This window comes from Micromonospora sp. ANENR4 (assembly GCF_015354395.1).
In the GTDB taxonomy this organism is placed as follows: domain Bacteria; phylum Actinomycetota; class Actinomycetes; order Mycobacteriales; family Micromonosporaceae; genus Micromonospora; species Micromonospora aurantiaca.
This window is the reverse complement of record NZ_JADKYQ010000006.1, coordinates 113,012-169,586: the sequence shown is the minus strand read 5'-3', so window position 1 is coordinate 169,586 and position 56,575 is coordinate 113,012. Positions and strand designations below refer to the sequence as shown.

Sequence of the window (56,575 nt, the reverse complement as noted above, 5' to 3'; positions counted from 1 at the left end):
CGGCGCAGCCTGCCCGCGTTCGGCGTCGCGTTCGGCGCGTTCCTCGCCACCCGGATGGCTGTGGCGCTGCTGGCCCGTCCCGCGTACGCCACACCGCTCACCGCCACGGCGCCGGTCCCCGCCGGCGGTTCGACGGACCGGGCGGAGCACCTGCCCGGCGTCGCCGACTGGGTGATCGAACGCGGCTACGCGGACGCCACCGGGCGCCGGCTGAGCAGCGTCGAGTACTACGAGCTGGAGGACGCCGCCAACCGGGCTGGCACCAACCTCAACCAGTTCCTGCACGCGCGGGGCATCCAGCAGTTCGGCGTCTACCACCCGGCCGACCGGTTCTGGACGTTCCAGCTCGTCGAGGCGGCAATGTTCCTCGCCGTCGCGGCAGTCCTGATCGGTGTGGTGGTGTGGCGGGTCCGGCGCCGGATGATCTAGGTACCGGGCGAGCGAACCGCTTTCACCTTTGTCCCCCGATTCGGGGATGGGCAGGTCGTGACCTGGCTAACCTCGCGGTGAACGGGTCGAACCTCAGCACCTGCGAAGGTGAGCCAGTTGCCCGAGACACCGTTGACCAACCGCCCCAAGATGCACACCGGCGTACCCTCGTCGCTCACCACCGCGCAGCGGTGGGTACTGCGCGGCGTCGCCGTCGCGGACGCCCCCTGCGGCCTGTGGTTCCTCGAAGCGGTTGCCGAACGTACCGGCAGCACGCCGGACGAGCCGATCGACGCGACGGTGGAGGAGCTGATCGCGCGCGGGTTCCTCGTCGACACCGCGGCCGGGCTGCGACTGGCCTCGATCGCGCTGCGCGACGACGTCCTGCGGGACACGCCGGCCTCGGTGCGCCAGGCGCTGCGCGAGACGGCCGCCGAGGTGCTCGCCGACGCCGGACGCCCGGCCCAGGCCGCCCGGCAGCTCCTCCGGGTGCTTCCGGCGGTGAGCCGGTCCGCCCGGGCGCTCGCCACGCGGCTGGCGGCCGACCCGGCGGTCGGACCCAGCCTCGCCGCGGACCTGCTGCTGGCCGCCCCGGCACCCGGCCCGGCCGACGAGCGCCTGGCCTGGCTGGTCGACGTCGCCGACAACCTCTATCTGGCCGGTCGGGTGGACCATACGCTGCGCATGCTGCACCGGGAGGTCGCCGCCGACAGGTACGGGCCACGGCAGCGGGCGATGCTGCTCGGGCGGCTCGGCGCCTACTACGCGACGCAGCGCCCCTCGCTGTCCCTGACGTACCTCGGTCGGGCGCTCAACCAGGAACTGGACGCGGCCGGGCGGAGCTGGACGCTCACCATGCTGGCGTCGCAGGCGGCCCGGTTCGGGCACCCCGACGCCGCCGAGCTGGTGGCGGCGGCGGAGCGGGCCCACGAACGCAGCCCCTCCCCCGGCGGCGGCATCCGGCTGGCCCTGGCGCACGCGTCCCGGGCCAGCGCCACCGGCGACCTGCCCCACGCCGCGCGGATCCTCCGGGAGGTGGACGCGGGCGAGCCCACCGCCCGCACCCAGGCGATCTTCCTGCGCGTCGACCGGGTGGCGAACCAGATCGCGCTCGGCCGGTACGTCGACGCGGCGACCGCGCTCGACAGCGTGGCCACGGAGATCGACACGCTCGGTGCGGTGGCGCAGCCGCTGGTGACCGCGCTGGACTGCGTCCTGCGGCTGACCACCGGTGAGCTGGCCGAGGCCGAGGTCCGGGCCCGTCTCGCGCTCACCGGACGCGGTGGCGCCCTGCCGGCGCAGGCCCGGGTGGACCTGCTCGCCACGGTCGTGGAGGTGCTGCTGCGCCGGGGTGAGGTGGCCGCCGCCCGGGAACTGCTCGCCGGGGAACGCCCCGCCGTGGGCTGGCCGGACGAGATGCAGTGGTTCCGGCTCGGCTGCGCCGCCGCCGGCGACCCGGAACCGGGCCGGCACGCCGCGCTGCTGCGCGCCGCCTTCGCCATGCCGGACCGCTCGGTGGCTCCCCTGCTGCTGGTGCCGCACCACGGCCCGAGACTGCTCCGCGCGGCGCTGGCACTGGGCGACCGGCAGCGGGCCGAGGCCCTCGCCGACCACCTGAAACGGGCCGCCGGGACGGCGAACAACGCGCTCTGGCGCGGGGTGGCGCACCAGGCCGACGGGCTGCTGACCGGCGATCCGGCGGCGCTGCGCGCGGCGGTACGGCTGCTGCGCACCACCTCCGCCCGGCCGGCCCTGGCCGACGCGCTGTACGACCTGGCGCGGTCGCCCGGGCTGCCGTCGGCCGAGACGTTCGACCTGCTGGCCGAGGCCGACGCGATGTACACCCGGATGGGTGCCGGCGGGACACGGGAGCACGACGGCCCGGCAGGCGACGAGGCCCGCCGTCCGGCCGTGGCCGCGCTGACACCCGCCGAGGTACGGGTGGCCGAACTGCTCGCGGTCGGCATGACGAAGCGGGAGGCGGCCCGGGACCTGTTCGTCTCGTTCCACACCGTCGACACCCACCTGCGCTCGATCTACGCGAAGCTCGGTGTCCACAACCGGGTGGAGCTGGCGCTGGTCTGGGAGTCCCGGGAGGACGGCTGAACGCGGACGCCCCTGCGGCGTCCGCGCTCAGCGTCGTTCTCAGTGCCGCTGCAGCGGGCTCTTCGTCTTCGGAAGCGCCTCGACCAGCTCGCGTGGCACGTTGATCGTGTCGGCGACCACCTCCGGCGGGATGTTCGCCAGCCACTGCGCGAGTGACACGTCCTCGAACTTCGCGGTCCGGAACAGCTCCAGGTAGACGAAGGGCTTGTCGCCGATGTTCTCGATGTAGTGGCCCATCGAGATCGGCACGTAGCCGACGTCGCCGGTCTCCATGTTGAAGGTGCGGGCCGTGGCGTGGTTCGCGAAGACACCCATCCGCCCCTTGCCCGAGATGACGTACTGCATCTCCGCGCCGTTGGGGTGCCAGTGCAGTTCCCGCATCGCGCCGGGTTCGATCTCCACCAGCGCGGCGGTGGTGGTGACCGCCGCGGCGAAGTTGCTCGAGTCGGCGATCCGTACGCTGCCGCCCTCGAACTTCTCCGGTGTCTGGGCGAGCAGGCTGTGCTTGAACGTGCGGGGCACGTCGCCGGTGGGGCTGAACACCCGGTCCTCGGCCAGCGGTGGCGGGCTCTGGCCCGGGAAGATGTAGCGTTCCGACTCGGGCGGGAAGTTGGCCATCTGCTGCATCGTCCAGCCGAAGTTCTTGGCGATGACCTCCCTCGGCACGTGCGCGAAGAAGTCCGTGACCTGGAACGTTCCGTCCTCGGAGTAGCAGCCGTCGTCGAAGACGAGCAGGAACTCCACGCCCTCGTCGTGGGCCTGGATGTGGTGCGGGATGCCGGCCGGGAAATACCAGAGGTCACCCGCCTTGACGTCCTCCAGGAAGTTGCGGCCCTCCTGGTCCACCGCGGCGATCCGGCAACTGCCGGACAGGATGAAGGCCCATTCGGACTGGATGTGCCAGTGCAGTTCCCGGTAGGCGCCGGGGTCGAGCTTCATGTTCACGATCGCCAGGTCATGGGCGATCGGCAGCAGGCGGTTCGTGACCTCCCGGGTCCAGCCGCCGCTCTCCCGGCGGGTGTGGGCCAGCGAGAACGGGAACACCAGGTTCGGCATGAGGCCGTGGTCGGTCGACGGCGGGTTCACCAGGTCCGGGTGGGTGTCGTCGATCGCCGGGTTGCGCGGAACCGTGCCGACCATCGAGTGGTCCTTCGCCGATCCCTTGCCGACGGGGTCAGTGGATCTGGGCATGACGGATGTCCTTCCGGGTGAGGGCCGCCGGCTCGGTGGCCCGGGACGGGACGAACAACGCCCGCAGGTGCTCCGGGCTCTGAATGGCCACCGCGAGCGGAATCGCGACACAGAGGAACAGCGACGCCGCGATGCTCCAGAACGGAGCATCAGTGGCGACTCCGGCGACGGCCAGCGCCGCGATCGAATAGAACGTGACGCGGATTCTGGCGACGGGGAGCACGAACATGCGCTCGACCTCCTTCGGCTTCGAGTCTCGCCGTCGAGACGCAATTGCGATGCTGCCGAACCGGATGCCGATGGTGAATAACGCGATCGCGCCATTCACCGGAAACGACAGGAAACCCTTTTCCCGGCACTTGCGCGCAGCGCGCGTCGTAACGGTTTCACGGGTGCATCCAGGGGTAGGGAGGGCAATGTCCAACAACGCTGAGGATCGCTGGCGGGTGGGGGAATACGACTTCCACGTACCGTTTCTGGCACTTGCGCTCGCCACCGGCCTCGCCGGTGTTGTCGACGCGTTCTCGTTCCTCAGGTACAAGGTGTTCGTGGGTATTCAGACCGGCAATGTGGCGTTCGTCGGAATGGGGGCCGCCGATCACTTTCCGCCCTGGCCGGCCGCGGTGGCGTCGCTTGTCGCGTTCGGTCTCGGCGGCCTGCTCGGCGCCGGGATCCGCCGCCTCCGTCCGGCCGGTCCACTCACCCCGCCGGGCATGGAACTGCTCGCCATGCTGGCGCTGCTCGTGCTCTGGGGAGTGGTGGACCGGTCCCTCGACTCGGGGCGCGACTCGCTGACCGAGCGCACGATCCTGACCGCGCTGCTGGCCTTCCCGGTCGGCATCCTCGGCGGGCTCGTCGTCCGCACGTTCGGCGTGCAGACCGCCACGTCGTACCAGACCGGCACCGTGCTGCGCACCACGAAGGGCATCGCCGACTGGGTGTTCGAGCCGGAGGGCCGCAGCGCGGCCGGGCGCCTCGCCGCGACCGGTCTGCTCTGCCTGGTCAGCTACGCGATCGGCGGGTTCGTCGGCGCGGCCACCGAGACCCGCCCGATCTGGACGATGATCGTCAGCTGGGCCCTGGCCGTGGTGCTGATCGCGTTCACCTGGGGCAAGCGCCCACCGGCGACGGCAACCCGGCGCCGCTGACGCGGCGCGGCGTCACCCGGCCTCGCGGCGGGCCTTCGCGCGGCGCTTACCCTCGTGCATCGCCTGGACCCGGGCCACCGGGATGGTCCGGCCCTGCTCGACCAGGTCCGCCGGCAGGCGCTGCGGCGCGGGCAGCGCCTCCGCCCAGGGATCCCGGTCACCGAGCAGCGCGGGCACGGTCCGCACGGTGAAGTCGGCCGGGCTCGCCGCCTCCAGGTCGGTCCAGCCCACCGGGTACGACACCGGGGCGCCGGGCCGGATCCGAGGGCTGTAGGCAGCCACCACTGTCGCGCCGTACGCCCGGGTGGAGTCGACGAAGACGCGGCCACCGCGGTCGGCGACGATGAACGCGGTGGTCGCGGCCGCCGGGTCGAGCCGTTCGGTACGGGCGGCGAGCGCCCGGGTCGCGGCGGCGGCCTCCTCCGCCGTGGTGGCCGGGTCCACCGGCACGATCACGTGCACCCCCTTGGCGCCGCTCGTCTTCACCGCGCCGGCCAGCCCGGCGTCGGCGAGCGCCTGCCGCACCAGCAGCGCGACCCGCACCACGGCGCCGAACGCGTCCCCCTCCGGCGGATCGAGGTCGAGCACCAGGTGGGTCGGGTGCTCGGCCTGCCCGGCAGGAGCGAGCGTCGGGTGGTACTCCACCGCCCGCTGGTTGGCGAACCAGAGCAGCGTCCGCCGGTCGTCGCAGAGGGCGTACGAGATCCGCCGGTGCGACGCCTCCGCCCACACCTCGGTCCGGCGGACCCAGTCGGGCGTGTACTTCGGCAGGTTCTTCTGCATGAACGGCTCCTGGCCGGGCCGCACCCGCAGCACCGACAGCGGCCGGTCCCGCAGTTCCGGCAGGATCCGGTCGCACACGGCGTCGAGGTAGTCGACGAGGTCGCGTTTGGTCGCCCCGGCGCCGTCGAACAGCGGCTGGTCGAGGTTGGTCAGCGACACTCCGGCCCGGGTCTCGTCGGCGGCACCCATCGGACCACCTTCCCGGGCCGGGCCCGGCTCGGCAACCCCGACACGGCGCCCGGCGCGCCGTACCGGCCGGCACCTGCGACGATCGGGGGCGTGGGTGAGGCGGAGGCGGACCGGTGCGGACCGGACGCGGCGGGGCAGGCCAGCGCCTGCACCGTCCGGGAGGCGCTGGACCGGGTCGGCGGCAAGTGGGCCATCGGCATCCTGATCGCCGCCTCGGCCGGCCCGGTCCGCTTCACCGAGCTGGAGCGCCGGGTGGAGGGGATCAGCCGCCGGATGCTCACACTGACGCTGCGCAACCTGGAGCGGGACGGGCTGCTGGACCGGCACGTCCACCCCTGCGTGCCGCCGAAGGTCGAGTACACGGCCACCCCGATGGCCCGCGAGCTGTACGACTCGCTGGTGGCGCTGACGAGCTGGGCCGAGCGGCACCGCGAGGCGATCAGCGCGGCCCGGGCCGAGTACGACCGGCGGCACGGCGGCCCACCGGCCTGACCTGCGGAAACAGGCCGTTGTGGCGAACGCCACGCGGCGGATCTGACCGATCGGTCAGCACCTGACCGATCGGTCAGGCATGCTGGAGGACATGGCGCGACCCACCACCGCCACCCACGACGAGCTGCTGGCCGCCGCCGCTCGCCGGTTCGCCGTCACCGGATACAAGGGCACCTCGCTGCAGGACATCGCCCGCGACGTCGGCTGCTCCAAGGCCACGGTGCTCTACCACTTCGCCAGCAAGGACGCCCTGCTCTGCGAGCTGATGGCCCCGGCCATCACGATGCTGGAGGAGCTGGACGTCCGCATCGCCGCGCACACCGGCGCCGAGGCCCAACGCGTCGCGGCGGACGGCTTCGTCGACCTGGCGGTCCGCTTCCGCCGGGAGATCGCGCTGCTCCGGGGCGAGTTCCCCGACCTGCTCCAGCAGCCCGCGTTCGCCCACATCCAGCAGATCTCCGAACAACTCATCGCCGCCTTCTCCGGCTTCTCCGACCGTCCGGAGGCCCGCGTCGCGGCGCTCGTCGTGCTCGCCGGCATCGCCGAGACCTGCGGTGAGTTCCTGGACATCCCCGACGAACAGCTGCGACCCGCGCTGCTCGCCGTGGCGTACCGCGCGCTCGAAGTCACCACCTGAACCGAACCTGCGAGGACAAGGAAGGTCCATGGCGACCCTGCTGTACCGGCTCGGCCGGGCATCCCTGCGCCGGCGGCGACTCGTCGCCGTCGTCTGGCTCGTCGTACTCGTCGGCCTCGGCCTGGCCGCGGCCACGCTGCGGGGCCCGACGGCGAGCAACTTCACCATGCCGGGCACCGAGTCGCAGAAGGCGATCGACCTGCTCGCCGACCGCTTCCCGGCGGCCAGCGGCGCCACCGGCACCATCGCGATCAAGGCGCCGCAGGACGGCGCGCTGACCTCACCCGCCGGACAGGCGGTGGTCAAGCAGGTCACCGAGGAGGCGGCCACGCTGCCCGGCGTGGTCGGCGCGGTCGACCCGTACCAGGCGCAGGCGCTCACCCCGGACGGCCGGTACGCGCTGGTCCAGGTGCAGTTCGCCGGCGGCGCGGACGAGGTCACCGACGAGCAGCGCGACGCGTACGAGAAGGTCGGCGCGCAGGCCGAGGCGCAGGGCTGGCAGATCGCCCCCGGTGGCGAGGTGCTGAACGCCGAGCCGGAGGTCGGCTCGACCGAGGCGATCGGCGTGCTGGTCGCGGCGATCGTCCTGGTGATCACGTTCGGCTCGCTCGTGGCGGCCGGCATGACCATGCTGAACGCGCTCATCGGCGTCGGCGTCGGCATGGCCGGTCTGTTCGCGCTCAGCGGCGCGGTCGAGCTGACCAGCACCGCGCCGATCCTGGCGCTGATGCTCGGCCTCGCGGTCGGCATCGACTACTCGCTGTTCATCACCTCCCGGCACCGGCAGAACCTCCTCGACGGGCTCTCCCCGGAGGAGGCGGTCGGTCGCGCGGTCGGCACCGCCGGCTCGGCTGTGGTCTTCGCCGGCGCGACGGTCGTGGTGGCGCTCGCCGGCCTGGCCGTGGTGGGCATCCCGTTCCTCACCGTGATGGGCCTGGCCGCCGCCGGCACCGTCACGATCGCCGTACTGGTGGCGATCACGCTGGCCCCGGCGCTGCTCGGCTTCGCCGGCCACAAGGTGCTGCCGCGCAAGCTGCGTGACCGCAAGGCGGTCGAGGACCCGACCACCGGCTCCGAGGACCGCTCCGGCTTCGGCTTCCGCTGGGCGCGGTGGGTGACCAAGCTGCGCATCCCGGTGATCCTGGTCGGGCTGCTCGGCCTCGGCCTGCTCGCGATCCCGGCCCAGGACATGCGCCTGGCGCTGCCGGACGCCTCCGCCGCCGCCGAGGGCACCCCCGCCCGGGTCAGCAGCGACCTGATCCGTGAGGGCTTCGGCCCCGGCTTCACCGGCCGGCTCGCGGTCGTGGTGACCGCCGACTCGCCGCAGGACACCCAGGCCGCCATCCCGCAGGTGACCGCGCTGGTCCAGAAGACCGACGGGGTGCTGGCCGTGGCCCCGCCGCAGGTCGACCCGTCGGGGCGTACCGCGCTGATCGGGGTGATCCCGAAGACCGGACCGACCGACGAGGCCACCGAGACGGTGGTGCATGACATCCGCAAGCAGGTCTCCGGCATCCAGAACGCCGACGTGCTGCTCACCGGCGTCACCGCGGTCGGCATCGACGTGTCGGAGAAACTCTCCGACGCGCTGCCGGTCTACCTGCTGCTGGTGGTGGGCCTGTCGATCCTGCTGCTGATGCTGGTGTTCCGGTCGATCCTGGTGCCGGTCAAGGCGGCGCTCGGCTTCCTGCTCACCGTGGCGGCCACGTTCGGCATCACCGTCGCGGTGTTCCAGCAGGGCCACCTGGCCGACCTGGTCGGCCTGGACACGCCGGCCCCGCTGGTCAGCTTCCTGCCGATCCTGCTCATCGGCATCCTGTTCGGCCTGGCTATGGACTACGAGGTCTTCCTGGTCTCCCGGATGCGCGAAGACTTCGTGCACGGCGACACCGCCCAGCAGGCCACCATCAACGGCATGGGGCACGGCGCCCGGGTGGTCACCGCCGCCGCGCTCATCATGATCTCGGTGTTCGGCGGCTTCGTGTTCCTGGAGGACCCGATCATCAAGTCGATGGGCTTCGCGCTCGCGATCGGTGTCGCCATCGACGCGTTCGTGGTCCGGATGACGATCGTGCCGGCGGTGATGTCGCTGCTGAACAACGCCGCCTGGTGGCTGCCGCGCTGGCTGAACAAGATCCTGCCCAACGTGGACGTCGAGGGTGAGGGCCTGCGCGCCCACCTCGCCGAGAAGCAGCACGCGAACGTGTGATCGGTGCGGGTGGGGCCGCGCGGGGCCCCACCCGTCACACACCCGCCGGGTACGTCTCCATCTCGCCCGGCGTCACGCACGCCGGCAGCGGGTGCAGCGCGGTCGTCTCGTCGCACCAGATGAACGCGTCGTAGCGCTCGCCCAGCCGGGTCGGCACGTAGTTGCCCCAGGACTCGAAGCTCGGGTCGTACACCACCCCGATGGCCCGGTGGTCCGCCTCGCCGGTCACCCACTCCGGCTGGTCGTCGCCGCCGAACACGAGCACCGCCCGGTCCGGCATCAGCTCGTGCAGCCGGTGCTCCACCGAACCCTCCCGAGCCGGCGGCACCACCATCGTCTCGGCCGGTGAGCCCCAGCGCGGCGCGGCGACCACGCTGCCGTGCCAGCTGCCGAAGCCGATCAGCGCCACCGCGTCCCGGCCGTGCCGTTCCCGGCCCAGCTGCCCGATGTTGACCATGCCTTCCGCCGCCATGTCGGTGGCCCGGGCGTCGCCGACGTGCGTGTTGTGCGCCCACACGATGCCCCGCGAGTCCGGCCCGTACCGGTCGAGCAGCCGGTCGAGCGTGTCGGCCATGTGGACGTCGCGGACGTTCCACGACTCGGGGCCGCCACCGACCATCGCCCGGTAGTACCGCTCCGCGCCGGCCACCACCTCCGCGTTCTGCCAGGCCGAAAAGCGGTCCGGGCCGTCCGCGGCGGCCTGCTCCCGGGTACGCGCCAGCAGCCGGACCACCTCCTCCTCGCACCGGGCGGAGACGAACCGGCTGGCCATCCCGTACTCCTCGGGTCGCTTGCCGTACGGCTCGAAGCAGCGGTACGCCTCCTGGGCGGCCTCCAGCGAGGCCGGATCCTCCTCACCGAGGTAGTCGAAGATGGCCTGCATCGATTCCCAGAGGGAATACACGTCCAGCCCGTGGAAGCCGGCCCGCTCCCCCTCGGGGCGGTCCAGGTTCCACGCCCGCAGCCAGCGGCAGAAGCGGGCCACCTCGGCGTTCGCCCACATCCAGGTCGGCCAGCGTTCGAACCGTTCCAGCGCGACGAGCGGATCGGCCAGCCCGCCCGGCGCGCCGACCACCGACCGGTGCACCCGGTCGCAGTCCGGCCAGTCCCCCTCCACCGCCACGAAGTCGAACCCCTGTTCGGCGATGAGCCGCCGGGTCAGCTGTTCCCGCAGCCGGTAGTAGTCGTAGCTGCCGTGCGTCGCCTCGCCGATCATCACCACCCGGGCGTCCCGTACGCGGTCCAGCAAGGGGTCGAAGTCGCTCGGCGCGCCGAGCCGCTGTACCAGCATGTCCGCGGCTACCCGGGGCCCGCCGGGACAAACCGCAACCGCGGCCCGGCGGCAGCGGGCATGCCGCCGGGCCCAGCGGGTAGCCGAGCGGCATGACCGTCACCGGCGCGCAGTTGCAGGAGTTCCTGGCCGGGCTGGACTACCCGGTCTCCCGGGAGGACCTGGTCCGCTGGGGCCAGGAGAACGGAGCCAGCACCGAGACGCTCCAGCGGCTGCGCACGCTGCCGGCCGAGGAGTTCGACACCCCGGCCGAACTGGTCGAGGCGCTGGTCACGCTCGCCGGTTGAGCGGCGCGTGCAGCAACCGGAACAGCACCAGCCACTGTTCCGGCCAGACCAGCCCGACCGGGGTGTCCGGCGCGATCCGCGCGGCCCGCAACGCGCCGTCGACCCGCGGCCGGGGATGGCCCGCGCGCAGCGAGGCCGCGAGCGAGCCGCCGACTCCGCCGAAGCCCAGCTCCACCATCCGCCGGTACGCGGGCAGCATCGCCGGTGCCACGAGTGGCGTCGTCCGGCGCTCCAGCCGCAGAATGCCCCCGTCCACCCCCGGCACCGGCCGGAACGCGGCCCGGGGCACCCGCCCGGCCAGCCGCCAGTGGTGTTCGGGCCAGGTGAGCACGGTGAGCCGGCTCCACCGGCCGTAGTCGCCGGTGCGCTTACGGGCGTAGTCGAGCTGGGTGAGCAGCGTCGCGACACGCAACCCTGGTGCGGCCAGGCACCAGCGGACCACCGCCGCGGTGAGCGACCAGGGGATGTTGCCAGCCACCGAGAACGGCCCGGCGGGCGGGGGCGCGGCCAGGAAGTCGGCCGCCCGTACCTCGACGTTCGGCAGCGGAGCGCAGGCCGCTGTCAGCTCGGGCAGCACGGCCGGGTCGACCTCGTACGCGATCAGCCGCCCGCACCGCGCGGCGAGCGGCCGGGTCAGCCGGCCGCGACCGGCGCCGACCTCCAGCAGCAGGTCGTCCGGGCCGGGCCGGACCGCGCGGACCATCCGCGCGACGGCGGCCGGGTCGGCGAGGAAGTTCTGGGACAGTACGCGACGGGACCGGTCGCGTGCGGTGGTTCGGCGGGGCGCCACGGGTTCGTCCTGTCTGTCGCCGGACGGCGACGGGTACGGACCGCTGCGCTGGTGTCCCCCGCCGTCGAGGCGGCGTGGGGCGGATCGGGCGGGCGGTCCGAGCGGATCGGGACTCGGACGACCCTGGACGGTGGCCGGGACGCGGCGCATGCCTGAGAGGGCCACCTCGGCGAGGTGGCGTGGACGAACCACGGGTACCGCCACCTCGGCGAGGTGGCACGACCGGCGCCCCTCGGGGCGGGTCGGGAACCGGCGGTCGGGTCAGACGCGGGCGGCGTACCGGCCGGCCAGGGCCGGGCGCCGGAACCGCGGACGGGCGTCCAGGAGGAGCCCGTACGCGGCCGGCGCGGCGGCCACGCGGATCAGGGCATGCGTGAACATGCCGCCACGCTAACGACCGGGTCCAGCCCGAGCGACCGGTTTCCTACAGGTCGACGGTGCGTCCCTGCGCCCGGGCGGTCTGCGCGGCGTCCAGCACCGCCACCACCTCGCGGCCGAACCGCACGTCGCAGCGGTGGTCGCGGGTGCCCGCGTCGACCTCCTCCAGCAACTGGTCGAGCGCAGCGCCGAACGCCTGGAGCGCGCTGCCGTCGCCGGGCGGGACGGTCTCGGTGCCGTTCTCGCCGAAGAAGACGAAGTCCCGGGTGACCGCCTCGGACGGCGCGTCCAGGGTGAGCGAGAGCGAGCTGGTCGCGCCGCCGTCGTGGGTGAGCAGCAGGTGCACCAGACCGCTCGGGCCGTCCATCGCGGCGACCCGGGTGACCCGGCCGAGCACCGGCAGGATCAGCGACAGGGCGTGCGGGCCGATGTCCCACAGCGCGCCGCGCTCCCGCCGCCAGGTCGAGTCGCCGTACGGGTTCCCGGGCTGGAAGATCGACGCGAACATGGTGGCGCGGGCGTGCTGCCAGCCACCCGCCGCGGCGGTCGAGGCGAGGAACCCGGTGACGTTCGGGTGGAAGCGCTGGGTGAAGAAGACCACCGACGCCACCCCGGACGCCTGTGCCGCGTCGACCACCCGGTCGGCGTCGTCGAGGTCGAGCGCCAGCGGCTTGTCCAGCAGCAGGTGCCGCCCGGCGGTGGCGGCCCGGACGGCGATGTCGGCCTGCACGTCCGGCGGAAGCGCCACGGCGACCGCGTCGCAGGCGTCGATGAGCGCGTCCACGTCGGTGAAGACCGGTACGCCGTGCCGGGTGGCCAGCTCCTCCGCCTTCGCCGGGTTGCGCCCCCAGACGCCGGCGAGCCGTGCCCGCGGGTGCGCCTCGATGGCCGCGGCATGCGTCTCCGCCGCCCAGTAACCGGTGCCGAACAACCCGAACCGCACCCCGACCCCCTGCCGTCGACGTCCGCCACCGGCGTACGCCGGGACCGTGATCCACGCTAGTCCCCCGGCCCGTCCGGCGCGCCCCGACCCGGCGGGCGAGCCGCTACTACACCGGTTAGTAGGCTGTGCCGGTGAACGACACCGTGTCGACGACCAGCGCGGCGGCCGCCTCCGCCTCCCCGGTGGACGGGCCGCTCGCCACGGTCGCGATCGTGATCTCGCTGGCGGTCGCCGTCTGGGCCCTGGTGGCGGCGGTACGCCACCGGCCGCCGGACCGGATCCAGTTCGCCGGCCTGGCCGTGCTGGAGGTGGCGCTGCTCGCGCTCACCGTGATGGCGCTCGTCGCGCTCGGCGGCGGGGAGCGACCGGGCGAGCCGGGCGCGTTCTTCGGGTACCTGGCGACGCTCGTCTGCCTGCCGCCGCTGGCCTGGGTGCTGGCCCGGATGGAGCCGACCCGCTGGGGCTCCGGCATCGTCTGCGCGATCTGCCTGGTCACGCCGGTGGTGGCGGTACGGCTCCAGCAGACCTGGGAGGTCCTCGGTGGCTGACCCGACGACCGCGAACGAGCAGCGCGCCACCAACCGCGGCCCGGGCCGGCTGCTGATCGCCGTCTACATCGTCTTCGCCATCGCCGCGACCTCGCGGGCGAGCTTGCAGATCGCCACGAAGTTCGACGAGGCGCCGGTGGCGTACCTGCTCTCCGCGGTCGCCGCGCTGATCTACATCGTGGCGGCGGTCGGGCTGGCCCGGGCCGGGCACGCCGGCCGCCGGGTCGCGCTCGCCTGCTGCACGGTCGAACTGGTCGGCGTGCTCGGGGTGGGCGTGCTGAGCATCGCCGACAAGGAGCTGTTCCCGGACGAGACGGTCTGGTCCGACTTCGGCAGCGGCTACGGCTACGTGCCGCTGGTGCTGCCGGTGCTCGGCCTGTTCTGGCTCTGGCGCACCCGGCGCGACCCCGCCTGAGCGGGCCCGCGCCGGGTCGGGCCGGTCAGTCCTTCGGACCGCCGGCGACGTAGATGACCTGGCCGGACACGAAGGACGCGCCCTCGCTGGCCAGGAACGAGATGGTGTGCGCGACGTCCTCCGGGCGGCCGGGACGGCGGACCGGGATCTCGGCTGCGGCGTGCTTCTGGAGGTCGTCGAAGTCGACCTTCATCCGCGCCGCGGTGGCGGCGGTCATGTCGGTGACGATGAAGCCCGGCGCGACCGCGTTGACAGTCACCCCGAACGGGCCCAGCTCGATCGCCAGCGTCTTGGTGAAGCCCTGGAGACCGGCCTTGGCGGCCGAGTAGTTCGCCTGGCCCCGGTTGCCGAGCGCGGACGTGCTGGACAGGTTGACGATCCGGCCCCACTTCGCCTCGACCATGTGCTTCTGCGCGGCCTGGCTGAACAGGAACGCCCCGCGCAGGTGCACGCCCATGACCGTGTCCCAGTCGCCGTCGGTCATCTTGAACAGCAGGTTGTCGCGCAGCACGCCGGCGTTGTTGACCAGGACGGTCGGTGCGCCGAGTTCGGCGGCGATCCGCTCCACGGCCGCCTCGACCTGGGCCCGGTCGGACACGTCGGCACCGACGCCGAGCGCCCGGCCGCCGGCCGAGCCGATGGCGTCCACCGTCTCCTTGGTGGCGGACTCGTCGATGTCGACCACGGCGACGGCCATGCCGTCGGCCGCCAGCCGGCGGGCGGTCGCCGCCCCGATGCCGCGCGCGGCTCCGGTCACGATGGCGACGCGGGGCTCCTCCGACATGCTTACCTCCCGGTAACTTGTGGCTCGATCGAAGGAGCTTAACCCGCCGGTACGCCGCCCCCTACCGCTCGTGTCCCCGGCAGAGCCGGATCCACCGGTAGCCGTACCCGGCGAGCTTGAGCCGGTCGAGCTTGCCCACGTCCTCGTAGTTGCGGTCGCTGAGCACGTCGATCGGCAGGTCCGCCTCCGGCGCCAGCGCGCTCAGGTCCACCTCCACGTCCTCGGTCCCCAGGTTGTGCAGGAAGACCATGGTCCCGGTACGCCCGTCGGCACGGTGCGCGAGCACGCCCGGGGGCATCGGCACGTCGATGTGGGTGGTGCTGCCCGAGCCGGTCTCCGGCGCCTCCCGCAGCGTCCGGATCATCCGCTCGAACCAGCCGAGCAGCGACCGCGGGTCCTTGCGCTGGGCGGTCACGTTGACGTTCTGGTAGCCGTACTCACCCTTGTCGATCACCGGGCGGACCAGCTTCTCCGGCTCCGCGGTGGAGAAGCCGGCGTTGTCCGCGTAGGACCACTGCATCGGGGTGCGGATCGCGTCGCGCCCGTCCAGCGTCAGGTCCTCCCCCATGCCGATCTCCTCGCCGTAGCGCAGCACCGGCGTGCCGCGCAGCGAGAACTGCAGCGAATACGCCAGCTCCATGTGCCGGCGGTCGTTGCCCAGCATCGGCGCGAGCCGACGGCGGATGCCCCGGCCGTAGAGCTGCATGTTCTCGTCCGGACCGAACTTCGCCAGCACGTCGTTGCGCTGGTCCGCGGTGAGCCGGGACAGGTCGATCTCGTCGTGGTTGCGCAGGAACGTGGCCCACTGGCCGCCGGTGGGCAGCTTCGGGGTGTCCCGCAGCGCGTCGATGATCGCCTCCGGGTCCTCCCGGGCGAACGCCAGCATCAGCCGGCCGTTGAGCATGAAGTCGAACAGCATGTGGATCCGGTTGCCCGAGCCGCTGCCGTCACCGAAGTAGACCGGCAGCTCGTCCGGCTCGACGTTCGCCTCGGCCAGCAGGACCGCGTCGCCGCGCCGCCACTGCACGTGCTGACGCAGATCGGTGAGGAAGTCGAAGTCCTTCGGCGAGTTCGGGTTGCCCGGCTCGGTGCGCTCGATGATGAACGGCACGGCGTCCATCCGGAAGCCGGAGACGCCGAGCTGGAGCCAGAACGAGGTGATCTTCTTGATCTCCGCGCGGACCTTCGGGTTCTCGATGTTCAGGTCCGGCTGGAACTTGTAGAAGCGGTGGTAGTACCACGCCTTGGCGGTCCGGTCGTAGGTCCACGTCTCGTGCTGCTCGCCCGGGAACACCATGCCCTGGTGGCGGTCGGCCGGCTCGTGGTCGGCCCAGACGTACCAGTCCCGGTACGGCGAGTCCGGCGACGAGCGGGCGGACTGGAACCACGGGTGCTGGTCCGAGGTGTGGTTGACCACCAGGTCGATGATCACCCGGATGCCCCTGTTACTCGCCTGGTGCAGCAGTTCGGCGAAGTCGCCGAGCGTGCCCAGCCGCGGGTCGACGTTGTAGAAGTCGGTGGCGTCGTACCCGTCGTCCTTGTTCGGCGAGGGATGGATCGGGTTGAGCCACAGGCAGGTCACGCCGAGCCGGGCCAGGTAGTCCAGCCGGCCGATCAGCCCCTGGAAGTCACCCACCCCGTCGCCGTCGGAGTCCGCGTACGTGTCGACGTCGAGGCAGTAGACGACCGCCTCCTGATACCACCTGTCACCCATGCGAGGACTACTTCTCCGAACGCGCGCGACGGCAAACCCGGTACGGTGCTCCGATGAGCGAGGAGGCGTACGACTGGTCCGCCGGCACCTGGCTGAACCCGCCGGAGCGGGCCGAGCCGGTAGACGGCGGCGGCCTGCTGGTCGAGCCGCACGGCGGCAGCGACTTCTGGCGGCGCACCAGCTACGGCTTCGTGCACGACGACGGCTCGGCGCTGCTCGCGCCGTTCGGCGTGGACAGCGCCGTGGAGGTGTCGTTCGTCCTCGACTACACGGCCCAGTTCGACCAGGCCGGCGTGCTGGTGCGGGTGGACGACCGGCGGTGGACCAAGGCCGGGGTGGAGGTGAGCGACGGCGCGCCGCAGGTGGGCGCCGTGGTCACGGACGAGTTCTCCGACTGGTCGGTGGCGCCGGTGCCGCAGTGGTCGGGCCGGGAGGTGACGGTCCGGGTGAGCCGGGCCGGGGACGCGCTCACCGTACGGGCCCGGTGCGCGGACGAGCCGTGGCGGCTGGTGCGCGTCGCGCCGCTCGACCCGGCGGCGGAGGCGTCGGCCGGCCCGTACTGCTGCTCGCCCAGCCGGGGCGGGCTGCTGGTCCGCTTCACCGGCTGGCGGCGGGGTCCGGCGGACGCCGCGCTGCACCCCGAGGGCTGAGTCACAGGTGTGACACCGGCCGGTCCGGGTAAAACCTTCGGATCTCCGGCTCTCGCGTGGAAGGACCGACATGGCCCTGGCCCAGGACGTCGACCCGAACCAGTTCACCGGGCTGACCGGCTGGGTGGCGAGCGTGATCGACTCGCTCGGCGCGGTCGGTGTGGCGCTGCTGGTGGCGCTGGAGAGCATCATCCCGCCGATCCCGAGCGAGATCGTGCTGGCGATGGCCGGCTACCTGTCCGCCGAGGGGCGGTTCAACGTGGTGGTGATCGTGGTCGCCGCGACAGTCGGCTCGCTGATCGGCGCGCTGGTGCTCTACTGGCTGGGCGCGGCGCTCGGAGAGGACCGGCTCAAGCGCTGGCTGGACCACATCCCGCTGGTCGACCTGGAGGATCTGGAGAAGGCCGACCGCTGGTTCGAGCGGCACGGCCGGTGGGCGGTGCTGATCGGCCGGGTGGTGCCTGTGGTGCGCAGCCTGGTCTCGATCCCGGCCGGCGCCAACCGGATGCCGCTGGGCGAGTTCATCCTGCTCACCACGCTCGGCAGCGGCGTGTGGAACGCCCTGATCGTCGGCGCGGGGTTCGCCCTCGGGTCGCGGTGGGAGGACGTCGACAGGTACAGCCAGTGGTTCAACTACGCGATCTTCGCCGTCTTCGGCTTCATGATCGTGAGCTGGGCGGTGAAGAAGGTGCGCCGGCGGCGCGCCCGGCAGTCGGTGACCACCGGGCGCTGACCGCCGCGCGGGCTCAGAAGCCCGCGGTGATGCCGGTGAACTCCCAGGTGTTCTGCGCGATGCCGGAGCAGTTTGCGACCACGCCGCCGCCGGGGCAGGGCCGGTCCCGGTTGACCGACCAGAACGTGAACCGGGCCAGGCCGCGGGCCTTGGCCCAGTCGCGGATCTGCGTCCACGTGGCCGGCGAGGTCAGTTCCTGCTGGTCGGAGAGGCCGTTCATGCCGGACAGGCCCATGTGGGCGTACGCGGTGGCGTCGGACCAGCCGAACGCGTTGCGCAGCGCGGTCTTCAGGCCCTCGGCCGCGTTCACGGTGTTCTGGTACATGTTCGCGCCGCCGCCGAAGTCGAACGGCATGATCGTGAACACGTCGATCCCGGTGCCCTTCGCGGCGGCCTGGTTGATCAGCCGGGTGCCGTAGTACGACGGCCCGGTGGTCGAGGTGCCGAACGTGATGATGGTCTTGATCCCCGGGTTGTTCTGCTTGACGATCTTCAGGGCGTCCAGGATGCGGTCCTGCACCACCTCGTTCTCGAACTCGTCGCTGTTCTCGATGTCGATGTCGATCGCCTTCAGCCCGTACGCATTGATGACCTGCTGGTACGCGCCGGCCAGGGCAGCGGCGGTCGAGCAGTTCGGGCCGAGCTTGTTGCCGCTCCACCCGCCGAAGGACGGGATGACGTCGCCGCCGGCCGCCTTGATCGCGGCGATGGTGGCGGCGTGCGTGCCGCCCGTCAGCGGCCCGGTGCCGTCCCAGGCCGGGGTGCAGCCGCCGCCGGAGAGCACGAACGCGATGGTGAACCACTTGATCCCGGTCGCGCCCATCACGGTGGCGGGCGCGGGCGGGTCGCCCCAGCCCGGGTAGAGGTAGGGCGCGGCGGCCATGACACCGCCGCCTCCACCGGTGCAGCCGCTCGTGGTGGCCGCGACCGCCGCCGACTTCGCCGACTCGCCGCTGCCGTTGTACGCGGTCACGGTGTAGCTGTGCCCGCTGCACGCGGCCAGCCCGGAGACGGTGGCCGAGGTGCCGGTGACGGTGGCCCTGACGGTGCTGCCCTCGTACACGCGGTAGCCGGTGACGGTCCCGGAGACGGCGTTCCAGGCGAGTGCGACGGAGGACGCGGTGGTGCCGGTGACCCGCAGGCCGCCGGGGGTGGCGGGCGCGCCCGGGTTGCCGGGGTTGCCGCCGGTGCAGGAGGCGCCGTTCACTGTGCAGTTCACCGGGTCGCCGGTGCCGCTGACGACGAAGCCGAAGCTGGTGCTGGCGCCCGGGGCGAGCGCGCCGTTCCAGGACTGGTTGACGGCGGTGACGTGCTGGCCGGAGGTGGTCAGGCGGGCGTCCCAGAACGAGCCGAGCGTGCTGCCGGACGGCAGGTCGAACTGGACGTTCCACGAGGAGATCGCGGCGGAGCTGTCGTTTGTGACGGTGAACCGGGCCTCGTACCCGCTGCTCCAGCTGGAGGTGCGGACGAAGGCCGCGGTGGCGGCGGAGGCGGGCGGGGCGGCGAGCAGGGCACCGGCGACCACTGCTGTGGTCAGCGCGGCGGCGAGCGTCGCCAGGCGGGGGCGGAGTCTCACGGCGTCCTCCAGGGGACGGGCGGGGGTGGAGAGGAATTCACAACCGTCGACGTGCGCCTATTATTAGGAGTGTTAACTGTTTCTGTCCAGCACCGGTTCGACGCGGCCCGGACCGGTGGGTCCGGGCCACGCCCGGCCGCGCTCAGCGGCGGAAGGTGAACCAGTTGACGTTGACGAAGTCGGACGGCTGGCCGCTGCTGAACGTCAGGTAGACGGTGTGCCGACCGGTCACCGCGCCGACGTTGCCCGGCACCGAGCGCCAGGTCTGCCAGCCGCCGGTGTTGCCCACCGCGAAACTGCCGATCGGGGGCGCGGTCGGGCTGTCCACCCGGACCTCCACCAGCCCGCTCACCCCGGACGCCGCGCCCGAGGCGACCCGGGCCACGAAGTCGCGCGGCGGCGTGGAGCCGAAGTCGACGTTGTCGTAGCGGGCCCAGTCGCCGTTGGCGAGCCAGCCGATGTCCTGGCCGCCCTCGGAACACGTCTCCACCTGCACGCCGTTCTGCGCGTTGAACGACTCGGCCTGGATCGTCGCGTACGGGTCGCGTACCCCGCCCGGCGGCGGCGTGGTCGGCGTCGGCGACGGGTTGCTCCCGCCGCCGCGGGTGTAGACGGCCACGTAGTCGACGAGCATCGACCGGCCGGACACGGTCGAGGCGGTGGGCGTCGCCGAGCCGGCCACGCCGTCCGGGAAGCCGCCGCCCATCGCCACGTTGAGCAGCAGGAAGTAGCCGGCGTGGTTGGTCATCTGACTCCAGTACGGCTCACCGATCTGGTTCTGCCCGACGGTGTGGAAGAGCTGGCCGTCGACGTACCAGCGCAGTTGCTGCGGGCTGACCGAGGCGTCCCACTCGAACCGGTAGGTGTGGAACGCCGACTGGCAGGTGCTGCCCGGGCAGGCCCGGGAGGCGCCGATGCCGTTGAACTCCCCGCACGGACCGCCCGGCGCGACGCCGCAGTGCAGGACGCCCCAGACCGAGTTGATCCCGTTGACGTTCTCCATCACGTCGAACTCGCCGATACCCGGCCAGTTCTGGTAGTTGCCCCGGTACGGCGAGCCGAGCGCCCAGAACGCCGGCCAGTACCCGGACGCCGCCGCGCCTGTCACATTCGGCATCTGGATCCGGCCCTCCAGGGCCAGCACGCCGCCCGACGGCGGCTTGAAGTTCGCCCGTACCGTCTCGATCCGGGCCGAGGTCCAGCGGCCTGCGGAGTCCCGCAGCGGCGTGATGCGCAGGTTGCCCGAGCCGTCGTGGGCCAGGTTGGCGGTGCTGGACGTGTAGGTCTGGATCTCGCCGGTGCCCCAGTTGGCCGGGCCACCCGGATAGCTGGTGCCGGTGTCGATGATCCAGTTGGCGGACGAGGGCAGCGTGCCGGCGGAGCCGATGAAGTCGTCGCTCCACACCAGGTTCCACCCGGACGGCGTCGGGGGCACCGCGGCCTGGGCGGTCATCGAGACGCCCGCGAGGGCTGTGGTGAGCGCGAGGACGCCGGCGGCCGGGGCGAGCCGGCGGCGTGATCGGGGCACGGTGGCGGAGGCGGCCGCAGCCGCCGGGATCGGGTTCATTCGGGGTGCCTCTCTGCGGGGACGGGTCCGGGAGAGCGCTCTCTGAGAGCGATTTCTACGCGCCCGCCCCCGCACTTGTCAACGCTTGTCGATGGCCTCCGCCGGCTGCGGCCGACGCAGCACCACCTGCTCCAGCGCCGTCCACGCGGTGGTGGTGACCAGATAGAGCACCGCCGCCAGCGGCACCACGAGCGCCACCAGCACCGTGCCGTACGGCAGCAGCGGCAGCACCCGCCCGAGCACCGCCGCGCCCGGACCCTCGGTCGGCGTCCCGGCCACCGTGCCGGTGGCGGCCGCCGCCCGGCGCATCCGCCGCGACGACCACCAGGCCAGCGCGAGCAGCGCGGCCAGCAGCACGCCGAACACCAGCGGCACCGGGCCGGCCAGGCCGTCGCCGAGGTGCCACCCCAGCGGTACGCCGGCGAGCCGCTCCCCCAGCAGCTGCGGCGCGCCGTCACCGGTGGCGAACAGGCGGTACATGACCAGGAAGAACGGCGCCTGCAACAGCGCCGGCAGACAGCCCGCGACCGGGCTGGCCCCGGCGTTGCGGTAGAGCGCGAACAGCTCGCTCTGGAGGCGGGCCGGGTCGTCGGCGTACCGGCGCTGGAGTTCCCGTACCTCGGGGGCGAGCGCGGTGCGGCGCCGCTCCCCGCGGATCTGGGCCACCGTCAGTGGTGAGATCAGCAGCCGGACGCCGACCGTGAACAGGACGATGGCGGCGGCCGTCGCGGCGCCGCCGGTGAGCGGGGCGAGCACGTCGGCGAGCCAGGTGACGACTGTGGCCGCGGCCGAGGCCGCGGAGTGCAACGGTGCGAAGGCGAGCATGGGTGGACCCCTCGATGGCGATTCCGGGTGTCCCGGGTGGCGACGTGCCGCACCTCGGGACGGATGACGACGGAATCGGCCGCGGAAGCCGGGGAGGGAGGCCCGCCGACGCGGGCCGGGAGGTGGCTACGCGGCCGAGGGGTGCAGGCCGGGTGCGCGGGGCCGCGGACGGCCCGGCGCGTCCGGGTCGACCTGCCGGGGCACCCCGCGACGGCGGGCGCGGGCACGCAGAGCGGCGGCGAACCGGGTGCCGGGCGGCGTGGGCAGGGCGCGGACCCGCAGCGCGAGCAGGGTGGCGAGCAGCAGCGCGGCGACGACCGCCGCACCGGCGAGCAGCCCGGCCGGCCGGTCGGCGAACAGGGCGAGGGCGTACGCCCACGCCCCCGTCAGCACCGCCAGCATCCCCGCCACACGGCCACCCTAGCCCGCCGTGTCACGCCCCGCGGGTCCGTGCGCGCACACCGGTCCGGCGCCCGGCCGACCCGGCCGGCGTACCCCGAACGGGCGAACCGGCCGACACGCCCACCGGCACGTTTCCCGAAACGGACACGGTGGGTAACAGATCCTCGACCACGCGGCACGGTGCCGCGAGCGGTCCGGAGGAGACGGTGGTGACGATGAGTGGCTCAGTGGCGGAGCGGGAGCGGAGCGCCGCATCGGGCGGAACCGACCTGCTGACAGTCGGCGTCGAGGAGGAGTTCCTGCTCGCCGACCCGCACACCGGGACCGCCGTACCCGCCGTCGACCTGGTCATGGAGCAGGTGCCGGCCGAGCTGCGCGGTCAGGTGGAACGCGAGTTCCAGACCAGCCAGATCGAGATCGGCAGCCCGCCCGGGCTGGACCTGTCCTCGATCCGGCACTCGCTGTCGATGCTGCGCGCCGAACTGGCCGACGCTGCCGAGCGGGCCGGCGTACGGCTGCTCGCGATCGGCACCGGGCCGGTCGACGGGCCGGTGCCGCCGGTGGTGGACAAGCCGCGCTTCGACCGGATGATCGAGCGGTTCCGGCTGCTGGTGCCCGGTCCCGGCAACAACGGCATGCACATCCACGTCGGCATCCCCGATCCGGACACCGGTGTGCAGGTGCTCAACCACGTCCGGCCCTGGCTGCCGATCCTGCAAGCGGTCACCGCGAACTCCCCGTTCTCCCGGGGCGAGGACACCGGGTACGCGAGCTGGCGCTCGGTGGAGTGGGAACGCTGGCCGTCGGTCGCACCCACCCCGTTCCTGGAGTCGCACGAGCACTACGAGCGGCTGATCCGGCAGCTCATCGCCAGCGGCGTGATGCTGGACGAGGGGATGCTCTACTGGTACGCCCGCCTGTCCGCCAAGTACCCCACGGTGGAGATCCGCATCGGCGACGTCTGCCCGTCCGTGGACGACGCGGTGCTGGTGGCGGCGCTGGTCCGCGCGCTCGTCGCCACCGCGCTCACCGACATCGCCGCCGGCCGTCCGGCCGTCAACACCGACCACCACCTGCTGGTGGCGGCGCACTGGCGGGCCGCCCACGACGGGCTGGAGGGCGAGGGCGTCGACCTCACCGACGGTGAGCTGCGCCCGGCCTGGGAACTGCTGGACCGGCTCGTCGACCGGCTGCGCCCGGAACTGGAACGGCACGACGACCTGGACCGGGTGACCGACCTGCTGGGCGCGCTGCGGCGGCACGGCAGCGGCGCGGCGCGGCAGCGGGCGGTGTTCGCGCGTACCGGACGGCTCGTCGACGTGGTCGCGGACGTGGCACGGCAGACCCGTGGCTGAGCGGTCGTGCGGCCGCGGCCCGGCGTGACAGGATGGGCGACGTGGCCGAGCGCATGATCGTCATCGGTGGCGACGCCGCCGGCATGTCGGCGGCGTCGCAGGCGCGGCGCCGCCGCCGCGACCGCTCCGACCTGGAGATCGTCGCGTTCGAGCGAGGGCACTTCACCTCCTACTCGGCCTGCGGCATCCCCTACTGGGTGAGCGGCCTGGTGGAGGAACGGGACGAGTTGATCTCCCGTGATCCGCAGACCTTCCGCGACGAGTTCGGCATCGAGGTCCGTACCCGGCACGAGGTCACCGCCATCGACCTGGACCGCCGCGAGGTCCTCGCGCGGGACCTCGACGGCGGCGGCGAGGTCCGCGCCGGTTTCGACACCCTGGTGTACGCCACCGGCGCGTCCCCGGTGCAGCCGGACTGGGCACGCGACGACGTGTCGGGCGTGTTCGGCGTGCAGACGCTGGACGACGGCGCGGCGCTGATCGCCTGGCTCGAACGCGAGCCCCGGCCCCGGCGCGCGGTCGTCGTCGGCGGCGGTTACGTCGGCGTCGAGATGGCCGAGGCGCTCGTGCAGCGCGGGCTCTCCGTCCAGCTCGTGGAGCAGGCCGACCAGCCGATGTCGACAGTGGACCCGGACATGGGCGAGCTCGTGGCCGACGCGATGCGCGGCACCGGCATCGGCGTCCGCACCGGCCTCACGGTCACCGGTCTCCAGGAGCGGGACGGCCGGATCTCCGCCGTGGTCACCGACGAGGGGCCGATCCCGGCCGACGTCGTGGTGCTGGGTCTCGGCGTACGCCCCAACACCGCGCTTGCGGAGGCCGCCGGCCTGCCGATCGGTCCCTCCGGCGCGGTGCGGACCGACCGCCGGATGCGGGTGCCCGGCGTACCCGGTGTCTGGGCGGCGGGCGACTGCGTGGAGTCGCTGCACCGGGTCAGCGGCATGCCGGTGCACATCCCGCTCGGCACGCACGCCAACAAGCAGGGCCGGGTCGCGGGCATCAACATCGGCGGCGGGTACGCCACCTTCCCCGGCGTCATCGGCACCGCCGTCACCAAGGTCTGCGAGCTGGAGGTGGGCCGTACCGGGCTGCGCGAGCGGGACGCGCGGGAGGCCGGATTCGAGTTCGTGACGGTGCTGGCCCAGTCGACGAACCGGGCCGGCTACTACCCGGGCGCGCGGGAGATGACCGTCAAGCTGATCGCCGAGCGGCCCAGCGGGCGGCTGCTCGGGGCGCAGATCGTCGGCTGGTCCGAGGCGGCCAAGCGGATCGACGCGCTCGCGGTCGCGCTGTGGAACGGCATGACGATGGACGAGATGACGGCGCTCGACCTGGGGTACGCGCCGCCGTACGCGCCGGTGTGGGACCCGGTGCTGATCGCCGCCCGCAAGGCCGTCGACGCCCTCGCCGCCGACGGCAGATGAGAAGTGTCGGTGGCCGGCGTTAGCGTGTGCGCGCTGTCGCGTTGCCGGTCCGGCACTTCCCCTCGGAGGTAACCCCCATGTCGCAGGAGACGACCTACCTCGAACTGTCCGAAGTGGACGGTGGAGCGCACAAGTTCTACGAGGTGGTGGTCGACGACACCGCGATGACAGTGCGCTACGGGCGGATCGGCGACCAGGGCCAGGTGAAGACCAGCACCTACCCGGACAACGCCCGCGCCCGCGCCGCCGCCGCGAAGAAGATCGGCGAGAAGGTCCGCAAGGGGTACGCCCCGGCGGTGCCGGGCGTACGCCAGAAGCGCACTGTGTCGCGCCGGCAGATCGTCAGCACCCGCTCGACCGCCCGCACCGCCCCGGTCCTCTGGCGGTACGCCTCGGGCGCGCCGGCCTTCGGCATCTTCGTCGACGACAGGCACTGCATGGTCGGCAACGAGCACGGCGTGATCACCACGCTCGACCACGACGCCCGGCTGGTCAACCAGGTGCGGCTCCCCGACGGGGTGAAGTGCATCGTCGCCGACGACGCCTGGGTCTACGCGGGCTGCGACGACGGCAACGTCTACGACCTGTCCGGCAAGGTGCCCCGCGCGGCGTACGCGATCGCACCGGAGATCGACATCTACTGGCTGGACATCCACGACGGCGTGCTGGGCGTGTCCGACCGGGACGGCGGCATCTCGGCGATCGACCACGAGGACGAGTTCCTCTGGCGCCGGCCGGGGCGGGGCCGGTCGGCGTGGATGGTGCGCTGCGACGCCGACGCGCTCTACCACGGCCACTCGCAGGGGGTCACCGGCTACGACTGGCGTACCGGGCGCGAGCTGTGGCACACCGGCACCGGGGCGGTGCTGTTCGGCTGGCAGGAGCGGGACGCCGTGTTCGCCGGCACCGGCACCCGCGAGGTGGTGCGCCTGCGCAAGGACGGCCGGGCCGAGCAGGTCTACCGCTGCGACTCGGCGGTCTTCTCCTGCGCCACCGCAGAGGGCGGCCGGTACGTGTTCGCGGGCGACAGCGCCTCCTCGATCTACTGCTTCGACCAGGCCGGCAACCGGCTGTGGAAGCTCGGCACCGGCTGCGGCTCGGCGTACTCGATGCAGTACCACGACAACCGGCTCTACGTGGTCACCACGAGCGGCTACCTGGCCTGCATCGACGCGAGCGAGACGGCGATCCGGGCGGCCGAGGCGGGCAGCGTGCCCGACGTGGTCGACGTCAAGGCGCCGGCCCGGATGCCCGAGACGGCCGCCTGGACCTCGGTCGAGGTGACCACCGACGCGCGCGACGGCGTGCTGGTGCAGTGCGTCGAGCAGGGCGGCCGGCTGCGCGTGCACGTGCTCGCCGACGGCTACCGGCGGGACTGGTCGGTGCAGTTCCCCAAGGGCATCCGCGAGCCGGGCGCGCGCTACCTGGTGACCGAGGTCCGCGAGTCCGGCCGGGGCGGCTTCTACCGGGCGTACGGGGACATCCGCCGGCTGCGCTGACGCGTACCGGCGAGGCGCGGGGCCCGCAACCGGCGAGCGCGAGACCGGCCCGGGGGCAGCGGATCGTCGCCCCACCGTTCAGGATGTCCGGATGCGGTGCGACATTCCCGAAGGGCTGCGCTGGGTCGAGCGGACGGAGGCCGGCCGGGCATGGCTCGCGGAGCTGCCCGGCCGGCTGGCCCACTGCGTCGCGCGGTGGGAGCTGACGGTCGGCCCGCCGTTCGCGTACGCGTTCGCCTCGCTGGCGCTGCCCGCGATGCTTCCCGACGGCACCCGGGCCGTGTTGAAGCTCCAGTACCCGGACGACGACAGCGTGCACGAGGCCACCGCGCTGGCGCACTGGGACGGGCGCGGCGCGATCCGGCTGCTCGGCCACGATCCCGGCCGGCGCGCGCTGCTCGTCGAGCGGTGCGACCCCGGCACGCCGCTGCACTCCCTGGCGGCCGACGCGGCGCTCGACGTCGCGGTCGGGTTGCTGCCAGGGCTCGCGGTGCCGGCCGGTGCGCCGTTCACGCCGCTGGCCGAGGAGGCGGCCGGCTGGGCGGAGCGGATGCCCGGCAACTGGCGGCGGACCGGCCGCCCGTACGAGCGACGGCTGCTCGACACCGCGCTCGGGCTGCTCGCCGACCTGGCGCCGAGCCAGGGTGAGCAGGTGTTGGTCAACCAGGACCTGCACGCGGGAAACATCCTGGCCGCCGGGCGCGAACCGTGGCTGGTGATCGACCCGAAGCCGCTGGTCGGTGAGCGGGAGTTCGCCGTGGTGCCGCTGGTGCGCGGCGCGGAGCTGGGCCACTCCCCCACGGCGGTCCGGCACCGGCTCGACCGGCTCAGCGCCGAGCTGGGTCTGGACCGGGAGCGGGTACGCGGCTGGGCGATCGGCCAGACGGTGGCCTGGAGCATCGGCGGCGACCAGGTCTTCCCCGGCAACGTCGAGGCGGCCCGCTGGCTGCTCGACGAGATGTGACAGCGCCGCCGCACCCGGAGCGGGCGCAGCGGCAGGTACGCCGAGAGGTCAGCCCGCCTGGCAGGTGGGGCACCAGTAGAGGTTGCGTCCGGCGAGCGCGCCCCGGCTGACCGGGGTGCCGCAGACGTGGCAGGGCGCGCCGGGGCGGCGGTAGACGTACACCTCACCGCCGTGCCTGTCCACGCGCGGCGCACGGCCGGTCACCTCCGGCAGGTCGGCGTCGCGCACCGTGTCGATCCGCCCCCGCTCGACCGCGCGGGCCATCAGCATCACGAGGTCCGCCCAGAGTTCGGCCCAGCCGGCCGGCGTCAGCTCCCGGCCGGGCAGCAGCGGCGGCAGCCCGGCCCGGAACAGCGCCTCGGTCACGAAGATCAGACCGGTGCCGGCCACCACCGACTGGTCGAGCAGCAGCGCGGCCAGCGGGGTGGGGCTGCGGCGGATCCGCGCGTACGCCCGGTCCGGGTCGGCGTCGGCGCGCAGCGGGTCGGGCCCGAGCCGGTCGCGCAGCGCCGCCGCCTCGGGCGGGGTCAGCAGCTCGCATGCGGTCGGCCCGCGCAGCTCCAGCCAGTGCCGGTCGCTGTGCAGACGCAACCGCACCTGCCCGACCGGGGCCGGCGGCTCCCCCGGCCCGTCGGCGAACTTCCCGTACAGACCCAGGTGTACGTGCAGCGTCAGCTCGCCCGCGTAGTGGTGCAGCAGATGCTTGCCGTACGCCTCGGTGCCGTCCAGGACGGTGCCGCTCAGGCGGGCCGCGCCCTCGGCGAAGCGCCCCTGCGGGCTGTCGGCGTGCACCTTGTCGCCCGCGAACAGCTCGGCGTGCCGGGCGGCGAGGCGGTGGATGCTGTGTCCCTCTGGCACAACGGCCAAGCGTAGCCAGCAGGCCGCGCCGCCGGCGACGTCGGGTGCCGGGACGGCATTGAATCGACGGTCGTCTACTGAAAGACTGGCGGCGGCAGCGCTCGGGAGCCAGTGCGAGCAGCTCGATCTCGCCGGAGGGACAAGCGCGGGGTGATGCGCCACCCCGGTGCCGGGCAGTCGTCTCCGGCAAGTCCGCCGTGCCGCCGCGGCGGCGACATCGCGGTCCACCACCACTCCGGCGCCGACCGCCCCCGGCGCCCCCAGCTCGGGAGAGACAGATGCTCCGTACCCTCGGCGCGGCGCTGGCCGCCACCCTCGCCCTGACCGGCCTGGCCGCCTCGGCCGGTGCCGACCGGTCGCCCACCACCACGGCGATGACGCCCGCCACCGCGGCGACGCCCACCCCGACGCCAACGTACGCCTGCCCGCCGGCGCTGCCGGTCACCGGTCAGGCCACCGGGGCCACCACGACCAGCCTCACCATCACCTACTGGATGGTGCTCAGCCCGCCCTGCGGTTACGACCCGCCGCTGCTCATCAGCCTCTTCACCAGCCGCGAGGACGCCACCGCGTGGCGCGATCCGGTGGCCGAGGCCGTCACCGGGCCGGAACGATCCGGCACGGTGACCATCGGCGGCCTGGCCCCTGGTAGCGAGTACTGGTTCCGGTTCGGCGACACCAAGGGCACGCGGGATCCGTACGTGATCGGTGGACCGGCGCGCACGCTGTCGCTCTGCTCCGCGACCGCCACTGTCGACAGCAGGTGGGGCGGCGGCTTCGTCGCCACGGTGACTGTGCGCAACGGCGGCACCGAGCCGGTCCCGGGCTGGCTCGTCTCGTGGCGGTGGCCCGGTGACGAGCGCATCCAGTCGGTCTGGGGCGGGGTGGCCGAGGGCTCCGGCCAGGACGCCGCGGTCCGCAACGCCTCCTGGAACGGGACGCTGGCACCCGGCGCGTCGACGACGTTCGGCCTGCTCGTGGCGAGCAGCGCGACGCCCGCCGCGATCACGCCGGCCTGCGGGCGATGACCGGCATGCGGTGGACGGCACGGCACGGCGGTGCCGGCCGCCTCCTGGCGGCAGGGCTGGCGCTCGCCGTGGCCGTCGCGGCGACGGTGGTGGGCCCGGCGGCGGGTGCTCTGGCGGCCCCGGTGACCGTCCCGAACGGCACCCAGTTCACCGACACCAGCGGCGCCGTGGTGCACGCCCACGGCGGCGGTGTGCTCAAGGTCGGCGACTACTACTACTGGTTCGGCGAGAACCGCAACCCGGACAACACGTTCCGGGCGGTGTCCGTCTACCGCTCGACGGACCTGCGCACCTGGGAGTTCCGCAACCACGTGCTCACCCAGTCGTCGGCCGCGGAGCTGCGGGTCGCCAACATCGAGCGGCCGAAGGTCGTCTACAACGCGGGCACCGGCCGGTTCGTGATGTGGATGCACAAGGAGAACGGGTCCGACTACAACGAGGCGCGGGCCGCCGTCGCCTCGTCTGCCACAGTGGACGGGAACTACACGTACCACGGCAGCTTCCGGCCGCTCGGCCAGCACATGTCCCGCGACATCACGCTCTACAACGACAACGGCACCGCGTACATGATCTCGGCGGCCGACGACAACTACGACCTGCACATCTACCGGCTCACCTCGGACTATCTCAACGTGGCCGCCCTGGTGGGCAACTTCTGGGACGGCGCGCACCGGGAGGCGCCGGCGATGTTCAAGCGGGGCTCGACGTACTTCCTGCTGACCTCGGGGGCGACGGGCTGGAGCCCGAACCAGGCCCGGTACGCCACCGCGCCGAGCATCTCGGGACCGTGGAGCGGCTGGACCGACGTGGGCAACGGCACCACCTTCAACTCCCAGCCGGCCTTCGTGCTGCCGATCCAGGGCACGTCCGGCACCAGCTACCTCTACCTGGGTGACAGGTGGGCGGGCGCCTGGGGCGGCCCGGCGAACGACTCCCAGTACGTGTGGCTGCCGATCGCCTTCCCGACCGCCACCAGCATGAGCCTGACCTGGTATCCGTCCGTCACCGTCGACACGGCGGCGGGCACCGTCACCGGCAACTCGCCCACGTACCACCGGGTGACCGCCCGGCACAGCGGCCGGGTGCTCGACGTGATCAACGGCTCCACCGCGAACAACGCCGAGGTCAAGCAGTGGGGCTGGAACGGCGGCGGCAACCAGCGGTGGGAGTTCCAGGACGCCGGTGGCGGCTGGTTCCGCCTCGTCAACGCGGCGAGCGGCAAGTGTCTCGACGTCGCCAACGCGTCCACCGCCGACGGCGCCAACATCATCCAGTACACCTGCGGCAGCGGCGCCAACCAGCAGTGGCAGTGGGCCGCGCTCGGCGGCTGGTTCCAGTTGCGGGCCCGGCACAGCGGCAAGTGCCTGGACGTGGTGAACGCCGGCACCGGGGACGGCGCGGACGTCCAGCAGTACGCCTGCGGTACGGGCACCAACCAGCAGTGGTCACGCACCGTGTCGTGACCGTGCGGCGCGCCTGAGTGTGCGGAGCGGACCCAGGGGTGTCGATTTCGGCACACCTGGGTACTTCCTGCTTGTCATGCGCGGCCTCCGCGCCTGGATCAGGAGGTGCCATAGTGAAGATCCTGTCCCGCCGGAACTCTCCGGCGACCAGTACCGATACCAACGGCGACGGCGTGGTCGACGAGCGCGACCGGGCCGCCGAGCAGCCGGCCGACCGGCCCGTGGTCACCGACCGCGACGAGGAGCGGACCACGTACCGCAGCGCCGCCACCGCTACCGACGACGAGCGCGCCCGGGACGCGGCGACCGACCGGGACGCCCGCGACCTCGACGCGACGGCGGCCACCGACGGCCGGACGACGGCGACGGCCACCGACGGCCGGATCGCGACAGCCGACGACGAGCGGGACGCGGAGGCGCGGCGGCGGGCCGCGGACCGGGGTGCGGCGGCGCGTGCGGTCACCGGCCGCCGGGTCGACGCCGACACGCGGACGGCTCCGGTGACCGACGCCCGGACCGCCGGCGCGGTGCCCGTCGCCGAGCGCACCGCCGACCTGGACCGCGACGGCCGTCCGGACCGCACCGACCTCGACCGGGACGGCCGGCCCGACGGTACGGACACCGACCGCGACGGCCGGGTGGACCGCCCGGAGCCGTACACGACCAAGCGTCCCCGGGCCAGCCTGCTCGCCACGCTGGGCCTGATCGTCTCCGTGGTCGGGGCGATGTTCGTGCTCTCCGGCACGCTCGCCGGGTACGGCATCGGCGTCGGCGCGGCCGGCGCGGTGCTGGCGGTGCTGGGCCTGATCGCCACCCGTCGGCGGCACGTGGCCGGCAAGACCGACGCGCTGATCGGCATCGCGGTCGGCCTGGCCGCCGTGGTGCTCGGCATCGTGGCGATGACCGGCCAGTTCGACTGGCCGACCACCGACGGCGACTGGGTGGGCCGCTTCCGCGAGTGGCTCGACTCACAGTTTGGCGACTGGTTCTGACGGGCACTGTCCCGATCGCCGACGCAGGGCGTCGGCAGCCTGATCAGCTCCGGTGGTTCACCGGCCGGGCAACACCTCTTTCGGGGGCGGCGGTTCGCCGCCCCCGAAGTGTGTCCGGCGTCGGCGCAACGATCGCTCGTCGTTGACCGATTCAACGCAACGATCCGCTGCCGAACGCAACTTCCCACGGTGGATGTCGTCTACCCGGGCCGCATAACGTTGGATCACGGCGCCAGCCCGTGGGCCGACGGTGGCCGGGCGCGCCCGACCCTGGGAGCACGACATGACGATGGACGCCATCCGCCAGCGCTTTCTGATGTGCCGGCCGACGTACTTCGCCGTCGACTACGCGATCAACCCGTGGATGGACCCCACCGCCCCGGTCGACACCGACCTGGCGATCCGGCAGTGGGAGCAGCTCCGGCGCACGTACCTGGACCTGGGCCACGAGGTCGACCTGATCGAGCCGGTCGCCGGCCTGCCGGACATGGTCTTCGCCGCGAACGGCGGCACCGTGATCGACGGTAAGGCCCTGGCGGTGCAGTTCCGCGACCCGCAGCGCGCCGACGAGGCGCCCGCGTACCGCGCCTGGTTCGAGGGCGCCGGCTTCGAGATGTACGACCCGAAGCACGTCAACGAGGGCGAGGGCGACGTCCTGCTGGCCGGTTACCACCTGCTCGCCGGCACCGGGTTCCGCACCGCGCACGCCTCGCACGCGCAGCTCCAGGAGGTCTTCGGCTACCCGGTGATCACCATGCAGCTGGTGGATCCCCGCTTCTACCACCTGGACACCGCGCTGACGGTGCTCGACGAGCGCACCGTGGCGTACCTGCCGGAGGCGTTCTCCCCCGGCAGCCGGGCGGTGCTGCGCCGGCTGTTCCCGGACGCGATCCACGCCACCCTGGCCGACGCCGAGGTGCTGGGCCTGAACGCGGTGAGCGACGGCCGGCACGTGGTGCTGCCCGCGCAGGCCACCGACCTGGCCGCGAAGCTGCGCGACCGGGGTTACGAGACCATCGGGATCGACCTGTCCGAGCTGCGCAAGGCCGGCGGCGGACCGAAGTGCTGCACGTTGCGACTCCGTCAGGGAAAGGCGAGCAAGTGATCATCGACGACATGCTGCGGACTCCGTCCGCGGTCCGGGACGCGGAGCGTCACACGGCGCACAACTACCACCCGCTGCCCGTGGTGATCTCGTCGGCCGAGGGCGCCTGGCTGACCGACGTGGACGGCCGCCGCTACCTGGACTGCCTGGCGGGATACTCGGCACTGAACTTCGGCCACCGGCACCCGAAGCTGATCGAGGCAGCGCACACGCAGCTCGACCGGCTCACGCTGACCAGCCGTGCGTTCATCCACGACCAGTTCGCCGACTTCTGCCGCGAGCTGGCCGCGCTCTGCGGCAAGGACCTGGTGCTGCCGATGAACACCGGCGCCGAGGCGGTGGAGACCGGCATCAAGGTGGCCCGCAAGTGGGGCTACCAGGTCAAGGGCGTCACGCCGGGCCGGGCCAACATCGTGGTGGCGGAGGGCAACTTCCACGGCCGTACGACCACGATCGTCAGCTTCTCCACCGACGAGGACGCACGCGCCGACTTCGGGCCGTACACCCCGGGTTTCACAGTGGTCCCCTACGGCGACCTGGACGCGCTGACCGCGGCGATCGACGAGAACACGGTGGCCGTGCTGCTGGAGCCGATCCAGGGTGAGCAGGGCGTCGTGGTGCCGCCGGAGGGCTACCTGCCGGGTGTGCGCCGGGTCTGCACCGAACGCAACGTGCTGTTCGTCGCCGACGAGATCCAGTCGGGTCTGGGGCGTACCGGCGCGACGTTCGCCTGCGAGCACGAGGGCGTCGAGCCGGACATGTACCTGCTGGGCAAGGCGCTCGGCGGCGGCATCGTGCCGGTGTCGGCGGTGGCCGCGAACCGCGACGTGCTGGGTGTGCTCCAGCCGGGCCAGCACGGCTCGACGTTCGGCGGCAACCCGCTGGCCTGCGCGGTCGCGACCGAGGTGGTCCGGCTGCTGGCGACCGGCGAGTTCCAGCGCCGCTCGGCCGAGCTGGGTGAGCGGCTGCACGCCGGCCTGCGCGGCCTGATCGGCAAGGGCCTGGTGGCGGTACGCGGTCGCGGGCTGTGGGCCGGGCTGGACATCGACCCGGCGCTGATGACCGGCCGGCAGGCGTGCGAGCGGCTGATGGAGCGGGGTGTGCTCGCCAAGGACACGCACGGCTCGACCATCCGGCTCGCCCCGCCGCTGGTGATCACCGAAGAGGAGATCGACCACGCGGTGGCGCAGCTCGCCGCCGTGCTCGCCGGCTGAGGCCGTACGCGAGAAGGCTCACTCCGTACGCGAGGAAGGCGCCGGGACCACGACGGTCCCGGCACCTTCGCACGTGCCCGTCACTGACGCGGCAGCCGCATCGCCATCGTCGGTGCCTCGGCCATCACCGAGTTCGGGGTGTACTTCGCGTCGCTGGTCATGTCGTCGGCGCGGCCGACCTGCACGCCCGGGTACAGCTCGATCAGGTCGCCCTCGGCGAGCACCCGGGACTGCTGCGGCGCCAGCGCGATCCGCTCGTGCTCGGCCATCGAGCCGCCGGGGCGTACGCCGGAGCCGTTGGTGCTGGTGTCGGTGACCACCACCTCGCCCACCCGCAGCTCCAGGCGGATGTGGCTGCGGCTGATCCAGCGGCGGGCCTCGTCGTTGAGCCACTGGCCGAGCGTCACCCCGCCCGGGCCGTCCGGCGCCCGGCCGATCGCCACCGGCTCGGTCTCGGTGAGCACGAACCGCTTGCGGACCAGGCCGCCGATGCGCGCCGCGAGCACCGCGGTACGCGGGCGCGGGCCGGCGTCGGAGAGCCGCGCGCCGTGCCGGGGGCAGGTCGGCGCGCCGGTACGCAGCGTGGGCGGCGGCTGCTCGGCCGGCACCCGGTCCACGGCGGCCAGGTCGGCGAAGGCTCCGCCGCCCCCACCGCCGCCGAACAGCGCGCAGCCCGGCTCGGGACAGCGCCACTTCCGGGAGAGCACCTTGACGCCGGCGGGTGAGCGGCTCCCGGTGGCCGGGTCCTGGCCGCCGCCGACGTGCGCGATGAAGACCGGCCCGCCGGCGCCCGGCACCGGGGCGAGCACCCGGCCCGCCTGCGCGACCCACGGGTACCGCCCGACGAGCCCGTCCAGCCGCGCCCGGGTGAGCACCGGCAGGCCGAGCAGGTCGGCCACCTCCAGCATCCGGTCACCGGGCTGGTCGAGCACCTCCACCAGGCCGTCGTCGGCCCACCGGCGCACCACCATCCGCTCGTTGGACGTCAGGTCGGCGTCGGACAGCAGCGCCCGGTGCACGATCGCGTAGACCGGGACGCTGTCCTCGCCGATCTGCCGGGACAGCGCGTCGATCACCATGCCGAGCCGCAGCAGGCTGGCCGGGCGTCCGCCGTCCAGGTTCTGCCAGCGGATGACCTCGGCCAGGTCGACCACGGCCCGGGCCAGCGACGGGTCGGTGCAGACCCGACCCTCGATGGCGTCGAGCACCTTGCTGATCTCGAATCTCATGCCGCAGCTCCGCACGATGTCGTCCCGTGACGCGGCCGGGGCCGTTCACCCCGCCGCGCCGCGCGCCACCACCGCGACGCGCCCTCCACCATGCGACGACCCTACCGGCCACCCCCGCCGGAGGCCTCGCCGCGCACCGCGGAAAAGGGGCGCACGCCACCCGGCGGGTGCCGTTACATTGATCGTCCGGCCCCGGTGCGGGGCCCTCTTCGCGGAGGAACATCACTGATGACGAAACGACGGCTGGCGACCACGGGGGTCGCGCTCGTCGCGGTGCTCGGCCTCGGTCTGACCGGATGCGGCGACCGGACCGGAGCGGACGCGCCAGCCGAACGGGCCGCGGCTGCGGGCTCCGCGAGCCCGGCGACGACGCCGCGTGACGAACTGACCGCCGCCATCGGGAAGCTCAACGAGCAGACGCTGCGGGTCAAGCTGGACTCGGCCATGCTCACCGCGCACGGCGTCACCGATCCGCGGGCCCGCACCATGCAGACCACCCTGACGATGGCCGCGTTCGGTGAGGTGCGGATGCTGGTCATCGGCAACGACACCTGGGTCAAGTTCGACGGTGCGCTGGGCGAGCAGCTCGGCGGTTCCCGGAAGTGGCTGCGCATGGACACCGGCGACGGCGTGATGCCGGTGGACGACCCGGGCGGCGTCAAGAAGCTGCTCGCCGCGGTGGTCGACGTCCGCGGCTCGGGTGACCGCTCGTACGCCGGGACGCTCGACTACACGCGCAGCGGCGCCACCGGGAAGGCGCTCACGGCGGCGGGCGACAAGGCGAAGGCGCTGCCGTTCACCGCGACCGTCGACGAGCAGGGGCGCCTCAGCACGTTCAAGATGGACATGACTCCCATCGATGCGTCGCTCGGCGAGATGTCCGTCGCCTACTCCGAGTTCGGCACGCCGGTGAAGCTGAGCCCGCCCGCCCCCGGCGCGGTGGAGGAGGCACCTGCGGCAATCGCCGCGGCCTTCTCGGGGTCCGGGTCCTGACCTGACGCCGGGCGGAGGCGCCCCCACTCGCCCCCGCCCGGCCCGCCGCGCTCAGGCCGCGCGCAGCGGCCGGCCCACGTCGTGCAGGTGCGCCAGGGCCTGCCGGTACGACTCGAACAGCCCGGTCTCCGCGTACGGGACGCCCTGCTCGGCGCAGTACGCCATCACCAGCGGCCGGGCCCGGCGCAGGTTGGCGCGCGGCATGTTCGGGAACAGGTGGTGCTCGATCTGGTAGTTGAGCCCGCCCAGCGCGAGGTCGACGAACCGGCCGCCACGGACGTTGCGCGACGTCAGCACCTGCTTGCGCAGGTAGTCCAGCTCGTCGTCGGCGGTGGGCATCGGCATGCCCTTGTGGTTCGGGGCGAACGAGCAGCCCATGTAGAGGCCCCACAGCCCCTGGTGCACGGCGACGAACAGCAGCGCCTTCGCCGGTGACATGACCGCGAACAGCAGCCCGAGGTAGCCGGCGGCGTGCACGGCGAGCAGCAGCGCCTCCACGGCCCGGTGCCGCATCGGCACCCGCCACCGCCCGTCCGGTTCCCGGCCGACGAGCGCCTGCACGCTCGCCACGTGCAACGCCAGCCCTTCCAGCAGGAGCAGCGGGAAGAACAGCCACGCCTGGCGGCGGGCCATCCACCGGCTCAGGCCATGCGTGGCCATCGCCTGCTCGTACGTCCAGACCAGCGCGCCCGCGCCGACGTCCGGGTCCTCGTCGGTGTGGTTCGGGTTGGCGTGGTGCCGGTTGTGCTTGTCGACCCACCAGCCGTAGCTGAGCCCGACCGCGAGGTTGCCGGCGACCAGTCCGGCCGCCTCGCTCGGCCCACGCCGGCGGAACATCTGCCGGTGCCCGGCGTCGTGGCCGAGGAACGCCACCTGCGTGGTGGCCACCGCCATCACCACCGCCAGCGGCACCTGCCACCACGAGTCGCCGACGAGCGCCACCACGACCCAGCCGGCCAGGAACGCACCGAGCGTGAGCGCGATCCGCAGCGCGTACCGGCCGGGCCGCCGCTCGAACAGCCCCGCCTCGGCGATCCGGCGGGACAGCCGCGCGTAGTCGCTGCCCCGCCGAGCCGCGGGTTCCGTCGACGTGGAAGTAGTCATGTCGCCCCCGATGCCGCGAGCCACGCTCCGTACGCGACTCTCCGTCACCGATTTTGCCGATGACCGTCGCCGTGGGTAATCCCGCAGGCCCCCGGCTCGGGGGTGGTGCTGTCCCTACCCCTCCGGGCCGACGCAGTGCAAACGATCTTCGTCACACCGCAGTGGGCCCTCTCGCCGGTGGGCGCACCCCCTCTGACCAGCTAATCTGTACGTAAAGATGAGTGACACTCAGCCGAACGGCCGATAGGCCGGCTGCACGGTCATCGAGAGACGGGAGACAGCGCGGTGCGTGGATTGACGGACAAGGTGGTGCTGGTGACGGGCGGCGGTTTCAGCCCGGACCAGGTCGGCTCCGGACTCGGCATGTCCATGTGCGTCGAGCTGGCCGCCGAGGGCGCGAAGGTGGTCGTCTCCGACCTCTCCCTGGAACGTGCCGAGGCGACAGTCACCCGCGTCAAGGAAGCCGGCGGCGACGCGGTGGCGGTGGCGGCCGACGTCACCGACGAGGACTCGGTACGCGCCATGGTGAGCGCCGCCCTCGACGCGTACGGGCGCATCGACGTGCTGGTGAACAACGCCGGTGTGTTCGGCGCGTACGTGCCGCTGCTGGAGATCGAGAACAAGCAGTGGGACCTGGTCATGGAGGTCGACCTGAAGGGCGTCTTCCTGGTGACGAAGGCGACGCTGCCCCACATGCTGGAGCGCGGCAAGGGTGTCGTGATCAACGTGTCGTCGGCGTCCGGCGTGGTCGCCAGCGAGGTCGGCGCGGAGTACACCACCGCCAAGCACGGCGTCATCGGGCTCACCAAGCAGATCGCCTACGACTACGGCCACCAGGGCATCCGCGCTGTGGGCATCGGCCCCGGCGTGATCAAGACCGCCGCCTTCGAGGGTGCGGAGATCACCAGCGACTTCCCGTTCTACGACCTGACCATGCAGGCGCCCGCCGGCCGGTACGGCGAGCCGCACGAGATCGCCCGCGCGGTCTGCTTCCTCGCCAGCGACGACGCGTCATTCATCCACGGCCACACCATCCCGGTGGACGGCGGCTCGCCGATCAGGTGAGACGCACGGATGCGGCCCGGGCCGGGATCGTTCCCCGTCCGGGCCGCATCCGTGCCGGTCAGCCGAGCCGGGCGACCGCGTCGCGCAGCCGGACCAGGTCGCGCCGGCGCCGCTCGTAGGTGGCGGCCAGCCCGATCAGCAGCAGCCCGCCCACTCCCAGGAAGATCCAGCGGGGCAGCAGGTCCCAGCCCCGGGCCAGCTCGTGCAGCGCCAGCGGCACCAGCGTGGCCGCGCCCAGCACCACAGGCGCCTGCCAGCGCCGGGTCGCCCCGCCGAGCACGACGACGAGCGCCGCCGCGCCGAGTGCCAGCCGCCGCCACGGCTGCGGCTCACCGGAGACCAGAACCGACACGAGGCTCGGCAGGAAAGCCGCACCGAGCCCCGGGCCGAGCGCCGGCCAACTGGTCAGCCCGGGCCGGCGCCGCAGCGCCAGCAGCCCGGCGCCCAGGGCGAGCGCCGCCGCCGGCAGCGTGTACGCCTCCAGCACGACCACCCCGCCCGCGGCGAGCAGCAGCCACGCCCCGACCAGCTCGCTGCCGGCGGCCACCGCCGCCAGCACGCGACGTCCGGCCGGCGACTCGCCCCGGCGCGGCACCCGGACCGCGACGGCCACCCCCCACAGCACGCAGACCGCCGCCGCGTGCCGCAACGAACCGCCGGCGAGCAGCAGCGCGAGCAGCGCCACTGCCTGCGCCGCCGCCTCCATCGCCCACACACCCGGCCGCCCGGATCGGCGCACGCGCAGCAGCGGCACCGCGTGCAGCGTCACCGCCGCGACGGCCAGGGCGGCGAACGCCGCGGTACGCAGCGGCAGCCCCGCCGCCAGCGACGCGGTGACCGCGAACCCGGTGGCAGTCGCGACCGCGCCCAGCCACCCCGCGATCCGGACCACCGCCGGCCGCCCGGCCGCCCCGGTCACGGCACCGGCCACCACCAGCGCCCCGAGTGCGGCGAGCGTCAGCGCCCGGGTGGCGAGCAGGCCACCGAACCCGGGTACGGCGAGCACCGCCCCGAGCGGCACGAGCACCGCCGGGCGGGCAGGGGTGAGCGCGGCGACCAGCAGCGCGCCCAGCCCGATGCCGAACGCGACCGCCGGCACCACCGGCCAGGGCGCACCGGCCGCCTCCGCCAGCACCGGCAGCGCGACAGCGCCGAACGGCAGCGCGGCGAGCCACCAGGCGACGCGGCGATCCGTCGCGGCGTACGCCCCGGCGGCGACGCCCAGGAACAGCAGCACCAGCCCGGCGCGGGCGGTCCCGGCGGACGCCGCCGCGGCGGCGGGCACCCCGGACCAGGGTTGCACCGGCAGGTCCACGAGCACTGTCAGCACCACCGGGGACACCGCCAGCAACGCCACGACGGCCAGCGCGCCGCCGACCGCGCGCAGCGCGACCGCCGGCCGGGAGCCGGCCCCGGCGGCGAGCGCCAGCAGCACCCCCGCCGTGGCGTACGGCGCCACCGGTTCCCCGCCCGGCGCGACGAGCGGCACGAGGCCGGTCCCGGTGAGCGCCACGGCGAGCCCCGTCGAGGCGTACCCGCTCAGGTCGGTCCACAGGCGACGGACGGCGAGGACGACGACGACCGGCACCACGACTGCGGCGAGGGCACCCCGCAGCTGCCACCAGAGCGGCGCGCCCAGGCCGAGCAGCGCGACCGCCACAGCCGCCGGTACGGCGAGCAGCGCCACCGCGAGCGCGAGGCCGCCCACGACCGGCTGCGCGTCCCGCCCGCGCCGGCCCAGCGCGGCGAGCGCCACGCCGAGCACCGCGGTCACGGCGAGCACGGCGACGGCCCCGCCCGGGGCGGCGCAGCCGACGAGCAGCGCGTGCCCGAGCAGTACCGCCCCGGCCGACGCGGTGACCGGGACGACGACCCGTCCCCCACGCGGCCGGGCCACCGCCGCCAGCAGCAGCGCGGCGGCGGTCGCCAGATCCACGACCAGCACCAGCGGCCACGGCGTCGCCGTCACGGCCGGCGCGGCGAGGGCGACCAGCCCGGCGGCGGCCACACCGGCGAGCGGCCGGACGGCCCGGGGCGTCAGCAGCGCGACCGCCCCGGCGGTCAGCAGCAGGGCTACCGGAAGCTGCCAGCCCCAGGACGGGACCGGCACGTCCCGGCCGCCCTGCCAGGCCGGGAGGCCGACGCTCGCGGTGGCCGCGCCGACCAGGCCGGTGAGCACGACCGCCACCTGGCCCAGCGCGGCGGCCACGGCGAGCGCGCCCACGAGCGGACCGGTCCGGACCGGCGCCGGCAACGCCCGGACCGCTCCGGCGAGCGCCGCCACCACGAGGCCGGCGGCGATCAGCAGCAGCCCGGGCCGCCACTCGGCGACCGGCCGGATCAGCGCGAGAGCGAGCACCGGCACCAGCAGCCCGGTGGTCGTCGCACGCCAGAGGCGGCCACCCGCGGCGAGCGCGCCGGCGACCAGCGCCAGCGCCACCACCAGCAGCGGGCCGCCGGCCAGCAGCGGCGTGCCCGCCGCGTGGCCGACCGCCAGCGGCACCAGCGCGCAGCCGGCCGCCAGGACCAGCGCCAGGCCGTGCCCGGTCCAGCCCAGCACCCGCCCGGCCGCGAGCGCCGTGCGGCTGCCGGAGGTACGGCGGCGCAGCACGACCACGACCGCGAGGTCACCGAGCGCCACGGCGGTCAGCACCAGCGCCCAGCCGGCGGCGGTGGGCCGGAACGCGGCAGCGGCCAGCGGCAGCACCGGCTGCGCGAGCAGCCACGCCGCGAACCAGGGTGCGGTGAGGCGACTGACCAGCGCGTAACCGGCGGCCACCGCGGCGCTGCCCGCCGCCACCAGCGCCGCGTACCGGCTGCCGGGCAGGCCGGTCACCCCGAACAGGTTTACCGACCAGGCGGCGGATCCGTCCAGGACCACCAGGAGCAGCGCCACCGAGGCGAGCGTCTCGGCGGTGCCGCGCAGCCCGCGGGCCCGGGCGACGAGCGGCGCGACCAGGGCCAGCGCGGTGACGGCGAGCAGGATCAGCGCCCGGCCGGCCACCCCGAACGTGCTCCAGGCGACGGCGGTGAACACCACGGCGGCGGTGCCGAGCAGCAGCCCGCCGAGGACGAACAGCAGGCCCTGGACCGCGCGGGTGGAGGTCTCCGCGCCGCCGGGGCGTACCGCGGCGGGGGCCTGCGGGATCTGACGCGGCGGCGCCGCCGGGAGCGGCGCGGGACCGGCGGCGCGCGGCGCGGGGATCTCCTGACGGACCCGGGCGGCCAGCGCCGCCCGTCGCTGCCGGGCCGTGACCAGCCGGCCGGACAGATCCTGGTACGCGAGCCGGGCCGCCTCGACGCGCGGCACCAGCTCGGTGATCTCCCGGTCCAGCCGGACCACCTCGGCGGCAGGCGGGTAGGGCGGACGGCCGCAGCCGCGGCATCCGGCGACGAGGTCGGCCGGGGCGCCGCAACCGGGGCAGGGGTAGCCGGTGTTCTCCACCCGGCCAGCTTCGCGGGCGGCGGAGCGGACGGACAGAGTAGGAGTACCTAGGGGCGGGTCTGCTCGCGCACCCAGGCGGTGTAGCCGGGGTTGCCGCTGTCCTCCCGGCTGACCAGGATCTCCGGCACCTCGTACGGGTGGTTGGCGCGGAGCTGGTCGACCAGGGCGTCCACCCGGTCCGGCAGGGTCTTGAACCGCACCTGCCACTCGGCGGTGGTCTGGATCGCCGACTGCCACCAGTAGGTGCTGTCCACCGGGCCGCCGACCTGGGCGCAGGCCGCCAGCCGGCCGGCCACGGCCGCGGCCGCCAGCACGTCCGCGACCCCGCGGGCGTCCACCACAGTCGTCACCACGCAGATCTGCTCCACGAGCGCACCCTACGCGGCCCGCTGCCACCGCGCCGAGCAGGCGCGGGGAATCGGCTCAGGCGTCGACGGTGCCGTCGCGGTTGTCCGCGATCCACCTGTCGATGCGGGCCCACCAGTCGAACAGCCAGTCGACGCGTTCCTGCTTGCCGGCCGGGATCTCCTCCGGCGGCACCGACCAGAACCGCATCACGATCCGCTTGTCCATCGGCAGCTCGCGCCACACGTCCCCGACGGTGAGCATCTGGTCCAGCCCGGTGTGCGCCACGAAGATCACGCCGGCGTCCGGCGCGGCGTCGAGCGCGGCGAGCAGCCCGCCCGGCTGCGGGGCGAGCACGTGCCGCATCCGCTCGGCGCGGCGCGCCATCCGTTCCAGGCCGAGCGACCGAAGCCGGTCGATCGCACGCAGCCGCCGCGCCGGGGTGAAGTTGCCGCCCTCCGGGAAGATCACGAAGGCGTCGTCGTCGTCCAGGCCGGTGGCCAGGTGCCCGACCTGCCGGGCCACCGACTCACGCCCGTCCGGCCCGGCCGCGATGAACCGGTTGGGCAGCCGGTTGAGCAGCACGTCGATCGCCGGATCCCACTGGAGGGTCTCCTTCAGCACGATCCGGGGTTCCCGGTTGAACCAGTTCACCAGCGCGTGGATCAGGATGAACGAGTCGCCGGGCCCGGCGTGCCGGCAGACCACCAGCTCGGGGCGGCCGGGCAGCGCGGTGTCCGGATCGGTGCCGACCACGTCGATGCTCAGCCGCAGCGTCCACCGCGCCTGCCAGAACATGATCCGCAGGAACCAGCCGGCCAGCACGTAGTGGGCCCGCTGGAAAGCCGGCGCGCGCTTGTACACGCCGAAGCCGGAGGCGAGCCAGAGCAGGAACAGGGCGAGCAGCGCGGCGGCGTCCCAGACCAGGTAGACGGTGCCGATCCAGAGCAGCCGCAGCGGCCGGAGCCGTCCCGGCACCAGCGGCGACGCGGCGAGCGCCAGCAGCGCCCAGCCGGGAAGCGTGGTCACCACGAGGAAGGCGAGCAGCACCACACCAGGGGCGAGCACCAACCGGCGTAGCCAGCGGGGTGGCAGCGGCATTCAGCGCTCCAGCGCGGTGTCCAGGTATCGGCGGGAGGCAGTGTACGCGCGACTGATCCGCCGTCCCACCGCCGCCGTGTCCCGGTACGCCCACGGGCTGTCGTCGCGCGGCTCCAGCCCGCCGGTGGGCAGCACGTGCACCTCGACGTCCTCGGGCAGCGCCGCCATCTCCCGCGCGAACCGGTGCCGGCGGGCGATCTCGAACGCCACCTGGGCGATCTCCCAGGGGCGGCGCGGCGGGGTCAGCTCGCGTTCGATCCGGCCCACCTGGAGTACGAAGATCTGCTTCGCGCCGAGCAGCACCGCCTCGCCGACCGGGATCGAGTTGACCACCCCGCCGTCGATGTAGTGCTGGCCGTCGATCTGGGTGGGAGGCAGCAGCCCGGGCACCGAGGCGGAGGCGAGCACCGCCGGCACCAGCGGTCCGGTGTGGAACCAGTGCTCGGCTGCGCGCTCGATGTTCGCGGCGCAGCAGCGGAACGGCACGGCCAGGTCGGCGAACGTGGTGCCCTCGCCCAGCGCGCTCTCCAGCAGGCGGTACAGCGGGCGGGGAGAGTGCAGGTGGGTACGGGCCGCGAACCGGCGCAGCTGCCGGGCGACCGAGTCGCCGTACACCTCGCTGGCCTCGGGCGAGGCCCAGAGCCGGACCAGCCGGTCGGTGACCGCCTCGGTCGGGTCGGCGGCGACCAGGGCGCCGTTGACCGCGCCGATCGACGTACCCAGCACCATGTCGGGTCTGATCCGGGCGCGGAACAGGGCGCGCAGCATGCCCACCTCGACCGCGCCGAGCACTCCCCCGCCGCCGAGCACGAACGCCACCGGACCTGCTGCCATGCCGTTCATCCTGGCACGCGGCCCACACCCGGCCGCCCGGCCGCCCCGCCCGTGACCGGACCGTCACGCGGCACCGTCCGAGTTGTGACGCAGCGCGATCGTCAACCGGACGACTGTTGACAGGTCAGACACATTCCCGCAACCTGATAGCGCTCCCGAGCCCAGGCAGGTGCGAGCTGATGGCGACACTCCAGGCCGGCCGTCTGCTGGCCCGGCGGTACCGGCTCATCGACCGGATCGGTGCCGGTGGCATGTCGGTGATCTGGCGTGCCCGCGACGAGGTGCTCGACCGGATCGTGGCGGTCAAGGTGCTCGCTCCCTCCCTCGCCGCCGACGCCCGGTTCCGCGACATGGTGCGCGAGGAGGCCCGCTCCGCCGCCCAGCTCGACCACCCGCACGTCACCGCCGTGCACGACTACGGCGAGACGGTGGCCCCGGACGGCACGATCACCTCTTTCGTCGTGATGGAGCTGCTCAGCGGCGAGGAGCTGGAACACCGGCTCACCGAGGGGCCGCTGCCCTGGCCGGAGGCGGTGGAGACGGGCGCGCAGGTGGCCGAGGCGCTGGCCGCGGCACACCGGCTCGGCATCGTGCACCGCGACGTGACCCCGGCCAACGTGATGATGACCGGCACCGGCGCGAAGGTGCTCGACTTCGGCATCGCCACCCGGATCGGCGCGCCGGACGACGACGAGGACGGCGGCACGTTCGGCACCCCGGCGTACGTGGCGCCGGAACGGCTCGACGGCGCGCCCGCCCAGCCGGCCACCGACGTCTACTCGCTGGGCGTGCTGCTGTTCGAGACGCTGACCGGGCACCCGCCGTACCCGGCGGAGACCTGGGAGCAACTGAGCGCGGCCCTCGCGGACTGTCCGGAGCCCACACTGGACGACGTACCGGGACTGCCCGGTCCGGTCGCTGACATCTGCCTGTGCTGCCTGGCCCGCGACCCGCGCCGGCGGCCCACCGCGCACCGGGTCGCCGCCGTGCTGCGCGACCAGTTGCTGCCCGCCGACCCACAGGCCGCCACCATGCTGGCGCCGACCATGACGCTGCCCGCGCTGACCTCGCGGCCGCCGGCCGGCCCGGAACCGGCCGGGCCGCCCGCCCCGGGCCCGGCCCCCGCCGCGCAGCCGGCGCCGAGCCGGCGCCGCACCCTCACGCTGGCCGCCGTCGGCGTCACTGTGGTCGCCGCCGCGGCGCTGCTGGCGCCCGCGCTGACGCCGGACCGGACCACCGGCCCGCGGGTGCTGCCGACCGCCGGGCCGGTGCAGCCGTCGCCCGCCGACCCGCCGGTGGCCGAGGAACCGGCCACCACGCCGCCGGCCGCGCCGACGTCAGTGCCGCCGAGCGAGGGCGCCCGCCCGCCGGCCGCCGGTCAGGCCGACGCCGCCGAACGGGTGGACGGGCTGATCGAGGCCGGGCTGACCGAGGGCCAGATCCGCGAGGACGTCGGGGTGGACCTGCGCAACCTGCTGCGCAACGCGGTCGCCGCGAACGGCGAGGGCGAGGTGACCGCCGCCGTGGACCGGCTCCGCGGCAAGATCGACGAGCGTCGCCGGGAGGGCAGCATCAGCCCCGGGTACGCGCGGCGACTCGACGCCGCGGCGGCGGAACTCGTGGCCGGGCGGACCTGACCGGTCAGCCGGCCACGGCGGGCGCGACCGTCCGGGCTGCCCGGGCGGGCGCCCGCGCGGCCAGGAACCCCCGGTAGACCGTCTCGTAGTCGGCGGCCATCCGCTCCACCGAGAAGTTCTCCGCCACGTGCGCGACGCAGTCCGCCGGATCCAGGTCCGCCGCCGCCCGCAGCGCCGCCGGCAGCTCGCCGGGGTGCTCGCAGACGAAGCCGGTGATCCCGTCGCGGACCAGCTCCGGCACCGCGCCCCGGCCCAGCGCCACCACCGGCGTACCCGTCGCCATCGCCTCCACCATCACCATGCCGAACGGCTCCGCCCACTGGATCGGCATGATCAGGCAGCGGGCGTCCAGCAGCAGCCGCAGCGCGGTGGCACGGTCCGCGTTCACCACGAGCGTCACGTCGTCGCCGAGCAGCGGCCGGACCACCTGCTCCAGGTAGCGGCGCTCGGCCGGCTCGTTGCTCTTGCCCGCGAGCGTGAGCGGCAACCCGGCGGCCCGGCAGGCCGCGATCGCCACGTCCGGGCCCTTGTCCGGGCTGAACCGGGCCAGCCAGAGCACCGGGCCCGCGCCCGGGCTGCGCTTGCGCGGGATGTCCCGCAGCGGCATCGCGTTGTGCACGGTGCCCGCCCAGGGCAGCCCCGGGTTCGCGCGGCGCTGGGCGTGCGAGATCGCGACCAGGCCCACCCCCCGGTCGGTGTTGCCGAGCACGGTGCCGTACTCGCCGACCGGGTTGCCGTGCACGGTGGCCACTGTGGGCACGCGGCGGCGGCCGGCCACCATCGGGCCGATCGTGGTGTGGTCGTGGATCAGGTCGAAGCCGGCCGGGTCGACCAGGCGGTCCACGTGGGCCAGGTGCGCCAGTTCGGGCAGCGACTCGCCCATCCGCTCGTACTGGAGGTCGTCGCAGGTGGAGACGAAGTCGGCGGCGGTGCCGTGCTCGGTGCCGGCGCCGAACAGCGTGACGCGGTGCCCCCTGTCGACAAGCGCGTCGACGAGACCCGCCACCACGGTCTCCAGTCCGCCGTAGCCGGGCGGCGGCACCGACAGCCACGGCGGCACCACCATGGCAATCCGCAACGGCCCGGCCTGGGCGCGCTCCGGGGACTGCTGGTTCACGGCCACGAGTCCTCCCCGTCGGTCCCCGGCGTACCCCGCTGCGCGCGGGTTCCCGGCCCGGCCCGCGGTAAACGACGGGCGGTCAGCCGGACACCACGATCCCGACGTGCACCTCCCGTACGCCGGGCAGCGCCCAGGCGGCCCGTTCCGCGTCCTCGCGCTGCCACCAGGCGCTCACCACGCCGTCGAGCACCACCGTGTCGCCGTCGACCCGGGCGTCGATCCGCTCGGTCCCGGTACGCCGCAGCAGCAGGGCGCGCAGGTCGAGTCGCCTCTGCTCGTCACTCGGCGGCGTCGGGGGCCGCACCTCGACCAGGTTCGTCAGCCCGCGTACGCCGCGCAGCCGGCGCAGCTCCCGCTCGGCGGTACGGCGCTGGAAGCCGAACTCGACCTCGCCGCGCAGCATGATCCAGCCGTCGGCGACGGTCACGTCCAGCCGCTCGGCGGGCACGAAGCTGTCCCACTCCAGCGCCCGGCTCGCCGCGATCGCGATGTCGGCGTCGGTACGCGAATCCGTGGCGGGCAGGTCGACCGCCAGGTCGCTGGCGACCGCCCGGACCCCGCGTACCCGGTGGGCGCAGCGCTCGGCGGCCCACCGCCGGGCGTAGCTGTCCACCTGGCCGGTGAGCGTCACGACGCCCCGCGAGACCGTCACGCCGATCTCGGTGGCCCGGGTCTGCGCGTCCCAGTCCAGTTCGGCGAGGACGTCGCGCTGGATCTGCTGGTCGGTACGCACGGCGGACGTGGTCGTCATGCCCCGAGCCTGCCGCCGGTACGGGTGAGGCGCGCTCACCCGCACCGGGTGAGAAACGAGGAGGGGCGGCGGGTGACGGAGCCAACCCCCTTGGCTCCGTCACCCGCCGCCCGGGAGGGAGGCAGGTCCTCGGGACTATGACGTCTCGGCGAGCGTCACGGTTGCGCGCTCGCTGGATCCGTTTCGCTTGTACTGCACCTCGACCCGGTCGCCGACCTTGCCGGCCTGCACGGCGCCGACCAGGTCGTTCGAGTCGTTGATCACCTTGTCGCCGAACTTGGTGATCACGTCGCCGCGCTGGAGCCCGGCCTTCTCGGCGGGGCTGCCGGGCGTGACGGCGGCGACGAGCGCCCCGCCGTCCTCGGCGCCGTTCACGCTCACCCCGAGCGAGGGGTGGCTGATCTTCTCGCCACGCTGGAGCTTCTCGGCCACGTTCTTGGCCTTGTTGCTCGGGATGGCGAAGCCCACGCCGATGTTTCCGGTGCTGCCCTGCCCGGCGGTGGCGATGGCGGTGTTGATGCCGATCACCTCGCCGCGGGTGTTGACGAGCGCGCCGCCGGAGTTGCCCGGGTTGATCGGGGCGTCGGTCTGGAGCAGACCGGAGATCGAGCTCGCGCCCTGCTGCGGGTTCTGCTGGCCACCCTCGCCCGCTTGGATGGTGCGGTCGCGGGCGCTGAGGATGCCGGCGGTCACCGAGCCCTGCAGGCCGAGCGGGCTGCCCAGGGCGAGCACCTGGTCACCGACCTGCATGGCGTCGCTGTCGCCGAACTTGGCCGCCTTCAGGTTGCTCACGCCACTGGCCTGGACCACCGCGAGGTCGGTCTTCGGGTCGGTGCCGACGATCTTCGCGGAGGCGCTCTTGCCGTCGGCGAAGACCACCCGCACGGTGTCGCCACCGGCGCCCGCGACGACGTGGTTGTTCGTGAGCACGAACCCGTCGGCGCTGAGGATCACCCCGGAGCCCTCACCGCTGTTCGTCATGATCGTGACGATGCTGTCCTGGACGGACGCCGCGATCTTGGGTAGGTCGGCGCTGTTGATCACCGGGGCGGCGGAGTAGGTGCGGGTGGGGCCGTCCCCGTCGAGCGCGAGGGCCAGCGCGCCACCGGCCACGCCGGAGCCGAACATCAGGGCCAGCGCCAGCGCGCCCGCGCCGACGAACTTCCCGGCCCGGCTGGGGCGGGCCGGCTGCTGCGGGCCCCACTGCGGCATCTGCTGCCCGGGCTGGTACGACTGGTAGCCCTGCTGCGTCTGGTACGGCTGCGCCTGGTACGTCGGCACCGGCCCGCCGTGCTGGGTGGACGGGTAGCCGCCGGCGGTCTGCTGGTTCCAGCCGCCCTGCTGCTGCCCGTACCAGGGGTGCGGCTGCCCCGAGGCCGGGTACGGCGGCGCGGACGGTGTCGCCGGCTGCGGCGGGTACGGCCCGGCGGGCGCGGCGTCTCCGGCGCTGCCGGCCGGGTTCGTGTGCCCGGCGGGTGTGCCGGTTCCGGCGGCCGGGGAGTCGGCCGGAACCGACGCGGGGGCCGGGGTGCTGGAGGAGTCCGACGTCCCGCTCTCGACGCGGGGCAGCTCGGCGGTGTGGTGCGACGGCTCGGCGTCGGCGGGGGCCGGCGACCGCTGCGGATCGGTCTCGTGGTCGGTCATGTCACCAGCTTTCCCCGTAGCACTGTCACCAGCCTGGAATCCGCCTGGAAGTTTTCTGAATGTCACTCCCCGGACTCGGGCTCCTCGGGCAGCAGCGGCAGCTTCACCCGGAACGTCGCCCCGCCGCCCGGCGTCTCCGCCACCTCGACGCTGCCGTGGTGCGCGGCGACGAGCGCGGCCACGATGGCCAGGCCGAGGCCGGTGCTGATCGGCCCGCCGGCCCGGCGGGTACGGGCGGCGTCCACCCGGTAGAACCGCTCGAAGACCCGTTCGGCCTGCTCCGGGGTGAGGCCGGGACCGGTGTCCGCCACCTCCACCACGGCGAGGTTGCCCGCCTCGGCCCGTAGCCGCAGCGTCACCGAGGCGTCCGGCGGCGTGTGGGTGAGCGCGTTCGTCATCAGGTTGCCGATCACCTGGCGCAGGCGCGCGTCGTCGCCGAGAACCACCAGCGGCCCGGCGCCCGGTTCCCGCTCCAGCTCGATCCGCCGGTCCGGGGCGATCACCCGGGCCGCCTCCACCGCGTCGGACGCCAGCACCGGCAGCTCGACCGGGGCCAGCGCGATCGGCCGTTCCCGGTCCATCCGCGCCAGCAGCAGCAGATCCTCCACCAGCAGACCCATCCGGGACGCCTCGTCCTCGATGCGGCGCAGCAGGTCGGCGGTCTGCTCCGGCGCCCGCGCCGCACCCTGGCGGTACAGCTCGGCGAAGCCCCTGATGGTGGTCAGCGGCGTGCGCAGCTCGTGCGAGGCGTCGGCGATGAACTGCCGCATCCGCTCCTCGGACCGGCGGGCCCGTGCCTCCGACGCCTGCGCGTACGCGGCGGCGTCCCGCGCGCCCATCTCGGCGCTGCGCGCCGCCGCCTCGGAGGCGGCCCGCGCGGTGAACGCGGCCTCGATCTGCGCGAGCATGGCGTTGAGCGCCCGGGACAGGCGGCCCAGCTCGGAGGTCGGGCACGACCGCCCCTCCTCGGGGTCGGGCACCCGCCGGGTCAGGTCGCCGCCGGCGATGGCGGCCGCCGTACGCTCTATCTCCACCAGCGGCTTCAGGCTGGTACGGACGATCCCGGCGCCGACCGACGCCAGCGAGATCAGCACCGCACCCCCGACCAGGAGGTCTATCCACACCAGCCGCCCGACTGCGGAGTCGACGCCGGTGAGGTGCTGCCCGAGCGCGATGATCCGCCCGTCGGGCAGGGCGGTGTAGAGCATCCGCCACCGGCTGCGGCCGTCCTCGGAGCGCACGGTGAACGGCTTGCCCACCCGATCCTGGTAGCCCGCGTAGTCGACGGGGAACCGGGGCAGTTCCTCCTCGCGCAGGCCCTCGTAGCGCGTCGGCTCCTCCGGCAACTCGCCGGGCGCCATGACGGACGCCACGTAGTCCGACGGAATGGTGATCTTGATCGGGCCGCCGCCGGCCTTGTCGAGCGTGTTGGCCACCGTGTACGCGCCGCCACGGAGCTGGTCGTCCGCCTGCCCGATCAGATAGTTCCGCAGCAGGAACGCCGTCAGGCCGCTGATCACGACGAGCGCCACGGCCACGAGTGCGAGGACGGCGGCGACGAGCTTCAGCCGGAGCGGGACGCTGCGCAGCCTGCCCTTCGCGTCGTCGACGACGTTCACGCCGCCGGCTTGCGTAGCACGTAACCAACTCCCCGGAGCGTGTGGATCAGCCGGGGCTGGGTGTTGTCGACCTTGCGCCGCAGGTAGGAGATGTAGGACTCGACGATGTTGTCGTCACCGCGGAAGTCGTAGTTCCAGACGTGGTCGAGGATCTGCGCCTTGCTGAGCACCCGGTTGGCGTTGAGCATCAGGTAGCGCAGCAGCTTGAACTCGGTCGGCGACAGCTGCACGCGCTGGCCGGCCCGGTGCACCTCGTGGGTCTCCTCGTCCAGTTCCAGGTCGGCGAAGGTGAGGCGGGAGGGGGTCTGGTCGCCGGTCGCGGTACGCCGCAGCACGGCCCGGATCCGGGCGGTCAGCTCCTCCAGGCTGAACGGCTTGGTGACGTAGTCGTCGCCGCCCAGGGTGAGCCCACGGATCTTGTCGTCGGTGGCGTCCCGCGCGGTCAGGAAGACCACCGGGGTACGCGTACCGCCCTCGCGCAGCATCCGGATGACCTCGAAGCCGTCCAGGTCGGGCAGCATCACGTCGAGCACCACCAGATCGGGCCGGTGGTCCTTGGCGGCGTTCAGGGCGGCGCTGCCGCTGGTCGCGGTGGCCACGTCGAAGCCCGCGAAACGCAGGCTCGCGGAGAGCAGTTCGAGGATGTTGGGATCGTCCTCGACGACGAGAAGCCGTGCCTCGGTCTGGGTAGCCGCCATGTCACCCATCATCCGCGCTGCGGCTGCGGCCACGCTGGGCGCTCCCTGGAAACAACCTGTGAGATCAGCGGAGCAGCCGCCGGAGCCCTTCCAGCGCGCCGTCGAGCAGCCGGATCGCGGTACGGAGCTGGTTGTCGCTCAGCCGCCGGGCCCGGACGAGCGCACCGACCTCGACTGTGAACGCGGCCAGCCGCCTGTCGAAGTCGGCGAGCAGCGGCGAGTCGTCCGGACGGGCCGCGCCCTCGCCGGTCGCCGGACGGGCGGTGGCGGACGCCGCCCAGCCGCCCTGCCGGGTCTGCCGGGCCACCTCGCGCAGTTCCCGCTTCAGGTCGCGCACCGATCCGCGTACCTCGGTGCGGATCTCCCCGGCCAGCGCGGAGAGATCCTCGACGGCGGCGCCGATGTCGTTCTCCAGCGTCGACAGCTCGTCGGCGCGCTGGCGCAGTTCGGCGCGGCCCGCCTCGGTGATCTCGTAGACCTTGCGCCCGCCCGCGGCGGTGTGCGTGACCAGCCCCTCCGCCTCCAGCCGTTGCAGGCGCGGGTAGATGGTGCCGGCGCTCGGTGCGTACAGGCCGAGGAAGCGCTCCTCCAGCAGGCGGATCAGCTCGTAGCCGTGCTTCGGGCCGTCGTCGAGCAGCTTCAGCAGGTAGAGCCGGAGCCGGCCGTGGCTGAACACCGCGGTCACGGCACGTCCTCCACATGGTCGGCGGGCGCGACCGGGCGGGCGAGCAGCGCGATGCTGCCGGAGGTCGCGGAGGCCCAGAGCCTACCCGCACCGCCGCCGAGCACACCGTGGCTGTCCTTGATCGAGCCGAGCCCGCGTCCACCGCTGTCCACCTGGGGAAAGCCGCTGGTGATCTTGCCGGACGTGGTGTGCAGGTGCACTGTGAGGTCGCTGTCCTCGCGGACCCGGACGGTGATGCTGCCGGAGATGGCGCTGAGCCGGATCTCGCTGCCGCGCGGGTTGTCCAGGTCGCAGGTGATCGAGCCAGAGACGGCGTGGGCGCGGACCCGGTCGGGCGCGCTGTCGGCGAGGATCAGCTCACCGGAGACCGTCTCCAGGTCCAGGTCGCCGCCGATGCCGAGCGCCTCGACCGGCCCGGAGATGACCTTCGCGCTGGTGCGTCCCCGCAGCCCGCGCAGCGTGACCTGCCCGGAGGTCACGTCGACCCGGGTCTCCCGGCGCAGCCCGGAGGCGACGAGCGCGCCGCTGACCACCGACAGGGTGGCGAGCACGTCCGGCGGAACCGCTACCGACACCTCGGCCCGGATCCGGTTGCCGAACCAGGAGAAGATGCCGAACAGGCCGGGCTTGCGCTTGTGCCGGATCGTCAGCCGCCCGTCGCGGACCTCGACGAGGAGCGGCCGGCTGCTGACCCGGGTCACGTCCACCCGGACCGGACCGTCGGCGCCGACCACGTTGAGCCGGCCGCTGATCAGTTCGGCGTCGAGCCGGGTGATCGGCTCGTCCACGGTGATCCGCTGCGGGCTCTCGACCGTCCAGTTGGCCATGACACGCTCCCCTCGTCGGCGTGCCGACCCACGGCACACCCGGTGTTGCGAGGAGCATAACGCGATACATCGCGACTGAACAAGACACTATCGCGACTGTGTCGCGTCCCTGACGGCCGCAGGTCAGGCTGTCAGGTCGAGCGGTGGCGCGAGCAGGGGTCGAGGGCCGGATGGACGGCGGCCTCGGCGATCCGGGCCAGCGACCTGCGGTCCGCGCCCTCGGCCGGGTGCAGCGCGGCGCTCACCGTCACCGACGCGGTCAGGTCCCGGGCGGCGAGCACCCGGCGTCCCGACGCCCAGAGCGTCTCCGCACCGAGGAAGGCGGGCAGGGTGCTCGGATCACCCGCGTACCGGTAGCCGATGCGCAGCGGCACCACCGGAGCGCCCGCCGCCACGGCGGCCTGGAACATCGCCGGGCGGAAGCCGCGGCTCGGGCGGCAGTCCGTCGCGGCGCCGCACCAGGTCGTACCCTCCGGGAACACCGCCACCGACCGCCCGGACCGCAGCGCGCCGGCCACCCGCGCGACGGTGGCCGGCAGGTCACGCGGCCGGGACCGGTCCACGAAGACGGTGCCCGCCGCGGCGGCCAGCGCGCCGACCAGCGGCCAGCTCCGGACCTCGCGCTTCGCCACCATCCGGACCGGCGACACGGCGAGCACCGCCAGGACGTCCAGCCAGGAGACGTGGTTGGCGACCAGCAGCGCACGCCCGCGCGGCACCCGGCCGCGGACCAGCAGCCGGACCCCGAGGGTACGCAGCGTCCACCGCGCCCAGCCCCGCAACGCGGCCCGGCCCCGGGCGGCGGACAGCAGCGGCAGCAGCACGGTCAGGCCCGCCCCGGCCAGCAGCATGCCGAGTACGCCGAGCAGCCGTCCCGCCCGGCGCAGCCGCGACACGTCCGGGGCGGCGAGCGGCGGAAGGCAGTCCGGCCCGCAGCCGGAGGTGGGCCGCCACAGGCCCTCCCCGGCACCCGGACCGGCCACCCACGGCTCGGCGGCGGCGGTCACGACCCGGCCTCGCCGAGGAAGTGCCGCAGGTAGCGCGGGTTCATCCGGTCCAGCGAGAACAACACGTAGAAGTCGGCGCAGCCGAAGTCCGCGTCGTACCCGGGCTCGCCGGCCACCCAGGCGCCCAGCCGCAGGTAGCCGCGCAGCAGCGGCGGCACGAGCGCCCGCCGTTGCGCCGGGTTGAGCGCGGCGAGGTCGGCGGCCGGCGCCTCGGCGAACCAGGGCCGGCGCGGGGTGACCCGCAGCAGCGGCGGGGCGAGGTGCCGGGCGGTGACCTCGGCCCACACCTGCGCGGCGGCGGTCCCGCCGTCGGCGACCGGCACCGAGGCGCAGCCGCCGAGCCAGCGGGCGCCGCGCAGGTGCAGGTAGCGGCAGATCCCGGCCCACATCAGGTTGATCACCGCGCCGGTGCGGTGATCGGGGTGGACGCAGGAGCGGCCCGCCTCGACCAGGTGGTCGCGGAGCGGGGCCAGCGGGCTCAGGTCGAACTCGGCGTCGGCGTACCGGCGGTCGGTGCGGCCGGGCGGCAGCAGCCGGTACGTGCCGACGACCTCGCCGGTGCCCTCGCGCAGCACCACCAAGTGGTCGCAGTACGCGTCGAACCCGTCGGTGTCGAGCCCGGTGGCGGCGGTCGGCAGGGTGGCGCCGAGTTCGCCGGCGAACACCTCGTGGCGCAGGCGTTGCGCGGCCGCGACCAGTGTCGGGTCGTCGGCGATCAGCAGGGTGTAACCGCTGGTCGTGAGCGGTGCGCCAGCGGCGTGCAGAACGGCCATGACTCCTGTGTAGGTGCCCCGGGTTGCCGCCGGACGGGATGAGGGGTGTCGATCCGGTGAACGCCGGTCGGCGGCGGCGTGCGAACCGGGACGGCCGGGACGGGACCGGCGTGTGCGAGGCTGCCGGGCGGACCGCCGCGACGGCGCCGGCGGAGGGAACCCGGAGGTGCACATGCTGGTCGAGGCCCGCTTCCAGGGGCCGGACGGCTCCGGCAACGGCGGCTGGAGCGCCGGCATCTTCGCCGCGCTGATCGACGACCGGGGGCCGGTGGAGGTCACCCTGCGCCGGCCGCCGCCGCTGGACACGCCGCTGACCGCCGCCGACGGCGAGGTACGCGACCCGGACGGTCACCTGATCGCCCAGGTGCGCCGGATCGAGCCGGTCGACGCGGTGGTGCCGCCGGTGGACCCGGCGACGGCGGAGCAGGCCGCGCGGGCGTACCCCGGTCTGGCCGACCACCCGTTCCCCCGCTGCTACGTCTGCGGCCCGGCGAACCCGGACGGGCTGCGGATCTTCCCCGGCCGGCTGCCGGACGGGCGGACCGCCGCGCCGTTCCGCGCGCCGGCCGAGGTGGTGCCCGCGACGGTGTGGGCGGCGCTGGACTGCCCGGGCGGCTGGGCGGTGCTCGCGCCCGGCCGGCCGTACGTGCTGGGGCGGATCGCCGCGCAGGTCACGGCGCTGCCACGGCCCGGCGACGAGTGCGTGGTGACCGGCGTCGCGGTCGGTTCCGAGGGACGCCGGGCCGAGGTGCACACCAGCCTGTACGGTGCGGACGGCGCGCTCCTCGGCCGTGCCCGGGCGACCTGGGTGGCGCTGCCGGCCCGGTGATCTCCTCCCTGAGGAGGACGGCGCGTACGCGTCCCGCCTGATTGACCCCCTTGCGCCGGGTTGGAAGGCTGTTGCCGGGTGCCCCCGCAACGGCGCCCCACCGGCGCGCGACGAGCCCGCCGGGGCAGGAGAGGAGAATGATGTCCGACGGGCAGCCACGCCCCAGTGCCGGGACCGGCCAGATCATCGTGTCCGGCCTGACCAAGCAATACAAGAACGTCCGCGCGGTGGACAACCTGTCGTTCACCGTCGAGCCGGGCCGGGTCACCGGCTTCCTCGGCCCGAACGGCGCCGGTAAGACGACCACGCTGCGCATGCTGCTCAACCTGGTGACGCCGAGCGCCGGCACGGCCACCATCGGTGGCAGCCGGTACGCCGACCTGCCCGACCCGCTGCGTACGGTCGGCGCGGTGCTGGAGGCGTCCAGCGCGCACAAGGGCCGCACCGGCATCAACCACCTGCGGGTGATCTGCGCTGCGGCGGGCCTGCCGAAGGAGCGCGCCGACGAGGCGCTGGCGCTGGTCGGGCTCACGCCCGCCGCCAAGCGCAAGTTCAAGGGCTACTCGCTCGGCATGAAGCAGCGGCTCGGCATCGCCGCAGCGATGCTCGGCAACCCGCAGGTGCTGATCCTGGACGAGCCGGCGAACGGCCTGGACCCGGAGGGCATCCGCTGGATGCGCGGCTTCCTCAAGGGGCTCGCCGCCGAGGGACGGACGGTGCTGGTCTCCAGCCACCTGCTCTCCGAGATGCAGCTGCTCGCCGACGACGTGGTGATCATCGCGGCCGGCAAGCTGGTCCGGCAGGGCCCGGTCGACCAGGTGATGGCGTCGATGACGCACGACGTGCGGGTGCGGGTGCGCACCCCGCAGGCCGACGAGCT

At 73.8% G+C, this 56,575-nt stretch carries 52 protein-coding genes and 1 pseudogene (2 of these 53 cut by a window edge); 25 read left to right on the top strand and 28 right to left on the bottom strand.

Features of this window, described 5'->3' with window-relative positions; translation table 11 throughout:
- Positions 1-429: the end of an ABC transporter permease subunit gene (locus IRY44_RS12490; RefSeq protein WP_194800561.1), read on the top strand. Its footprint begins 543 nt before the window's first position; the window shows 429 of its 972 coding nt (coding positions 544-972); its start codon lies beyond the left edge, outside the window; it ends in the stop codon at positions 427-429.
- Between the two features lie 108 nt (positions 430-537).
- On the top strand, positions 538-2,535 hold the full coding sequence (locus tag IRY44_RS12485; protein WP_194800560.1) for a helix-turn-helix transcriptional regulator: 1,998 nt from the start codon (positions 538-540) through the stop codon (positions 2,533-2,535).
- Between the two features lie 39 nt (positions 2,536-2,574).
- Here IRY44_RS12485 and IRY44_RS12480 read toward each other — a convergent pair whose 3' ends face one another.
- Both IRY44_RS12480 and IRY44_RS30685 read right to left on the bottom strand, forming a co-directional pair.
- Positions 2,575-3,726 carry a cupin domain-containing protein gene (locus IRY44_RS12480; RefSeq protein WP_228531962.1) on the bottom strand — a complete coding sequence of 384 codons (1,152 nt, stop codon included), beginning with the start codon at positions 3,724-3,726 and terminating at the stop codon, positions 2,575-2,577.
- On the bottom strand, positions 3,710-4,150 hold the full coding sequence (locus IRY44_RS30685) for a hypothetical protein (RefSeq protein ID WP_228531961.1): 441 nt from the start codon (positions 4,148-4,150) through the stop codon (positions 3,710-3,712). The genes IRY44_RS12480 and IRY44_RS30685 overlap by 17 nt, the downstream gene beginning before the upstream one ends.
- Between IRY44_RS30685 and IRY44_RS12470 the strand changes: the two genes are divergently transcribed.
- Positions 4,143-4,874, top strand: a complete 732-nt coding sequence (locus IRY44_RS12470; RefSeq protein WP_194800559.1) for a DUF1275 family protein — start codon at positions 4,143-4,145, stop codon at positions 4,872-4,874. The genes IRY44_RS30685 and IRY44_RS12470 overlap by 8 nt on opposite strands.
- Positions 4,875-4,886: 12 nt before the next feature.
- Here IRY44_RS12470 and ligD read toward each other — a convergent pair whose 3' ends face one another.
- Positions 4,887-5,846: a non-homologous end-joining DNA ligase gene (gene ligD / locus IRY44_RS12465; protein ID WP_194800558.1), complete on the bottom strand. Its 960-nt coding sequence runs from the start codon at positions 5,844-5,846 to the stop codon at positions 4,887-4,889.
- A 90-nt stretch (positions 5,847-5,936) separates the two neighbouring features.
- Here ligD and IRY44_RS12460 point away from each other — a divergent pair, with 90 nt between their 5' ends.
- The 3 genes from IRY44_RS12460 to IRY44_RS12450 all read left to right on the top strand — a co-directional run bounded on the left by IRY44_RS12460 (position 5,937) and on the right by IRY44_RS12450 (position 9,184).
- Positions 5,937-6,338, top strand: coding sequence for a helix-turn-helix domain-containing protein (locus IRY44_RS12460; RefSeq protein WP_194800557.1), 402 nt, complete (start codon positions 5,937-5,939; stop codon positions 6,336-6,338).
- A 91-nt stretch (positions 6,339-6,429) separates the two neighbouring features.
- Positions 6,430-6,975, top strand: a complete 546-nt coding sequence (locus IRY44_RS12455) for a TetR/AcrR family transcriptional regulator (protein ID WP_194800556.1) — start codon at positions 6,430-6,432, stop codon at positions 6,973-6,975.
- A 28-nt stretch (positions 6,976-7,003) separates the two neighbouring features.
- Positions 7,004-9,184, top strand: coding sequence for an MMPL family transporter (locus tag IRY44_RS12450; RefSeq protein WP_194800555.1), 2,181 nt, complete (start codon positions 7,004-7,006; stop codon positions 9,182-9,184).
- A gap of 34 nt (positions 9,185-9,218) precedes the next feature.
- On the opposite strand, the gene IRY44_RS12445 is transcribed toward IRY44_RS12450, so the two are convergent.
- Positions 9,219-10,475 (bottom strand): erythromycin esterase family protein, encoded by a 1,257-nt coding sequence (locus IRY44_RS12445; RefSeq protein ID WP_194800554.1) that lies wholly within the window; start codon positions 10,473-10,475, stop codon positions 9,219-9,221.
- A 92-nt stretch (positions 10,476-10,567) separates the two neighbouring features.
- Between IRY44_RS12445 and IRY44_RS12440 the strand changes: the two genes are divergently transcribed.
- On the top strand, positions 10,568-10,762 hold the full coding sequence (locus IRY44_RS12440) for a DUF2795 domain-containing protein (RefSeq protein ID WP_091422483.1): 195 nt from the start codon (positions 10,568-10,570) through the stop codon (positions 10,760-10,762).
- Here the strand turns inward: IRY44_RS12440 and erm are convergent.
- Entirely contained in the window at positions 10,746-11,552 is an 807-nt protein-coding gene (erm, locus tag IRY44_RS12435; protein WP_194800553.1) for an ErmE/ErmH/ErmO/ErmR family 23S rRNA (adenine(2058)-N(6))-methyltransferase, read from the bottom strand. The genes IRY44_RS12440 and erm overlap by 17 nt on opposite strands.
- 424 nt (positions 11,553-11,976) lie before the next feature.
- Positions 11,977-12,873 (bottom strand): Gfo/Idh/MocA family protein, encoded by an 897-nt coding sequence (locus IRY44_RS12430; RefSeq protein ID WP_194800552.1) that lies wholly within the window; start codon positions 12,871-12,873, stop codon positions 11,977-11,979.
- A 131-nt stretch (positions 12,874-13,004) separates the two neighbouring features.
- Between IRY44_RS12430 and IRY44_RS12425 the strand changes: the two genes are divergently transcribed.
- Together IRY44_RS12425 and IRY44_RS12420 are read left to right on the top strand one after the other, a co-directional pair.
- Entirely contained in the window at positions 13,005-13,421 is a 417-nt protein-coding gene (locus IRY44_RS12425) for a hypothetical protein (protein ID WP_370584922.1), read from the top strand.
- Positions 13,414-13,889 (top strand): annotated as a pseudogene (locus tag IRY44_RS12420) (hypothetical protein). Before IRY44_RS12425 ends, IRY44_RS12420 begins: the two are co-directional and overlap by 8 nt.
- On the opposite strand, the gene fabG reads toward IRY44_RS12420, so the two are convergent.
- Together fabG and IRY44_RS12410 are read right to left on the bottom strand one after the other, a co-directional pair.
- Positions 13,862-14,620 carry a 3-oxoacyl-ACP reductase FabG gene (fabG, locus tag IRY44_RS12415; RefSeq protein WP_030271818.1) on the bottom strand — a complete coding sequence of 253 codons (759 nt, stop codon included), beginning with the start codon at positions 14,618-14,620 and terminating at the stop codon, positions 13,862-13,864. The pseudogene IRY44_RS12420 and the gene fabG sit on opposite strands and share 28 nt — an antisense overlap.
- Before the next feature lie 61 nt (positions 14,621-14,681).
- Positions 14,682-16,334: an alpha-amylase family protein gene (locus tag IRY44_RS12410; RefSeq protein ID WP_194800549.1), complete on the bottom strand. Its 1,653-nt coding sequence runs from the start codon at positions 16,332-16,334 to the stop codon at positions 14,682-14,684.
- A gap of 53 nt (positions 16,335-16,387) precedes the next feature.
- Here IRY44_RS12410 and IRY44_RS12405 point away from each other — a divergent pair, with 53 nt between their 5' ends.
- Together IRY44_RS12405 and IRY44_RS12400 are read left to right on the top strand one after the other, a co-directional pair.
- Complete coding sequence (locus IRY44_RS12405) at positions 16,388-16,984, top strand: DUF1349 domain-containing protein (protein ID WP_194800548.1); 597 nt, start codon at positions 16,388-16,390, stop codon at positions 16,982-16,984.
- Positions 16,985-17,054: 70 nt separating this feature from the next.
- Complete coding sequence (locus IRY44_RS12400; protein ID WP_194800547.1) at positions 17,055-17,717, top strand: DedA family protein; 663 nt, start codon at positions 17,055-17,057, stop codon at positions 17,715-17,717.
- Positions 17,718-17,730: 13 nt separating this feature from the next.
- Here the strand turns inward: IRY44_RS12400 and IRY44_RS12395 are convergent, their stop codons facing one another.
- The 4 genes from IRY44_RS12395 to IRY44_RS12380 form a co-directional block, all read right to left on the bottom strand.
- The gene (locus IRY44_RS12395) at positions 17,731-19,293 is read right to left on the bottom strand and encodes a cellulose binding domain-containing protein (RefSeq protein ID WP_194800546.1); all 1,563 of its coding nucleotides are present in this window, start codon (positions 19,291-19,293) and stop codon (positions 17,731-17,733) included.
- A 142-nt stretch (positions 19,294-19,435) separates the two neighbouring features.
- Positions 19,436-20,860, bottom strand: coding sequence for a carbohydrate-binding protein (locus IRY44_RS12390; RefSeq protein ID WP_194800545.1), 1,425 nt, complete (start codon positions 20,858-20,860; stop codon positions 19,436-19,438).
- A gap of 78 nt (positions 20,861-20,938) precedes the next feature.
- Positions 20,939-21,685 (bottom strand): YidC/Oxa1 family membrane protein insertase, encoded by a 747-nt coding sequence (locus IRY44_RS12385; RefSeq protein ID WP_194800544.1) that lies wholly within the window; start codon positions 21,683-21,685, stop codon positions 20,939-20,941.
- A 126-nt stretch (positions 21,686-21,811) separates the two neighbouring features.
- Positions 21,812-22,087, bottom strand: coding sequence for a DUF6412 domain-containing protein (locus tag IRY44_RS12380; RefSeq protein WP_091422448.1), 276 nt, complete (start codon positions 22,085-22,087; stop codon positions 21,812-21,814).
- Positions 22,088-22,293: 206 nt separating this feature from the next.
- Here IRY44_RS12380 and IRY44_RS12375 point away from each other — a divergent pair, with 206 nt between their 5' ends.
- From IRY44_RS12375 to IRY44_RS12360, 4 genes are all read left to right on the top strand, one after another.
- Positions 22,294-23,442: a glutamate--cysteine ligase gene (locus IRY44_RS12375; protein ID WP_194800543.1), complete on the top strand. Its 1,149-nt coding sequence runs from the start codon at positions 22,294-22,296 to the stop codon at positions 23,440-23,442.
- A 41-nt stretch (positions 23,443-23,483) separates the two neighbouring features.
- Positions 23,484-24,866, top strand: coding sequence for an FAD-dependent oxidoreductase (locus tag IRY44_RS12370; RefSeq protein ID WP_194800542.1), 1,383 nt, complete (start codon positions 23,484-23,486; stop codon positions 24,864-24,866).
- A 77-nt stretch (positions 24,867-24,943) separates the two neighbouring features.
- Positions 24,944-26,365 carry a WGR domain-containing protein gene (locus IRY44_RS12365; RefSeq protein WP_194800541.1) on the top strand — a complete coding sequence of 474 codons (1,422 nt, stop codon included), beginning with the start codon at positions 24,944-24,946 and terminating at the stop codon, positions 26,363-26,365.
- A 91-nt stretch (positions 26,366-26,456) separates the two neighbouring features.
- On the top strand, positions 26,457-27,329 hold the full coding sequence (locus tag IRY44_RS12360; RefSeq protein ID WP_194800540.1) for an aminoglycoside phosphotransferase family protein: 873 nt from the start codon (positions 26,457-26,459) through the stop codon (positions 27,327-27,329).
- A 48-nt stretch (positions 27,330-27,377) separates the two neighbouring features.
- On the opposite strand, the gene IRY44_RS12355 is transcribed toward IRY44_RS12360, so the two are convergent.
- Positions 27,378-28,187 (bottom strand): Fpg/Nei family DNA glycosylase, encoded by an 810-nt coding sequence (locus IRY44_RS12355; protein ID WP_194800539.1) that lies wholly within the window; start codon positions 28,185-28,187, stop codon positions 27,378-27,380.
- A 278-nt stretch (positions 28,188-28,465) separates the two neighbouring features.
- Between IRY44_RS12355 and IRY44_RS12350 the strand changes: the two genes are divergently transcribed.
- The 5 genes from IRY44_RS12350 to rocD all read left to right on the top strand — a co-directional run bounded on the left by IRY44_RS12350 (position 28,466) and on the right by rocD (position 33,989).
- Complete coding sequence (locus IRY44_RS12350; RefSeq protein WP_194800538.1) at positions 28,466-29,215, top strand: cellulose binding domain-containing protein; 750 nt, start codon at positions 28,466-28,468, stop codon at positions 29,213-29,215.
- A 5-nt stretch (positions 29,216-29,220) separates the two neighbouring features.
- Positions 29,221-30,678 (top strand): RICIN domain-containing protein, encoded by a 1,458-nt coding sequence (locus tag IRY44_RS12345; protein WP_194800724.1) that lies wholly within the window; start codon positions 29,221-29,223, stop codon positions 30,676-30,678.
- A gap of 113 nt (positions 30,679-30,791) precedes the next feature.
- Positions 30,792-31,670 (top strand): thrombospondin, encoded by an 879-nt coding sequence (locus IRY44_RS12340; RefSeq protein WP_194800537.1) that lies wholly within the window; start codon positions 30,792-30,794, stop codon positions 31,668-31,670.
- Positions 31,671-31,959: 289 nt separating this feature from the next.
- The gene (gene ddaH, locus IRY44_RS12335) at positions 31,960-32,775 is read left to right on the top strand and encodes a dimethylargininase (protein ID WP_194800723.1); all 816 of its coding nucleotides are present in this window, start codon (positions 31,960-31,962) and stop codon (positions 32,773-32,775) included.
- Entirely contained in the window at positions 32,775-33,989 is a 1,215-nt protein-coding gene (gene rocD, locus IRY44_RS12330; protein WP_194800722.1) for an ornithine--oxo-acid transaminase, read from the top strand. Before ddaH ends, rocD begins: the two co-directional genes overlap by 1 nt.
- Before the next feature lie 80 nt (positions 33,990-34,069).
- Here the strand turns inward: rocD and IRY44_RS12325 are convergent, their stop codons facing one another.
- Positions 34,070-35,218, bottom strand: a complete 1,149-nt coding sequence (locus tag IRY44_RS12325) for an FHA domain-containing protein (RefSeq protein WP_135241854.1) — start codon at positions 35,216-35,218, stop codon at positions 34,070-34,072.
- A 228-nt stretch (positions 35,219-35,446) separates the two neighbouring features.
- Between IRY44_RS12325 and IRY44_RS12320 the strand changes: the two genes are divergently transcribed.
- Positions 35,447-36,211, top strand: coding sequence for a hypothetical protein (locus tag IRY44_RS12320; protein WP_194800536.1), 765 nt, complete (start codon positions 35,447-35,449; stop codon positions 36,209-36,211).
- A gap of 51 nt (positions 36,212-36,262) precedes the next feature.
- Here the strand turns inward: IRY44_RS12320 and IRY44_RS12315 are convergent, their stop codons facing one another.
- Positions 36,263-37,315: an acyl-CoA desaturase gene (locus tag IRY44_RS12315; RefSeq protein ID WP_194800535.1), complete on the bottom strand. Its 1,053-nt coding sequence runs from the start codon at positions 37,313-37,315 to the stop codon at positions 36,263-36,265.
- A 285-nt stretch (positions 37,316-37,600) separates the two neighbouring features.
- Between IRY44_RS12315 and IRY44_RS12310 the strand changes: the two genes are divergently transcribed.
- Entirely contained in the window at positions 37,601-38,380 is a 780-nt protein-coding gene (locus tag IRY44_RS12310) for an SDR family NAD(P)-dependent oxidoreductase (RefSeq protein WP_194800534.1), read from the top strand.
- A 58-nt stretch (positions 38,381-38,438) separates the two neighbouring features.
- Here the strand turns inward: IRY44_RS12310 and IRY44_RS12305 are convergent, their stop codons facing one another.
- The 4 genes from IRY44_RS12305 to IRY44_RS12290 are packed head-to-tail and all read right to left on the bottom strand — an operon-like array spanning position 38,439 to position 44,105.
- Positions 38,439-41,825, bottom strand: coding sequence for an SCO7613 C-terminal domain-containing membrane protein (locus IRY44_RS12305; RefSeq protein WP_194800533.1), 3,387 nt, complete (start codon positions 41,823-41,825; stop codon positions 38,439-38,441).
- Between the two features lie 47 nt (positions 41,826-41,872).
- A complete protein-coding gene (gene cutA, locus IRY44_RS12300) occupies positions 41,873-42,193 on the bottom strand; it encodes a divalent-cation tolerance protein CutA (protein WP_194800532.1) in 321 nt (106 codons plus the stop codon).
- Positions 42,194-42,248: 55 nt separating this feature from the next.
- A complete protein-coding gene (locus IRY44_RS12295; protein WP_194800531.1) occupies positions 42,249-43,271 on the bottom strand; it encodes a 1-acyl-sn-glycerol-3-phosphate acyltransferase in 1,023 nt (340 codons plus the stop codon).
- Complete coding sequence (locus tag IRY44_RS12290) at positions 43,272-44,105, bottom strand: patatin-like phospholipase family protein (protein ID WP_194800530.1); 834 nt, start codon at positions 44,103-44,105, stop codon at positions 43,272-43,274.
- A 179-nt stretch (positions 44,106-44,284) separates the two neighbouring features.
- Between IRY44_RS12290 and IRY44_RS12285 the strand changes: the two genes are divergently transcribed.
- Entirely contained in the window at positions 44,285-45,742 is a 1,458-nt protein-coding gene (locus IRY44_RS12285) for a serine/threonine-protein kinase (RefSeq protein WP_194800529.1), read from the top strand.
- Between the two features lie 4 nt (positions 45,743-45,746).
- Here the strand turns inward: IRY44_RS12285 and IRY44_RS12280 are convergent, their stop codons facing one another.
- From IRY44_RS12280 to IRY44_RS12240, 9 genes are all read right to left on the bottom strand, one after another.
- Positions 45,747-46,859, bottom strand: a complete 1,113-nt coding sequence (locus tag IRY44_RS12280; protein WP_370584930.1) for a glycosyltransferase family 4 protein — start codon at positions 46,857-46,859, stop codon at positions 45,747-45,749.
- 82 nt (positions 46,860-46,941) lie between these two features.
- The gene (locus tag IRY44_RS12275; protein ID WP_194800527.1) at positions 46,942-47,613 is read right to left on the bottom strand and encodes a BON domain-containing protein; all 672 of its coding nucleotides are present in this window, start codon (positions 47,611-47,613) and stop codon (positions 46,942-46,944) included.
- Between the two features lie 135 nt (positions 47,614-47,748).
- Positions 47,749-49,257: a S1C family serine protease gene (locus IRY44_RS12270; RefSeq protein ID WP_194800526.1), complete on the bottom strand. Its 1,509-nt coding sequence runs from the start codon at positions 49,255-49,257 to the stop codon at positions 47,749-47,751.
- A 62-nt stretch (positions 49,258-49,319) separates the two neighbouring features.
- Positions 49,320-50,876 (bottom strand): cell wall metabolism sensor histidine kinase WalK, encoded by a 1,557-nt coding sequence (locus tag IRY44_RS12265; protein ID WP_194800525.1) that lies wholly within the window; start codon positions 50,874-50,876, stop codon positions 49,320-49,322.
- On the bottom strand, positions 50,873-51,574 hold the full coding sequence (locus IRY44_RS12260; RefSeq protein WP_043328553.1) for a response regulator transcription factor: 702 nt from the start codon (positions 51,572-51,574) through the stop codon (positions 50,873-50,875). The genes IRY44_RS12265 and IRY44_RS12260 overlap by 4 nt, the downstream gene beginning before the upstream one ends.
- 64 nt (positions 51,575-51,638) lie before the next feature.
- A complete protein-coding gene (locus tag IRY44_RS12255) occupies positions 51,639-52,259 on the bottom strand; it encodes a PadR family transcriptional regulator (protein ID WP_194800524.1) in 621 nt (206 codons plus the stop codon).
- On the bottom strand, positions 52,256-53,086 hold the full coding sequence (locus tag IRY44_RS12250) for a DUF4097 family beta strand repeat-containing protein (protein ID WP_194800523.1): 831 nt from the start codon (positions 53,084-53,086) through the stop codon (positions 52,256-52,258). Before IRY44_RS12250 ends, IRY44_RS12255 begins: the two co-directional genes overlap by 4 nt.
- A gap of 131 nt (positions 53,087-53,217) precedes the next feature.
- Positions 53,218-54,093, bottom strand: coding sequence for a 1-acyl-sn-glycerol-3-phosphate acyltransferase (locus IRY44_RS12245; RefSeq protein WP_281579842.1), 876 nt, complete (start codon positions 54,091-54,093; stop codon positions 53,218-53,220).
- Positions 54,090-54,866, bottom strand: coding sequence for a GNAT family N-acetyltransferase (locus tag IRY44_RS12240; RefSeq protein WP_194800522.1), 777 nt, complete (start codon positions 54,864-54,866; stop codon positions 54,090-54,092). Before IRY44_RS12240 ends, IRY44_RS12245 begins: the two co-directional genes overlap by 4 nt.
- A 172-nt stretch (positions 54,867-55,038) precedes the next feature.
- On the opposite strand from IRY44_RS12240, the gene IRY44_RS12235 reads away from it, so the two are divergent.
- Positions 55,039-55,695 (top strand): hypothetical protein, encoded by a 657-nt coding sequence (locus IRY44_RS12235; RefSeq protein WP_194800721.1) that lies wholly within the window; start codon positions 55,039-55,041, stop codon positions 55,693-55,695.
- Between the two features lie 137 nt (positions 55,696-55,832).
- On the top strand, positions 55,833-56,575 hold the 5' portion of the coding sequence (locus IRY44_RS12230) for an ABC transporter ATP-binding protein (RefSeq protein WP_370584921.1). 199 nt of this gene lie beyond the right edge of the window; 743 of the gene's 942 nt are visible here — the first part of the coding sequence; its start codon is at positions 55,833-55,835; the stop codon falls past the right edge of the window.

Coding starts and splice junctions, on each gene's coding strand:
- IRY44_RS12360 (WP_194800540.1), top strand. CDS start 26,457: ATGCGGTGCGACATTCCCGAAGGGCTGCGCTGGGTCGAGCGGACGGAG.
- IRY44_RS12390 (WP_194800545.1), bottom strand. CDS start 20,860: ATGAACCCGATCCCGGCGGCTGCGGCCGCCTCCGCCACCGTGCCCCGA.
- IRY44_RS12285 (WP_194800529.1), top strand. CDS start 44,285: ATGGCGACACTCCAGGCCGGCCGTCTGCTGGCCCGGCGGTACCGGCTC.
- IRY44_RS12260 (WP_043328553.1), bottom strand. CDS start 51,574: ATGGCGGCTACCCAGACCGAGGCACGGCTTCTCGTCGTCGAGGACGAT.
- IRY44_RS12250 (WP_194800523.1), bottom strand. CDS start 53,086: ATGGCCAACTGGACGGTCGAGAGCCCGCAGCGGATCACCGTGGACGAG.
- IRY44_RS12470 (WP_194800559.1), top strand. CDS start 4,143: ATGTCCAACAACGCTGAGGATCGCTGGCGGGTGGGGGAATACGACTTC.
- IRY44_RS12235 (WP_194800721.1), top strand. CDS start 55,039: ATGCTGGTCGAGGCCCGCTTCCAGGGGCCGGACGGCTCCGGCAACGGC.
- IRY44_RS12290 (WP_194800530.1), bottom strand. CDS start 44,105: ATGGCAGCAGGTCCGGTGGCGTTCGTGCTCGGCGGCGGGGGAGTGCTC.
- IRY44_RS12270 (WP_194800526.1), bottom strand. CDS start 49,257: ATGACCGACCACGAGACCGATCCGCAGCGGTCGCCGGCCCCCGCCGAC.
- IRY44_RS12440 (WP_091422483.1), top strand. CDS start 10,568: ATGACCGTCACCGGCGCGCAGTTGCAGGAGTTCCTGGCCGGGCTGGAC.
- IRY44_RS12455 (WP_194800556.1), top strand. CDS start 6,430: ATGGCGCGACCCACCACCGCCACCCACGACGAGCTGCTGGCCGCCGCC.
- IRY44_RS12400 (WP_194800547.1), top strand. CDS start 17,055: ATGGCCCTGGCCCAGGACGTCGACCCGAACCAGTTCACCGGGCTGACC.
- IRY44_RS12365 (WP_194800541.1), top strand. CDS start 24,944: ATGTCGCAGGAGACGACCTACCTCGAACTGTCCGAAGTGGACGGTGGA.
- IRY44_RS12275 (WP_194800527.1), bottom strand. CDS start 47,613: ATGACGACCACGTCCGCCGTGCGTACCGACCAGCAGATCCAGCGCGAC.
- IRY44_RS12315 (WP_194800535.1), bottom strand. CDS start 37,315: ATGACTACTTCCACGTCGACGGAACCCGCGGCTCGGCGGGGCAGCGAC.
- IRY44_RS12320 (WP_194800536.1), top strand. CDS start 35,447: ATGACGAAACGACGGCTGGCGACCACGGGGGTCGCGCTCGTCGCGGTG.
- IRY44_RS12325 (WP_135241854.1), bottom strand. CDS start 35,218: ATGAGATTCGAGATCAGCAAGGTGCTCGACGCCATCGAGGGTCGGGTC.
- IRY44_RS12410 (WP_194800549.1), bottom strand. CDS start 16,334: ATGGGTGACAGGTGGTATCAGGAGGCGGTCGTCTACTGCCTCGACGTC.
- IRY44_RS12345 (WP_194800724.1), top strand. CDS start 29,221: ATGCGGTGGACGGCACGGCACGGCGGTGCCGGCCGCCTCCTGGCGGCA.
- IRY44_RS12350 (WP_194800538.1), top strand. CDS start 28,466: ATGCTCCGTACCCTCGGCGCGGCGCTGGCCGCCACCCTCGCCCTGACC.
- ddaH (WP_194800723.1), top strand. CDS start 31,960: ATGGACGCCATCCGCCAGCGCTTTCTGATGTGCCGGCCGACGTACTTC.
- IRY44_RS12405 (WP_194800548.1), top strand. CDS start 16,388: ATGAGCGAGGAGGCGTACGACTGGTCCGCCGGCACCTGGCTGAACCCG.
- ligD (WP_194800558.1), bottom strand. CDS start 5,846: ATGGGTGCCGCCGACGAGACCCGGGCCGGAGTGTCGCTGACCAACCTC.
- IRY44_RS12385 (WP_194800544.1), bottom strand. CDS start 21,685: ATGCTCGCCTTCGCACCGTTGCACTCCGCGGCCTCGGCCGCGGCCACA.
- IRY44_RS12295 (WP_194800531.1), bottom strand. CDS start 43,271: ATGCCGCTGCCACCCCGCTGGCTACGCCGGTTGGTGCTCGCCCCTGGT.
- IRY44_RS12445 (WP_194800554.1), bottom strand. CDS start 10,475: ATGCTGGTACAGCGGCTCGGCGCGCCGAGCGACTTCGACCCCTTGCTG.
- IRY44_RS12240 (WP_194800522.1), bottom strand. CDS start 54,866: ATGGCCGTTCTGCACGCCGCTGGCGCACCGCTCACGACCAGCGGTTAC.
- IRY44_RS12380 (WP_091422448.1), bottom strand. CDS start 22,087: ATGCTGGCGGTGCTGACGGGGGCGTGGGCGTACGCCCTCGCCCTGTTC.
- IRY44_RS12450 (WP_194800555.1), top strand. CDS start 7,004: ATGGCGACCCTGCTGTACCGGCTCGGCCGGGCATCCCTGCGCCGGCGG.
- fabG (WP_030271818.1), bottom strand. CDS start 14,620: ATGTCGGAGGAGCCCCGCGTCGCCATCGTGACCGGAGCCGCGCGCGGC.
- IRY44_RS12480 (WP_228531962.1), bottom strand. CDS start 3,726: ATGCCCAGATCCACTGACCCCGTCGGCAAGGGATCGGCGAAGGACCAC.